General features: G+C 70.4%; 45 protein-coding genes (2 of these 45 cut by a window edge). 15 read left to right on the top strand and 30 right to left on the bottom strand.

The features are described 5' to 3' along the window. A protein-coding gene (rpsO, locus tag IE153_RS36580; protein ID WP_003993372.1) for a 30S ribosomal protein S15 crosses the window boundary here: on the bottom strand, window positions 1–185 show its 5' portion. 103 nt of this gene lie to the left of the window's left edge; the window shows 185 of its 288 coding nt (coding positions 1–185); it begins with the start codon at window positions 183–185; its stop codon lies beyond the left edge, outside the window. 268 nt (window positions 186–453) lie between these two features. Here rpsO and IE153_RS36575 point away from each other — a divergent pair, with 268 nt between their 5' ends. Continuing rightward, a complete protein-coding gene (locus tag IE153_RS36575) occupies window positions 454–747 on the top strand; it encodes a DUF397 domain-containing protein (RefSeq protein ID WP_189593999.1) in 294 nt (97 codons plus the stop codon). A gap of 268 nt (window positions 748–1,015) precedes the next feature. Here IE153_RS36575 and eccD read toward each other — a convergent pair whose 3' ends face one another. After that, window positions 1,016–2,527: a type VII secretion integral membrane protein EccD gene (gene eccD, locus IE153_RS36570; protein WP_229829343.1), complete on the bottom strand. Its 1,512-nt coding sequence runs from the start codon at window positions 2,525–2,527 to the stop codon at window positions 1,016–1,018. Window positions 2,528–2,836: 309 nt separating this feature from the next. Here eccD and eccCa point away from each other — a divergent pair, with 309 nt between their 5' ends. Both eccCa and IE153_RS36560 read left to right on the top strand, forming a co-directional pair. Next, window positions 2,837–6,811, top strand: coding sequence for a type VII secretion protein EccCa (gene eccCa / locus IE153_RS36565; protein WP_189594009.1), 3,975 nt, complete (start codon window positions 2,837–2,839; stop codon window positions 6,809–6,811). 106 nt (window positions 6,812–6,917) lie between these two features. Continuing rightward, entirely contained in the window at window positions 6,918–7,868 is a 951-nt protein-coding gene (locus IE153_RS36560) for a hypothetical protein (RefSeq protein ID WP_189593998.1), read from the top strand. Window positions 7,869–7,910: 42 nt separating this feature from the next. Here the strand turns inward: IE153_RS36560 and IE153_RS36555 are convergent, their stop codons facing one another. The 11 genes from IE153_RS36555 to eccB form a co-directional block, all read right to left on the bottom strand. Further along, the gene (locus IE153_RS36555; protein WP_189593997.1) at window positions 7,911–8,546 is read right to left on the bottom strand and encodes a hypothetical protein; all 636 of its coding nucleotides are present in this window, start codon (window positions 8,544–8,546) and stop codon (window positions 7,911–7,913) included. After that, window positions 8,543–10,840 carry a hypothetical protein gene (locus IE153_RS36550; protein ID WP_189593996.1) on the bottom strand — a complete coding sequence of 766 codons (2,298 nt, stop codon included), beginning with the start codon at window positions 10,838–10,840 and terminating at the stop codon, window positions 8,543–8,545. Before IE153_RS36550 ends, IE153_RS36555 begins: the two co-directional genes overlap by 4 nt. A gap of 10 nt (window positions 10,841–10,850) precedes the next feature. Beyond that, complete coding sequence (locus tag IE153_RS36545) at window positions 10,851–11,336, bottom strand: hypothetical protein (protein ID WP_189593995.1); 486 nt, start codon at window positions 11,334–11,336, stop codon at window positions 10,851–10,853. 281 nt (window positions 11,337–11,617) lie between these two features. Then, window positions 11,618–11,920 carry a WXG100 family type VII secretion target gene (locus IE153_RS36540; protein ID WP_185012204.1) on the bottom strand — a complete coding sequence of 101 codons (303 nt, stop codon included), beginning with the start codon at window positions 11,918–11,920 and terminating at the stop codon, window positions 11,618–11,620. 90 nt (window positions 11,921–12,010) lie between these two features. After that, window positions 12,011–12,349, bottom strand: coding sequence for a WXG100 family type VII secretion target (locus tag IE153_RS36535; RefSeq protein ID WP_189593994.1), 339 nt, complete (start codon window positions 12,347–12,349; stop codon window positions 12,011–12,013). Between the two features lie 93 nt (window positions 12,350–12,442). Beyond that, the gene (locus IE153_RS36530; protein WP_189593993.1) at window positions 12,443–13,609 is read right to left on the bottom strand and encodes a S8 family serine peptidase; all 1,167 of its coding nucleotides are present in this window, start codon (window positions 13,607–13,609) and stop codon (window positions 12,443–12,445) included. A 125-nt stretch (window positions 13,610–13,734) separates the two neighbouring features. Then, window positions 13,735–15,414: a collagen-like domain-containing protein gene (locus tag IE153_RS36525; RefSeq protein WP_189593992.1), complete on the bottom strand. Its 1,680-nt coding sequence runs from the start codon at window positions 15,412–15,414 to the stop codon at window positions 13,735–13,737. Next, a complete protein-coding gene (locus IE153_RS36520) occupies window positions 15,414–15,866 on the bottom strand; it encodes a DUF2563 family protein (protein WP_189593991.1) in 453 nt (150 codons plus the stop codon). The genes IE153_RS36525 and IE153_RS36520 overlap by 1 nt, the downstream gene beginning before the upstream one ends. Window positions 15,867–16,027: 161 nt before the next feature. Beyond that, window positions 16,028–16,639, bottom strand: a complete 612-nt coding sequence (locus tag IE153_RS36515; protein WP_189593990.1) for a hypothetical protein — start codon at window positions 16,637–16,639, stop codon at window positions 16,028–16,030. Next, a complete protein-coding gene (gene mycP / locus IE153_RS36510; protein ID WP_189593989.1) occupies window positions 16,627–17,898 on the bottom strand; it encodes a type VII secretion-associated serine protease mycosin in 1,272 nt (423 codons plus the stop codon). The genes IE153_RS36515 and mycP overlap by 13 nt, the downstream gene beginning before the upstream one ends. A gap of 11 nt (window positions 17,899–17,909) precedes the next feature. Further along, a complete protein-coding gene (gene eccB / locus IE153_RS36505; RefSeq protein WP_189593988.1) occupies window positions 17,910–19,436 on the bottom strand; it encodes a type VII secretion protein EccB in 1,527 nt (508 codons plus the stop codon). A 198-nt stretch (window positions 19,437–19,634) separates the two neighbouring features. Between eccB and eccE the strand changes: the two genes are divergently transcribed. The 8 genes from eccE (at window position 19,635) to IE153_RS36465 (ending at window position 32,193) form a co-directional block, all read left to right on the top strand. Beyond that, a complete protein-coding gene (gene eccE / locus IE153_RS36500) occupies window positions 19,635–20,951 on the top strand; it encodes a type VII secretion protein EccE (RefSeq protein WP_189593987.1) in 1,317 nt (438 codons plus the stop codon). Continuing rightward, window positions 20,948–21,736, top strand: coding sequence for a hypothetical protein (locus tag IE153_RS36495; RefSeq protein WP_189593986.1), 789 nt, complete (start codon window positions 20,948–20,950; stop codon window positions 21,734–21,736). The genes eccE and IE153_RS36495 overlap by 4 nt, the downstream gene beginning before the upstream one ends. Before the next feature lie 302 nt (window positions 21,737–22,038). Further along, window positions 22,039–25,947, top strand: a complete 3,909-nt coding sequence (locus tag IE153_RS36490; protein ID WP_438817978.1) for an SCO5717 family growth-regulating ATPase — start codon at window positions 22,039–22,041, stop codon at window positions 25,945–25,947. A gap of 297 nt (window positions 25,948–26,244) precedes the next feature. Beyond that, window positions 26,245–28,098 carry an ABC transporter substrate-binding protein gene (locus IE153_RS36485; RefSeq protein ID WP_189593984.1) on the top strand — a complete coding sequence of 618 codons (1,854 nt, stop codon included), beginning with the start codon at window positions 26,245–26,247 and terminating at the stop codon, window positions 28,096–28,098. 18 nt (window positions 28,099–28,116) lie between these two features. After that, window positions 28,117–29,163 carry an ABC transporter permease gene (locus tag IE153_RS36480; protein ID WP_189593983.1) on the top strand — a complete coding sequence of 349 codons (1,047 nt, stop codon included), beginning with the start codon at window positions 28,117–28,119 and terminating at the stop codon, window positions 29,161–29,163. Next, window positions 29,160–30,074: an ABC transporter permease gene (locus tag IE153_RS36475; protein WP_189593982.1), complete on the top strand. Its 915-nt coding sequence runs from the start codon at window positions 29,160–29,162 to the stop codon at window positions 30,072–30,074. The genes IE153_RS36480 and IE153_RS36475 overlap by 4 nt, the downstream gene beginning before the upstream one ends. Beyond that, window positions 30,071–31,168 (top strand): ABC transporter ATP-binding protein, encoded by a 1,098-nt coding sequence (locus tag IE153_RS36470; RefSeq protein WP_189593981.1) that lies wholly within the window; start codon window positions 30,071–30,073, stop codon window positions 31,166–31,168. Before IE153_RS36475 ends, IE153_RS36470 begins: the two co-directional genes overlap by 4 nt. After that, window positions 31,165–32,193: an oligopeptide/dipeptide ABC transporter ATP-binding protein gene (locus IE153_RS36465; RefSeq protein ID WP_189593980.1), complete on the top strand. Its 1,029-nt coding sequence runs from the start codon at window positions 31,165–31,167 to the stop codon at window positions 32,191–32,193. The genes IE153_RS36470 and IE153_RS36465 overlap by 4 nt, the downstream gene beginning before the upstream one ends. 66 nt (window positions 32,194–32,259) lie before the next feature. Here the strand turns inward: IE153_RS36465 and IE153_RS36460 are convergent, their stop codons facing one another. The 9 genes from IE153_RS36460 to rimP form a co-directional block, all read right to left on the bottom strand. Next, window positions 32,260–33,213 (bottom strand): bifunctional riboflavin kinase/FAD synthetase, encoded by a 954-nt coding sequence (locus IE153_RS36460; protein ID WP_189593979.1) that lies wholly within the window; start codon window positions 33,211–33,213, stop codon window positions 32,260–32,262. Between the two features lie 169 nt (window positions 33,214–33,382). Beyond that, window positions 33,383–36,787, bottom strand: a complete 3,405-nt coding sequence (locus IE153_RS36455) for a trypsin-like peptidase domain-containing protein (RefSeq protein WP_189593978.1) — start codon at window positions 36,785–36,787, stop codon at window positions 33,383–33,385. Window positions 36,788–37,050: 263 nt separating this feature from the next. Next, complete coding sequence (truB, locus tag IE153_RS36450) at window positions 37,051–37,956, bottom strand: tRNA pseudouridine(55) synthase TruB (protein WP_189593977.1); 906 nt, start codon at window positions 37,954–37,956, stop codon at window positions 37,051–37,053. Then, on the bottom strand, window positions 37,953–38,405 hold the full coding sequence (rbfA, locus tag IE153_RS36445) for a 30S ribosome-binding factor RbfA (protein ID WP_185012189.1): 453 nt from the start codon (window positions 38,403–38,405) through the stop codon (window positions 37,953–37,955). The genes truB and rbfA overlap by 4 nt, the downstream gene beginning before the upstream one ends. A gap of 32 nt (window positions 38,406–38,437) precedes the next feature. Further along, window positions 38,438–38,731, bottom strand: a complete 294-nt coding sequence (locus tag IE153_RS36440; protein ID WP_097221188.1) for a DUF503 domain-containing protein — start codon at window positions 38,729–38,731, stop codon at window positions 38,438–38,440. Between the two features lie 133 nt (window positions 38,732–38,864). Then, window positions 38,865–41,975, bottom strand: a complete 3,111-nt coding sequence (gene infB, locus IE153_RS36435) for a translation initiation factor IF-2 (RefSeq protein ID WP_189593976.1) — start codon at window positions 41,973–41,975, stop codon at window positions 38,865–38,867. A gap of 145 nt (window positions 41,976–42,120) precedes the next feature. After that, window positions 42,121–42,417, bottom strand: a complete 297-nt coding sequence (locus tag IE153_RS36430; protein WP_078885411.1) for a YlxR family protein — start codon at window positions 42,415–42,417, stop codon at window positions 42,121–42,123. A gap of 102 nt (window positions 42,418–42,519) precedes the next feature. After that, window positions 42,520–43,518, bottom strand: a complete 999-nt coding sequence (gene nusA / locus IE153_RS36425) for a transcription termination factor NusA (RefSeq protein WP_031111413.1) — start codon at window positions 43,516–43,518, stop codon at window positions 42,520–42,522. Window positions 43,519–43,520: 2 nt separating this feature from the next. After that, the gene (gene rimP, locus IE153_RS36420; RefSeq protein ID WP_031111412.1) at window positions 43,521–44,021 is read right to left on the bottom strand and encodes a ribosome maturation factor RimP; all 501 of its coding nucleotides are present in this window, start codon (window positions 44,019–44,021) and stop codon (window positions 43,521–43,523) included. 217 nt (window positions 44,022–44,238) lie between these two features. Here rimP and IE153_RS36415 point away from each other — a divergent pair, with 217 nt between their 5' ends. From IE153_RS36415 to IE153_RS36405, 3 genes are read left to right on the top strand one after another with little or no spacing between them, the layout of a single operon-like run. Further along, the gene (locus tag IE153_RS36415; RefSeq protein WP_189593975.1) at window positions 44,239–44,778 is read left to right on the top strand and encodes a hypothetical protein; all 540 of its coding nucleotides are present in this window, start codon (window positions 44,239–44,241) and stop codon (window positions 44,776–44,778) included. Next, the gene (locus tag IE153_RS36410; RefSeq protein WP_185012185.1) at window positions 44,775–45,239 is read left to right on the top strand and encodes a ferritin-like domain-containing protein; all 465 of its coding nucleotides are present in this window, start codon (window positions 44,775–44,777) and stop codon (window positions 45,237–45,239) included. Before IE153_RS36415 ends, IE153_RS36410 begins: the two co-directional genes overlap by 4 nt. Before the next feature lie 48 nt (window positions 45,240–45,287). After that, window positions 45,288–46,187, top strand: coding sequence for an aminoglycoside phosphotransferase family protein (locus IE153_RS36405; protein ID WP_189593974.1), 900 nt, complete (start codon window positions 45,288–45,290; stop codon window positions 46,185–46,187). A gap of 155 nt (window positions 46,188–46,342) precedes the next feature. Here the strand turns inward: IE153_RS36405 and IE153_RS36400 are convergent, their stop codons facing one another. The 4 genes from IE153_RS36400 to IE153_RS36385 form a co-directional block, all read right to left on the bottom strand. Beyond that, on the bottom strand, window positions 46,343–48,043 hold the full coding sequence (locus IE153_RS36400) for a proline--tRNA ligase (protein ID WP_189593973.1): 1,701 nt from the start codon (window positions 48,041–48,043) through the stop codon (window positions 46,343–46,345). 72 nt (window positions 48,044–48,115) lie between these two features. Beyond that, a complete protein-coding gene (locus IE153_RS36395; RefSeq protein WP_189593972.1) occupies window positions 48,116–48,646 on the bottom strand; it encodes a GNAT family N-acetyltransferase in 531 nt (176 codons plus the stop codon). Window positions 48,647–48,737: 91 nt separating this feature from the next. Then, window positions 48,738–49,586 (bottom strand): GNAT family N-acetyltransferase, encoded by an 849-nt coding sequence (locus tag IE153_RS36390; RefSeq protein ID WP_189593971.1) that lies wholly within the window; start codon window positions 49,584–49,586, stop codon window positions 48,738–48,740. 115 nt (window positions 49,587–49,701) lie between these two features. Then, on the bottom strand, window positions 49,702–51,699 hold the full coding sequence (locus tag IE153_RS36385; protein WP_189593970.1) for a tail fiber domain-containing protein: 1,998 nt from the start codon (window positions 51,697–51,699) through the stop codon (window positions 49,702–49,704). A 187-nt stretch (window positions 51,700–51,886) separates the two neighbouring features. On the opposite strand from IE153_RS36385, the gene IE153_RS36380 reads away from it, so the two are divergent. Then, window positions 51,887–52,108: a hypothetical protein gene (locus tag IE153_RS36380; RefSeq protein WP_189593969.1), complete on the top strand. Its 222-nt coding sequence runs from the start codon at window positions 51,887–51,889 to the stop codon at window positions 52,106–52,108. Between the two features lie 64 nt (window positions 52,109–52,172). Here IE153_RS36380 and ispG read toward each other — a convergent pair whose 3' ends face one another. The 4 genes from ispG to IE153_RS36360 all read right to left on the bottom strand — a co-directional run. Beyond that, on the bottom strand, window positions 52,173–53,330 hold the full coding sequence (gene ispG / locus IE153_RS36375; protein ID WP_031103460.1) for a flavodoxin-dependent (E)-4-hydroxy-3-methylbut-2-enyl-diphosphate synthase: 1,158 nt from the start codon (window positions 53,328–53,330) through the stop codon (window positions 52,173–52,175). A 168-nt stretch (window positions 53,331–53,498) separates the two neighbouring features. After that, window positions 53,499–54,803, bottom strand: a complete 1,305-nt coding sequence (locus tag IE153_RS36370) for a M50 family metallopeptidase (protein WP_498063516.1) — start codon at window positions 54,801–54,803, stop codon at window positions 53,499–53,501. Further along, window positions 54,800–56,056, bottom strand: a complete 1,257-nt coding sequence (dxr, locus tag IE153_RS36365) for a 1-deoxy-D-xylulose-5-phosphate reductoisomerase (protein WP_189593968.1) — start codon at window positions 56,054–56,056, stop codon at window positions 54,800–54,802. Before dxr ends, IE153_RS36370 begins: the two co-directional genes overlap by 4 nt. 96 nt (window positions 56,057–56,152) lie before the next feature. Further along, window positions 56,153–57,671, bottom strand: the 3' portion of a protein-coding gene (locus IE153_RS36360) for an acyl-CoA dehydrogenase family protein (RefSeq protein WP_189593967.1). It continues 422 nt past the right edge of the window; the window shows 1,519 of its 1,941 coding nt (coding positions 423–1,941); the start codon falls outside the window, past its right edge; its stop codon occupies window positions 56,153–56,155.

Genomic DNA, 57,671 nt, shown 5'->3' with positions numbered 1-57,671 from the left:
TGACCCACCAGGATCAGCAGACCACGACGGGAGTGGTGGTCGTGCTTGTGGGTCTTGAGGTGCTCGGTCAGGTCCGAGATGCGGCGCGAGAGCATGGCGACCTGGACCTCGGGGGAGCCGGTGTCGCCCTCCTTCTGGCCGAACTCGGTGATGATCTGCTTCTTCGTAGCGGCGTCGAGCGGCACGCGTACTCCTCGTAGTCTGTGATGGGCCACCGAGTGCCCCCGGTCTGTGTCTCGGGGGAGCTTCCGTTACTCGGGAGGCGGGGATCCGCTGAGCGCGGCCTCCAGAGCGGTGAGCTCCGGGGGTGCGTACACAAACGGCCGTCGACCAGCGTACCAGGCGGCCGGGACCCTCTTTGCCCTGGTCTCCGAAGCTCCCGGCCGGAGGGCAGGGGGCCACTAGGGTGAGCAGATTCGGATCGTTCGTACGTCGGGAAGGGGTCGCTGCGGCATGGCGGAGACGGCTGAGGAGATCAAGGCACGCAAGGAGCGGGAGCGGGACGAGCTGTACGCGCTCGACATCTCCGGTGTCGAGTGGCACAGCGCGCCGGGCACCGAGGGCCACGAGGAGCGGGTGGAGATCGCCTACCTGCCCGAGGGGGCCGTGGCGATGCGGTCGTCGCTCGACCCGGACACGGTGCTGCGCTACACGGAGGCGGAGTGGCGGGCGTTCGTGCTGGGGGCGCGGGACGGGGAGTTCGATCTTGAGCAGGGGGCGCGCCACGGGGGGCTTGGCCCGGAGTGACGGGCGGGCACGGGAGCCTCTACCGGGTCGTCGGGCAGTCCCCGACGACCCGGTCATCGAGCCGGCGAGCCCCTGTGCGGCGCTGCCTCGTGGCGGTCGGCGACGTGTCCGAGCGAGCGGGAAACGGGTTCCACGACGGCCCTGCGGCCGCCGCTACCCCGCTGGACGGCGGGCCGGCGCCCCGCGTTGTCGTCCGGCCCTTCCCGTAGGTGTGGTGGATTCGCCGCCCGGATGGACCGGGTGAACACGGATGGCAGCTGGGCGGGGCTCAGCTGGTCATCGAGCGGACTGCCGAGTACACGTCGAACACCGCCAGGGTCAGCGGCACCAGGGTCAGCAGCACGAAGCCCTCGGCGATCTCCAGGAAGCGTCCCCAGAACGGGGTGAGGCCGCCGCGCGAGACGATCAAACCGATCGCCGTGACGAGCGCGGCCGTCGCGGCGATCGCCGCGACGAGCCAGATGGTCCGGAGGTCGAGGTCGCTGCGATCGCCCGTGAGGGCCTCGCGGACGGCCGAGTGCGGCGGATTGAGTGCCAGCCCCAGGCCGAGCAGTACGAGAGAGGCGAGACCGGCGGCCAGGACGGGGGCCACCTGGCCGGTGTACCGGAAGAGATGGGCGCGCATCAGCATGGCCAGGCCCGTCGCCAGGGCCAGGAGCTGGGCCCAGACGTTCTCGGAGAACCCGAGGACCGCCGAGGAACCGACGGCGAGCAGTGCGCAGCCGCCCACCAGACCGACCAGGAGTTCGTGTCCACGCCGTGCCTGGGCGGCGACCCGCTCGGCGTCGACCGGCTCCTGGGGGGCGGGGTCGGTGTCGTACGCGCTGCGCGGGGCCGTGTTCGGGGTGTCGAAGCCGATCGGAAGCCGGGCGAAGCGCATGGACAGCCCCGGCAAGAAGGCCAGGCCTCCGACGGCGATCGGGGCACACAGGGCGGCGATCTCGGAAGGCGTCCAGTCCGCGAGGATCGCCGCGAACACGGCGATCAGACTGATAGCGGAGGCGACGACGAAGCCGACGAACGGCCCGTCCCCGCTCGGCGAGCACAGGGTGAGCAGCACCGAGGCCAGTAGCACCGCCGCGCAGGCGAGGAGGAACTGGAGCCGGCCGATGCCCTGTCCGTCGGCGAGCGGCAGGAGACCCGAGCCGGCCACGCCGACGTTGGGGAGGGCGCCGAGCCCCAGGGCGATGGCCGAGGCCCGGTCGTCGTAGACCCGGGCGCGCACGCAGGCCAGGACGACCAGGAGGACACCCGCGACCCCGGCGAGGATGCCGGGCAGGCTGTTCATGTCGTGCAGCGGGTCGCCCATCCAGGCCACGAAGGCCAGCAGGACCGGCAGTACGCCTCCCCCGACGAGACCCGCCGCGCGCGTCAGGTCGCCGCTCCACAAGGTGCGCTCGCTGGTCACGGCTGAGGCGACCGCCTCGGAGACGTCGTCGAAGACGGCGGGCGGCAGCGACTCGGAGAACGGGCGCAGCGCGAGGAGTTCGCCGTCGAGGATGCGCTGGGCGGCGAAGGAACGGGCACTGTCGAGGACAGTGCCGTCCCGGCGGACCAGGTGGTAGCCGACGGGCGCGCCCTCGGCGGGACTTTGCCGGGTGAGTGTGAGGATCTCCGGATACAGGTCGGCGACCGGGATGTCGTCGGGCAGCGCCACGTCGATCCGGCTGTCGGGCGCGACGATGGTGACGCGGCAGAAACCGAGACCCGTGCCCGCCCCGGCGGGAGTTCCCGTACCGGGTCCCCTTCCGGTGGCTGCCGCGGAGGCCGTCATGCTCACCTGCTGCTCCCCCTCAGTGATGATTTTTTACCTACAGTACGGAAGTCCTGCGCGGTTTCCCGTCCCCTGTGACCGATCGTGCGGCGAGGTCGCGGGAACACCCTCGGTGCCGGTCGCCGGGCTTCCGCGGGCGGCGGGATGTGACGCAATGCCGCGTTCACTCCGGCTCAAGTCCCGTGTGCCGACGCGAACTTCCGGCACCCTATCGCCCTTGCGTCCGCGGGAATCAGTAGGATCGCGCGGCGGCCTGCGTCCGCCTGACACGGGGCGGCGGACGGACTCTCGGGCTGGTCGAGTGAATGGATGCCAGTGAGCCACATCGTCGTGAAGCGCCCACCGCGGGTGCTGCCGTCCGAAGTGTCCACGCAGGACATCATCCTGCAGCCTCCACCGGAACTTCCGCGGGGCCATCGGGAAAGCGTGCTGATGCAACTCCTGCCGACGTTGGGCATGGGTGGCTCGGTGGTCTTCTTCTTCACGAGCGGGCAGCCGTTCATGAGGATTATGGGCATGGTCATGATTGCCTCGACCATCGCCATGTCCGTCGCGATGGTGATCCGCTTCCGCCGCGGCTCCCAAGGGGAGTTGGCGGACATGCGCCGCGACTACCTGAGCTACCTGGCGCAGACCCGGCGCACGGCCGTCGACACCGCGAAGGCACAGCGTGACGCGCAGTACTTCCTCCACCCCTCCCCCGAACAGCTGTGGGCCCTGGTCGCCGAGGGCAGCCGGGTGTGGGAACGACGCTCCGGCGACGAGGACTTCGCCCAGGTCCGCATCGGGCTCGGCGCGCAGAACCTCGCCAGGTCCCTCGTCACCCCCGAGACCGGCCCTGTGGAACAGCTGGAGCCGCTGACCGCGGGTGCGATGCAGCGCTTCATCGCCGTCCACAGCACCCTGGACGACCTGCCGATGGCGGTCTCGTTGCGAGCGTTCTACCACGTCACGGTCAGCGGCGATCCGCAGTCCGTACGGTCCTCCGCCCGGGCCATCACCGGCTCGCTGGCCGCACTGCACTCCCCGGAGGATCTGGTCATCGTGGTGGCGGCGGGACGCGAGGCCCTGCCCCACTGGGAGTGGGCGAAGTGGCTGCCGCACGTCCAAGCGCCGGGCGCCGTGGACGGAGCGGGCAGCCGCAGGCTGATCGACAGCGACACCCGGGAACTGGAGAACCTGCTCGCCACCCGGCTGACCGGCCGCCCGCGCTTCCACCCGAACGCGGCCCCCCTGCCGGAGGAGCCCCACGTCGTCGTCGTACTCGACGGCCTCACCCTGCCGCCGGACTCGGTCCTGGCCAATCCCGAAGGGCTCCAGGGCGTCACCGTCCTCGAGGTGGTCCCCGGCGAGCTCATCACGGGCGGCGGCGAGCTCTCCATCGTCGTACAGCCCGAAGCGCTGCACCTGGAGTCGGGACACGGTGTCGTCTACGAAGGAACCCCCGATGTCCTCTCCTACGAGTCCGCCGAAGCCCTCGCCCGGCAGCTGGCCCCGCTGCGGATGGCCTCGGGCGGTGACGACGACGAACCGCTGCTCGCCAACCTGGAGTTCACCGATCTGCTGAACCTCGGTGACGCGGCCTCCGTCGACACCCAGCGCACCTGGCGGCCGCGCTCGCTCGCGGAGCGGCTGCGGGTGCCGATCGGCGTCGGCGAGGACGGGCGCCCCGTGATGCTGGACCTCAAGGAGGCCGCACAGGAGGGCATGGGCCCGCACGGCCTGTGCGTCGGCGCCACCGGCTCGGGCAAGTCGGAGCTGCTGCGCACGCTGGTACTGGGCCTCGCGGTCACCCATTCGTCGGAGACGCTGAACTTCGTCCTCGCGGACTTCAAGGGCGGCGCGACCTTCGCCGGCATGGCGCAGATGCCGCACGTCGCGGCCGTCATCACCAACCTCGCGGACGACCTCACCCTGGTGGACCGCATGGGCGACTCCATCCGCGGCGAACTCAACCGCCGTCAGGAAATGCTGCGCGACGCGGGCAACTACGCCAACATCCACGACTACGAGAAGGCCCGCGCGGCCGGTGCCGCCCTGCAGCCCATTCCGTCGCTGGTACTGGTCATCGACGAGTTCAGTGAGCTGCTGACGGCGAAGCCCGACTTCATCGAGATGTTCGTGCAGATCGGCCGCATCGGCCGGTCGCTCGGTGTGCATCTGCTGCTGGCGTCGCAGCGCCTGGAGGAAGGCCGCCTGCGCGGTCTGGAGACCTACCTGTCGTACCGAGTCGGTCTGCGCACCTTCTCCGCCGCGGAGTCCCGCGCGGCGATCGGCGTACCGGACGCCTATGAGCTGCCGAACGTCCCCGGCTCCGGCCTTCTGAAGTTCGGTACGGACGAGATGGTGCGCTTCAAGGCGGCCTACGTCTCCGGCGTCTACCGCTCGGGCACGCAGCGAACCGCGCTGCGCGGCGGCCCGCTGCCGATGAACCGGCGGCCGGTGCTGTTCACGGCGGCCGAGGTGCCGGTGCAGTACATGACCGTGCCACAGCAGCGCCCTTCGGGTTCGGACCGGCCGGAGGTCGACGACGCGCTCGCCGACACCGTGCTCGACGTGATCGTGCGGCGGCTGGAGGCCCAGGGGCCGGCCGCGCACCAGGTGTGGCTGCCGCCGCTGGACAGTCCGCCGCCGCTCGACGCACTCCTGCCCGGCCTCACAGCGGTACAGGGCCGTGGCCTCACACAGCCGGGCTACGAAGGCGCCGGCCGCCTGGTCGTACCGGCGGGCCTGGTGGACAAGCCCTACGAGCAGCGCCGCGACCCGCTCTGGGTCGACTTCTCCGGCGCGGCCGGCCACATGCAGATCATCGGCGGCCCGCAGTCCGGCAAGTCGACGCTCCTGCGCACCCTGATCTCGGCGTTCGCGCTCACGCACACGCCGTACGAAGTGCAGTTCTACGGTCTCGACTTCGGCGGCGGCGGCATGGCGGCGGTGGCCGGCCTGCCGCACGTGGGCGGGGTCGCCTCGCGCCTGGATCCGGAGCGGGTGCGGCGCACGGTGGCCGAGGTGTACGGCGTGCTGAACCGTCGCGAGGAGTACTTCCGCTCCGCGGGCATCGCCTCGATCGCGGACTTCCGGGCCAGGCGGGCCCGGGGCGACATCCCGGTCACGGATCAGCCCTGGGGGGACGTGTTCCTGGTCATCGACGGCTGGGGCAACTTCCGCGCGGACTACGAGGCGATGGACCAGGTGATCCACGACATCGCGGCGCGCGGTCTCGGTTACGGCATCCACCTGATCCTGACGGCCTCGCGCTCGATGGAGGTCAGGGCCAATCTCAAGGACCACCTCATGAACCGTCTGGAGCTGCGGCTCGGCGACACGATGGACTCCGAGCTGGACCGCAAGGTTGCCGCGAACGTCCCGGCGGGGGTGCCCGGCCGCGGCCAGGCGCCGCAGAAGCTGCATTTCATGGCGGCGGTGCCGCGCATAGACGGTCTCACCTCCGACACGGACCTGGCGGACGCCACGGCCGCCCTCGCCACCGAGGTCTCCCGGCACTGGCAGGCCCCCGGTGCTCCCGAAGTCCGCTTGCTGCCGCGTGAGTTCCCGGCCGATCAGCTTCCTCCGGGCGATCGCTTCCCGCGCCGGGGCGTCGCCTTCGCCCTCGACGAGAACAACCTCGAACCGGTCTTCGTGGACTTCGAGCAGGACCCGTTCTTCCTCGTCTTCGGCGAGGGCGAGTCGGGCAAGTCGAACCTGCTGCGGCTGTTGATCCGGCAGTTGACGCAGCGGTACTCGGGCGACGAGGCCAAGCTGTTCGTCATCGACAACCGGCGCTCGCTGCTGGACGTGACGCCGTCGTCGCACCTCGCCGAGTACATCCCCATGTCCAACTCCATGGACCACCACATGGCCGCCCTGGCCGACCTGATGAAACGCCGCACACCGACAGCCGACGTCACCGCCCAGCAGCTACGGGACCGAAGCTGGTGGCGCGGACCCACGGTGTACGTCGTCATCGACGACTACGACCTCGTGGCCACGTCGAGCGGTAATCCGCTGGCGGGACTGACGGAACTCCTGCCGTTCGCCCGGGATGTGGGGGTGCGGTTCATCATCGCGCGGTCGACGGCGGGTGCGGGGCGGGCGTCCTACGAGGCGTTCATGCAGCGGGTTAAGGAACTGGGCGCGCAGGGTGTGGTGCTGGCCGGCGATCCGGGTGAGGGGGATCTGCTGGGCGGTGTTCGGCCGCGGCCCATGCCTGCGGGGCGGGGGGTCTTTGTGTCTCGGCGGAGGGGGAGGCCGTTGGTGCAGGTGGGGTTGAGTCCGGAGGGGGTGTATTGACGGTCGATGAATACTGGCGAGAAAACAACGACCGTTCTCATCCGCCGGGCAGCTCTGTTTGGTGTTTTGCCCCTGGCGCTTATTCGGCGGCTACAGCTGGTATCAGATGAGTGACACCGGAAAGGGTTGGCGGTACAAAGAGAAGCTGGCGACGTATTGCGACGGTTTGATCCCGTACGACGAGTCTGCCGTCTTCACCGGCCTCAACACAGGGATCGGCCTGTCCCACGACGAGCACCGTAGTTTCGGCGACGGCAGATTCAACTCCTGTCGGGTTTCCGACATGACGATGACCATCGGCCTGATCGCTGACGACGCCGTCAACTCCAGGCAGGATGGATTCGAGATGCTCGACACCTTGCATTCGAGCGCCTCGGAAAACCCTCCCAAGCCCCTCGGCGGGGGCTGGCAAGGGTATACGGATTTGCGCAATACCGGCGTTGTACTACCTTGCAACAACAAGCCCGCATCGGTCGTCGTATCCATCGCCGGGGATGAGTCATATGATAGTCCCCCCGAGGCCCGCAAGGTGGGGGAACTCGCAACCGCCGCCGCACGAAATGCGTACGCCCACTGGTCATGCAAGACGACCTTCGGCGGACGGATTCCTTCGATATCCGGACCGACGACGGAAAAGTACCCGTCCTCCGCCAAGGGCACTTGCGCAGGAATCCGCATAACTGGATACGAGAGGCTGCACATCGACTGGATCAAGGAAAGCAGGACGTCCGGCACCACGCCACTGGAGATGTGTGCGTTCGGCGAATTTGGGGCAAGTTCCGAACGCCTGTATGTGCTGGAAGCTGCGTTCGGCCCCTACGCCCAGCGTTTGCGGTCGGCGACCGATGAACCGGGAGCACTGAATGCAAATACCGGACTCGGGCTTGACATGGCGTGGGCGACCGCTGCTTGCCCCGGTTCCCCACGGGCAATTTTCAGTATCTACGCCACGGAATACGCCGATCCACGGAAGCCCTTCCTAATCCGGTCACTGCGCGGGTTCGCCGAGCGCTCAGCCGCACGCCACGGCTGTACGGATCTGAGACTACCGCACTGATTAGAAAGGCTGGCTGGCTTATGCAGTGCAGAACGAACCGACTCACCCATAAACGTCCAAATTATCTGGGATGTTCGGCTCATTGGTGCATGCCAGCTCATCCCGCAGCGTGCGAGCCAGTTTGACGGCCAACTGCTGGTGGAACGCCTCCGAGACTCTCGGGGTATCCGGCGCGCTGACCCTGGCTTCGAGAAGCACTTGCGCCTGCCCACTTGCGCCCCTGATGGCACAACGGAAAACGAGGTCGACGTCCCCGCCCACCCCGGACGGGTCAGCTACGTAGACTTCCGCATTTGCGCGTTGCCAGCGTTCGGTGTTGGTTTGCACGGACTTCAGGGAATCTGCCGCCCACCTCGCCGTCGCAGCAAAGTAGCCATTGCCCGAGAGTCCACAAGTCTCGTATTCCTTGAACCCCCTGAGTTTGTCATAAGGGTCAATCGCTTCCTGCGTCAGACCCTTCTTGAGCTGGTCAACAGAAAGCGCCCTGTTGGAGAACTTGAGATCGTCGGAATCAAGGATAGACCGCAGAGACTCCATGTTCTTGCGTCCGAACAGTGCGCTACAGGTTTTCCACTGCGTGGGCTGCTTTTCGCTGAGAGACTGCCCATCCGAGCAACCTGTCGACAATGCCAGCATCGCCATAGCCCCACACAGGGAAATCCGGGTCAGGGATTTCACGAGGCCACCTTCTCATTGTTCGAGATAGCTGTCTTCCCAGCCAAGTAGGACTGTTCGATCTCATTGACGAGATCGGTGGTTTCGTTGTTACCCATTCCGGTAGTTTGGGCGAAGTTGAGGACAGGCTGAGTGGCTGCCCGCTCGCCGACCTTCTCCACGTCCTGCACGGCTTGAAGCGCCTGAGGGTCGTTCGTGTACTCGTGGTCCTTCAGGTACTCCAATGTGTGGTTGCCATATGCGGTACTGACAGCGGATCCAGCGGACTCCATGACCAACGGAACCGCAGTGGCGGCCACGACACCCGCTGCCGGGCCTAGCAGAATCGCCGCACCAGCCGTCGCTGCCACGGTGGCTCCTCCGCTGACGAGCGACTTGCGCCACTCTCCGTTCTGCTCCTGCAGCATCTGCTGAGCCTCTTCCGGATCCTTGAATTCCTCACGAATCCCATGGGAGCGTGATTCATCGAGAATTCCATGTACTTTCGCAGCATTCTGAGCAAACGCAACACCGCGATCCTCATCGGTCTCAAACGCCGCGAGGCCACTCGCCATAAAGAGCTGCTGAGCGGCGGTCAGTGACTTATATCCGTCCTCGTCACCGGCCACCAGCATCATGAAGTTCCGCGCCTGCTGCTCGCCGAAGGGCGTTCGCGTCGATCCGTCGCTGCTGTTCTCGAAGAGCGCGTCTCGTCCCAGCGCGTCCCCCGAGCCACCGAAATCCATGATCGAATAGTTGAGGTCGTCGATGTATGACGCGCCCATCTTAGCCAGGCTGTCCTTCATCACCTCAGATGGCGATCCTCCCTCTGAGGCGGCGTTGTAGCGATTGATGACCTGCTTCATGATCTCGGCCGTATCGCTGTCCCGGTGTAGCTCCGGTGGGTCCGCGTCCCAAGCGTCGCCTGTGACCGCCGCCTCCAACGCGTGCCCGAGGGCGTCGGGGCCCATTGTCCGTGCATGCTGCGCTTCGTCACTGCCCGGATGTACGAGACTGTCAGGAGCCCACGCAAAGTCCTTGCCGTTCAGGACGTCGAAGTAGCCATCACTAAGTGTGCCGTTCTTGTCGACTGTGCCGTCCTCCTTATACACGGTCGGCTCGTCGGTGAAGAACCTTTTTGCAGCCTCCGGACTGTGCCCAAGTCCTTCAAGTACGCTCGTGAGCGGGTCATAGCCCGCGCCGTTCCTTCCTGACGGGTTGTATCCCCAGTCGAGGTCGGCCCCTCCCGTCACCGGCTTGTTGTTCATGAAGAAGTCAGGATCCTTCTGGTGAAGTTGAACAACGTGCTCCGCGATGGGGTTGATGAACTCTGCATCATAGTTCCCATATCGCAATAGCCCCCCGAGGACTTGGTATCCGTAGGGCGGGTTCGGGGCCCCCGGGTAGATTTCGATTGACCGGGTTCCCAGTTTTCTGAACTCTTCCCCCCAACTCGCTGACAGGTGCGGCTCATTGTCCGGGTCGGTCGCTGTGGCGAGCGCGTTGCCCATGTTGCGCTGAAGTTGTCTGGTCAGGGCCAATCGTTCTTTATGATCATCGCCCTGCGTACCTTCGAGAGCCATACGACCGTAGAAGTCCAAAGTCTCCTCGGGCCCCCCAAGAGACTTGTAGAAGGCCGTGCTGAAATCTGCGTCCTTCGCGTTCCACTTCATGATGGAGTTCAACTCAGTGAACTGCTTGTCAGTCATCTTCGGACCAAGCTTCGCCAGCTCCGCCGCCCGCTCAGACTGAGCGTCGTCTAGGGATTTGTACGAGCTGTGCCCGGCGTTGTGCGGATCGCTGCCGTGACTCTTGCGGAGCGCGCGAGCCACCGACGTATCGATCTCTGTGGCGTGGGCGATGAGCCGGTTGATGCGACTCTCCAACTCCTGCTTGGCATCGAGCTGGTCCTGGGTACGCTCGTCGGTGTCGCCCCGGATGTGTGGGAAGTAGCAGCGGACCTTACCGTCGCCGATGTCCTCGACGCGGACCCCGAGGGTCGGGGCATCAGCCTGGACTGCGGTCTTGATCTGCTTTTGAAGGGAGGCAAGTTCCGTGTGGGCGTCGTTCAGGACCTGATAGATGCTGTTCGCCTCGGCGTGGAGGTCCGCGATCTCATTCGTCGTCTTGGTGACGAAGCCGCGTGTCACTGTGGCGTTCGCACCAGCCCACCGGGCCTTTTCCGACTTGGCCTGCATTCCCCTGCGCGCGTTCCGCGCTGCGGTCTTGAGCTTGTCGACGGCGCTCTTCCAGTCTGAGACGGCGGTGGCCAGCTTGCCCAGGTCCACCTCAACCAGATCCATATACTTGACGGCCACCGGGCTGCTCCTACTTGAAGTATTTGCTCAGCTCTGACACTGACTCAGCCAAACCGTCTCGGCTGCGCAGTACAGCCGCGATCTTGGCGTCGTCCTCAGCGTGCAGCTTCTTGCTGTAGTCGAGGTGATTGGAGATATGCGCGCATGCCTGGAGCACCGCCTTGGACTGGGATGTCCAGACATCGACCGTAAGCTCCAGGGCGCTGCCCGTCGCGAAACCATGAGCCTTCAGGGAGGCGGCGGCCTGCATCGTCGATCCGGCCCCATCCTTGTTCATGCCCGCGCCAGCGATGTCCGTCCCGGTCCGAAGGTCCTCGTAGAGGGTGAACGCGTCATGGCCGACGGCTCCGAGGTCATCCTGGTTGACCACCAGATCACCAGCGACACCGCGCCCGCCTCCTCCGCCACCATCCGCAGCGAGCTGGTTGAGCCGCATGCCTGTCGATTCACTCTCAGCCACGCCGGCCTTGAGCTGCTCCCACTCGTCCCAGGCCATCCCCCGCACCCTCCCTCTATCTACGCTGACGCATCAGTCCATATATCGACTGATCGCAAAGCTTTCGCACCCGCGCCTCAACTTACCAACCGAGTCGACGAATTGAGCAGTCGGACGTCAACCCGGGTCACTGCTTCACACTTACCCGGGGCCGCACGAACGCTGCGCTGATTCCACAGCGATCTTCTTTCCTTTCCTCATAGAGAAACGCGGCTGATCAATGCAATACAGGGTGGGCACCTCCCGTGCGTGCCCACCCTGGTTTTGCATACCGTGCGCTCCTACTGGAAGTAGCTGGCGCCCTTCAGGTCGCCGCCTCGGTAGTCACCGCCGGCGGTGTGGACTCGCTGCGAGATGTTGACCAGCGCCTGGTGGATGCCCCGCGCGTGCGAATCCCACTGCTTGGACTTCTTCTGGAACTCCTCGTACGCTTCGCCGCCCCAGCCCGATGACACGTTGAGCACGGCCTGCTTCAGGGCCTCGAGGTCCTCCTCGAGTTTCTTTGCCTGATTGCCGAGCTCGGTGGCGAGTGCGTCCATGGTGCCGTACGTGACGGCGAGTTCGTCGTAGTGTGCTCCGGACATGTTTCCCTCGTTTCTGTGCAGATGTCAGCCGGGCTGCGCGGCCCGGAAGGCGGTGCGGCTCGCTTCCGCCCGGTGGCTCGTCCGCGTGCCTCAGTAGCTGTTGAGCGCCGAAGTCTTTCCACCGAGGTCGTCTACTGAGATCTGCTTCATGTCGGCCTCGATCTGGTCTTCGAGGTTGCGCTTGTCGGTCTTGTTCAGGTTGATGCCCTCGAGGAAGTCGTCGAGCATCTTGCCGATCGCGACCATGTGCTGGTTGATCTCCGTCTGCTTCGTGTTGAACGCCTGGGCGCCCTGTCCCCTCCAGGCCTTCTCGATCATGTCGATCGTGCCCTGCAGCTTCGCGAGCGATCCCCTGATGTTGTCGTACCGATCGACGACCTCGGTCTGAAGCCTCTGTACGTCGCCTTCATTAAGCTTGCGGTCGACCATTTCGGCACTCCCCTTCGTAAGAGCTGTGGTTCGTTTCCGAGCGCGTCATCGCGCCGGAGAGGTCGTGTGTGACCGGTTGACCCGCGTGAGTCGTCATGCCTTTCGCCGCGAGCGGATCACCGCGAAGGCGCCGCCCCCGACCACCAGGGCCGCCCCTGCGGCTCCGAGAGCGACCCACGTCGTGGTGTTGTCGGACGACTCCGAGGTCGATCCTGCCGCCGACGTCTGGCCGCCAGAAGGGTTCTTGGGGGCCTGTGACGAGGTTGATGCGGGAGCGGAGGGTGACGCGGTGACGCCCGTGACGCCGGTTCCGTTTTCGAAGCTGAGGGGGTCGGTGGCGGCCGACCCCGGGTTGATGTCGCTGTTCTCCAGCACCTTGCGCGGACGGACCAGGCCGTAGCCCAGATAATTGCTCGGCTTATTCTTCGGCCAGTCGCGGCTCGCTGTGTCGATCAGACTGCGGAGAACCTGATTGGCGGTCCAGTTGGGGTGCGCGGACCAGATGAGGGCGGCGGAGGCGGAGGCGATGGCGGTTGCCATGCTCGTTCCATCTCCCTCATTGCAATACGAGCGGAATGTCGCGTCGCACCAGTAGGGAACATTGAGACCTGGAGCCGCCAGATCGACATAGTTGCCGAACTCCGAGAAGCCGCCCACTTTCCCCTTGCCGTCAGCGGCAGCCACCCCCACTACGTAGGGATAGGCGGCTGGATAGCCAATAAAGTTTTTGGATTCAGCGTCGTTTCCGGTAGCGGCGAACATCAACTTTCCCTTGGAGTGGGCATATTTGACGACCTTCTCCACATCCGGGTCGATGATGTCACTGCCGATGGACATGCTGATGATTTGAGCATCGCTGTCAGCCGCAGCCTTGATCGCATCGGCGACAGCAGGTGTTTCTTTCTTGACGGTGCTGCTCAAGCCTTTGGAGAGCACTCGATAGGGGACGATTCTCGCGCCGGGGGCCAAGCCCTGCAGCCCACCTCCGGCGCCGGTGCCGGCAATCAACTCCGCCATGCTGGTGCCGTGGCCGTTGTAGTCTTCGGTGGCCTTGTACGAGACCCCCTTCGGCACCTCATCTGCGAGTACCTGGTCCTTCAGGGAAGGTGTGTCCGGATTCACGCCGGTGTCCAGCACGGCAACTTTGACTCCTTTGCCTGTGCTGATCTTCCACATGTCTTCGGCGTGCATCGCGTCCAAGTACCACTGCTTCGACTGAATGTCTGCGGCGACCGCACTCGTAGCCAGCCCCGAGGACATGATTGCGAAAGCACCGAGTGCCGCGCACGCTGTGGACACCCGTCTTCCGGCACGTCCTGCGAAGAACGCCGTCAATCCGCCACGTGGGCTGGTCCTTGTCATCCCTCTGTAGATCCTCGCTCTTATCAATCAGCCACTGGCGGCGTGTTGCGTCGCGGGGTCTCCGGTTGAGACTCACCCTCACGATCCCTGCGGTTCCTGTTTCGTCGGTTTCCCGACGGGCCGTGCGGCGCGCCTGCGCCACCTCCGGCCGGTCCACCGCTTCTCCCTGCTGGAGCTCGCCCCTTGGGTGTACCAACGACGCCGTCGGCATTGCCGGCGGCTGGACGCGCAGTCTGGCCCGGACGAGCACCCGGGGCAGAGTTCGGCGCCCCGATCACTCCGCGCTGCCCGATTTGGCCGGCGGGCGCACGGGAGCTGGTGTTGCCGCCAGCGCCGACGACCGTACCGCGCGGGACCTTGGAACCGGTCGCCCCTTGAGGACCTGCGGCAGGTCTTCCTCCAACAATTCCATTACCGCGCGCCGCACCTGTGGAACTCGCGCTGCCCGCCCGGTCGCCCGCCGGTCCTCCGACGGTGCGTGGCATTCCTCCGGAGACGCCTCGGCCCATGGGGGAAGCGCTGCCGCCTTGAGCACCTGGCTGCACCGGGGTGGTGGCGTGACCCATCGGGCCAGTCTTACCGCGACCGCCGACAGTGCCGTTCGAAGCGCCTGTACGACCTTGAGCCGAGATCGGCGCCCTACTGCCGTTCGCTCCGCCGAACCCTGATGTGCGGCCTGCCTGCCCGCTGAGGGGGGAGGGAAGCGTACCGGAGGGGACGGGAGGGAGGGCCCCTCCGCTGCCGCCACTCGGGCCAGTCGTCGTCGGCGCCACACTGGTCGACGGCCTCGTGGCTTCCTGGGGCGGCAGGGTGCCCACGCTGTCGATCTTCGTGCCGATGTTCACATCCGAAGAAGCCGTCGGGGCGTCCACATGCTTGAGCGGAGTCGTAGCGTCTCCCGATCGCGCGTGCCCAGCCGCCGTACTCGAAGAATCATGGCCAGCGACCGCTGCCTGGTGCCCGGACCCTAGACCCCCGCTGCCCTGTGCTCCAGAGTTCCTGAGATCCCCATAGTTCGGATCCGGCTTAGGCACCCCCACATCCGGCATAGGCTCGAACGTAGGCGGCTCCTGCCCCGCCATGATCTCTTCCGACACCGCATAGAAGGACGCCAGCCGGTTCATCTGGTTGATCGCCTCTTGGCGGTCCTTCTCGGCCTTGACCGCAGCCGCGTACTCCGCGTTGCTTTCGGTTTGCTTGGGCGTCGGAATGTCCGCGACCGCCTTGGGGTCCTCTCGGGTGTCGCGCGGCGGCATGGCGCTGCGGACGGAGGCGAGGCCCGTGGCCGCTGCCGTGATCTGGGTGCCGGCGGCGTCGGCGAAGGCGGCGAGTTTGCGGGCGTGGATGACGAGATTGGCGCCCCATTTGCGGAAGGCCTCGCCCGACTCGCCTTCCCAGTCGACCCGGGTGATGTGGCCTTCGAGTTCCTCGGCGGCGTCTTCGATAGCGGTCTGGGCGTTCAGCAGGGCAGTGCCCGCAAGTTCCAAATCCTCCGGTTTTGCGGACTCGACCATGTCGACCATGTCGTTCAGGGCGTGGCCCTCGAAGTTCGTCTTGCCGAAGACACGGGGGACCTTCCAGCCGAAGGGGAGGAACTGGGCCACCCCCGTCGCGCCGCTCACCATGTCGATGGTGCCGATCTGCGCAGCGGCCTGCTCCCTCTCCGCCTGGTGCGGCACCGGGTGTTCCTGCTCTTCGCTCATCAGTACAGGTCACCTGCCTGGTCGTCATCAGAACGTTCTGGCGCGGACGCGCCCTGCTTCGCAGCCTCCGCCGCTTCCCTCTCCCGCTTCGCTTCGTAGTGCTGGCGGCCGATTTCAGTCTTGATCTCCCAGAACCGCCGCCGCTCCTCCTCGTCGATGTTGCTGAAGTTTCCGCCCGCGCCCATGACGGCGATCTGCATCGCCTCGATCTGAAGGCCCAGGTTCTTGGAGAGCGCGGTGAGGCGTTCGTGGACGCGTTCGTACTGGCTGTGAAGGCCCTTGGCCTCGGCGAAGCCGCCCGAGCCGCTGAAAGAGACCTCGGAGAGGGCGTGCGCCGCGATCTTCTGGGGGCTGCCGGGTGAGCCCTCGAATGTGGAGAGCACGGCATCGACACGCTTCTTGAAGGTCCCCAGCGCCTCCAAGCCGACCTTGAAACCCTCCGCAGGCAGCATGCCTTCCCTCCCCGTTCCCCGTTTGTAAAGTCGTTGAGGTGCACAGGCGATCACCCGACCGGCACACTCGATCACCACTGTAGTCAACGTGTGAGACGCGACCAACTGAACTTCGTGGTATGCGAGTTACAAGATGGACGGGATCGGGCCGCCTCGCGAAGTCAGCAACCGCCCTCACGCGTCGTCACCGCGAAGTCATACGAAGGGACCGTCACCGTCCCCTGACCTCCCCCGATTCCCGGCGGCTCATAGTCCCCGTCCTTCGACCGGGTGCGTGTGACCTGCATGCAGAATGCCGAGTCACCGCCGGTGACCGTGTAACGCGCCTCGGAGGGCGTGTTCGAGTCGGCGGGTGTCGCGTTCACGCCGTACTGCGGGGCGTCACCGCCGCCGTGCTCGACGACCTCCTGCTCGATCTTTGTCCCGTATTCGTCGATCCAGCCGGTGTCGTCGTCCTCGGCGTAGATGTCGCCGAAACCGGAACTGCCGTCCAAGGCGTCCGTGGCGCCCTGCACCGCGGACGTCAACTCGGCGTCATCCCACTCCGTGTCATCGGAGACATTGAAGCCCTGCACACACAGGTAGATGCCGACGCCGGCCAGGGTGACGAACATAACGCGAGCAGCGATGAAGGAGGCGTCGGACACTTCCTCTGCCGCCGGGTTGATGCCGGCGCGCCAGGCCCGGACCCGGTCCGCCTTGACGCAGGCCATGGCCAGCAGCACGGCGGACAGGATGAGGCCGATGACATTCAGTTCGGTCAGCGCGTCCATGATCCGCTCTCCACCCGTCGCTTCTGCCTGCGTCGCGCGTCCCGGAGCGCCACCGCCGTGCCGCCCATCCCCGCGACGAGGACCACCGAGCCCACGGCCACGTAGGTGGCCAGGCGGGCGTTGCGTTCCTCGGCGGATTCGCCGATCTGGAACGTGGCCGGGGTAGGGGCTTCCTGCTTGCCCAGGCCTGCTTGGGGGTTGGGGGACTCAATGGGGTGTTCGTCATCCGTCAGGGCGCGTACGGGGTCGACCACTCCCCAGCCGACCAGACGGTCGTGACCCGCGGTGGTGCGCTCCGCGGTCTGTTCGATCTGGGCGACGATCTGCCGGGCCGTCCAGTCGCGGTGTTTGGCCTTGATCAGCGCCGCGAGGCCGGCGACGTACGGCGCGGAGAAGCTCGTACCGTTGTCGGAGCAGTGGCCGCCCTTTGGGACGGTGGAGATCATGTCGACACCGGGGGCCGCGACGCCGACGAACTCGCCGGACTGGGAGAAGGTGGCGCGCTCGTTGTTGCGGTCCGAGGCGGCGACCGCGAGGACGCCCTCGTAGGCAGCCGGGTAGGTCTCCTTGACGTTGCCGCCCAGGCCGTCGTTGCCCGCCGAGGCCACCACCACGATCTTCTTGTTCAGGGCCTGGTCGATCGCCAGCTTCAGGTCGGATGTCGACGTCATCGGCTTCGCGGTGTCCTGGGAGATGTTGATGACGTCGGCCCCGGCCTGGACGGCGTAGCGGATCGCGCGGGTCAGGGTGCCGACGTCGCCGTTGCCCTCCGCGTCGTTCTGCTGGATCGGGATGATCGTCGCATCGGGGGCCAGGCCCACGAAGCCGGTGCCCTTGACTGGCCGGGCCGCGATAATGCCGGCGACCTTGGTGCCGTGGCCGACCGTGTCCGTGGTGCCGTTCTCCTTGCCCCGCTCGATCGGGTTGCCGTCGTCGTCCTTGAGGTTCCTGGGCAGGAAGTTGCGGCCGCTCTTCACGTCGACCGCGTCGGTGAGCTGGGGGTTCGTCACATCGACGCCGGTGTCGATCACCGCCACCCGCATGCCCTTGCCCGTGGACTGGCTCCACAGCTCGTCCAGGAGGACGCGCTGCAGGGACCAGGGGCGGCCCGGGTACTTGCCGTTGGGGAACGCGCACTGGTCCGAGTACGGCAGGTCGGCCGCCGTCGCCGGGGGCGCGAGGACGACGGGGGCGATCGTGAGCAGGGTCGCAGCCGTCACCGCGGTCGCCCTGTGGAGGAAGGAGGAGACGTGTGGCATGTCCGGACCCCTCAGGAACCCTGCGGCTGGCGTGCCGCCGTCGTCGACAGGCGTGGGCCGGTGGGCAGGAACTCCGACCAGGCGGCGGGGATCGGCGCAGGGTCGACGTCCTTGTAGCCGAGCCGTGTCTGGGCCTGTTGGGCCTCCTGCTGGGCCTGTCGGCGGTCCTTGGCCGTCGTGCCGATGCCGGCGTCGTCCGCGCCGCTGTCGGCGTTGGACTGCAGGACGTAGCGCAGGCCGGTGTCGGTGACGAGGAAGACGGGGCCGGCCTTGGTCTCCCTGCCCTGGAACTGGCGGTAGAGCTGGCCGGAGCCGGGTGTGACGTAGGCGCTGGAGGAGCCGGTGGGGAGCTTGGCCGGGAAATCCGTGCCGGCCCAGGTGCTCAGGGTCGTGCTCCCCGAGTCGGCGTCGACGCCGCGCAGGACGTTGCAGACGGTGCCGCGGCCTCCTGCGGTGCCAGAAGCATCGTTGACGGGCTGGGGGTCCTCGGTGGGCCATCGGTGCTCGGTGCCGAACGGTTTGCCGGGGACGATCGCACCCGGGCTCATGTCCTTGGCTGCACCGGCCTGGCCGAGGGAGGCCAGGTCCTCACTGAACAGCAGGAGTTGGGCTACGAAGGCCGAGACGGGGGCGACCCGGCCGGGCAAGACCACGTAGTACTGATCGCTGTTGAGATCGGAGGCCTTGAGGACCATGCCGACCTTGTTGGTCTTGTCGTCCAGTTGGCCTGGGGCGTCGGCCGCGACACCGATCTGATCGGGGATCTTCGGGAAGGAGATCGGGTCGCCGGTATGCAGGGTCTCCAGCCACTCACGGGAGACCTTCTGCGGCTTACGTCCGGAGCCGACGACGGCGCGCAGCAGCAGTTCGTTGCTCTTGTCGATGGGGTAAGAGCGTCCACTCGCGTCCACCACGTAGTGGTTCCCGTCGGGGGCCACGACGTAGAGCAGTTGCCCACCCGTCAGTTTCTCGCCCTTGCCCTCGGTCGCCTTCAAGTCGCGGGAAGCGAGGACCAGGGCCGCCTTCTGGATGGACTCGCCGCCCGCGCTGCGGCGTTCGCAGACCGCCCAGCGCTTCTCGCCGCCCGCCTCGGACGCCGAGGGGAGACGGTCGGGCGCGTAGGGGATGCCGATGGTGGCTCCGTGGGGAATCTTGCCGTTGTCGAGGACGGACTCGGCGACGGTCACCACATCGCCCTGGCCTTCGTTGAGGAGCAGCTTCGCGGAGGCCATGTTGAGGACCGGGTGCAGCTGGACCTGTTTGCCGGTCTTCAGGACGACGTAGCGTGTGGTCGAGTCGCTGGCGACGATCACCTTGGCGTTGGGTTCGTCCCAGCCTTTGGGCGCGGTGGGCTTGAACATGCCCCAGGCCCCGAAGACGGCCATGACGACCACGGCCACGATGGCGCCGGGGATGACCGCTCGCAGTGGACGCGGTGCCCCCTCCTCCGAACCGTCGGGCGACGACTGCAAGAAGGCCGCGAGCATGCGGCGCTTCGCGAAGGTGTAGGCATTGAGCTGGTCGCGCCGAGATGCCATCTCTGCTTGTCTCTCCCCGTGTTCAGATGTGCCGCGCTCGCCTGGTGTGTCATGGCCGACCGCCCCGGTGTCAGAGCGGCCCCCTACTATGCCTGGTATCCGCGGGGACTTGTGTTGCGGGTAGGGTGCCCGGGCCTTCACAGGCATCGTGCGGTGCTGAGACACCAGCGAGTCGTCAGCAGAACGGGGGATGGAGTGATGGTTTCCAGAACACGCGCCCGGTCCCGCGACCGATCGCGGACGCGGGGTGCTTCGGTGTCCGGGCAGGGACCGGCGCAGCGGCCGGCCTCGCCGGGCGCGCTCCACTCCAGGGTGCGTTCGGGTCAGGTCGGGGCGTTTCGGTTGCAACGCCTTGTCCTGTTCGAGGTCGCGGCCGCCGTCGTGCTCGTCGGGTGGGTGATCGATCCCGTGGCCGTGGTGCCTGCGGCTGTCCTCGCCGGCTGTCTGGTGCTGCTCTCCTTCCTCCGTCGCCGCGGACGCTCCCTGCCCGAGTGGTTGGCCACGGCTCAGGCCTTGCGTGCGAGGCAGCGGCGGGCCGCGAGTACGCCGATACCGGAGGGCACGGAGCCGGGGCTGGCGCCGGCCGTGGAGTGCGATCCGAGTCTGCGGACGTACACGTACAGCGGCCGCGACCGCCGACCCGTCGGAATCGTCGGGGACGGTACGTTCGTCACCGCGGTCCTGCATGTCGAGGCCGACGCCACCGCGCTGCGGGCCGAGCGGAACAAACAGCCGTTGCCCCTCTCTCTGGTGCACGACGCCTTGGATGTGGACGACATCCGGCTGGAGTCGGCGCAGGTCGTGCTCCACACCCAGCCCGCGCCAGCGATCCATCTGCCCCGGCAGTCCGTGGCAGTCGCCAACTACGCTCCCCTGCAGGAGCAGACGGGTGCGCCGGCCGTACGCATCACGTGGATCGCGTTGAAGCTCGATCCGGAACTGTGCGCGGAAGCGGTGGCCGCGCGCGGGGGCGGCCTGGTCGGAGCGCAGAAGTGCGTCGTGCGTGCCGCCGATCATCTCGCGAGCCGGCTCACCGGATCCGGATTCCGGGCGACCCTCCTCGACGAGGAACAGCTGACCTCCGCCATCGCCACGTCGGCCTGTGCCAACCCGCTGGTGACGGCGGAGGCCGGGCGGACGGACACGCGGGAGCGGCGGACCGAGGAGTCGGGCCGGAACTGGCGCTGCGACAACCGCAGACACACCACGTACTGGATCGATCGGTGGCCCGCCCTGGGTGGGGAGAGGGCGCCGTCGCTGCCGCAGCTCGTCGCTCTGGTGACGGCCGTCCCCACCCTCGCCACCACCTTCAGCCTCACGCTCAGGCGGGGGGAGCGGAAGGAAGTGTCCGTCTCCGGGCATCTGCGCGTGACCGGGCGCAGCGACGACGAACTCGTCGCCGCCCGGCGCGCGGTGCAGGCTGCGGCCCGGCACACAGGCATGGGGCTCTCCCGACTCGACCGGGAACAGGTGCCCGGCATGCTTGCCACTCTGCCCCTCGGAGGTGCCAGGTGACGGCGACGACCCCGCGCGTAGGACAGGCGGCGGCCAACGGACGGGGCGAGCCGCAGTCCTCTGCCCCCGAGCGGGCGCGTGAACTGCTGCGCCGCGGCTTCGGATTGATCGGCCCGAGACACCCTCGGCACTCCGTGACCGTCGATCAAATGGACACCCTCGCCCTTCCCGTCGCCGACGACGGCGTCGTCATCGGCGTGGACGCGGAGAACCGGCCCGCTGTACTTGGGCTCAATCGGCCGCTGCCGTACGACGTCGTGCTCATCGGCGGGTTGTGGACCGTGCAGGTCATCGCGCTCAGGGCGGCGGCAACAGGGACGCGGGTCGCCGTGGAGACGGCGCGGGCGCAGGTCTGGATGCCGATGGTGCACGCCATGGGGGGCGGTCAGAACGGGATGGCCGTGTACGACGTCGGGCGGGTGCCGCCGCTGGGCGCCTCGGCCGGTACGCCGGTGCTGGTGGTACGGGACTGCGGGATGCGGCCACCTCGCGGTCGCGTGGTCTCCGGGCCCTGGCAGTCGGTGCTGACCCTGTTGCCGTACGTCAGCCCGGTCGCTCCGCGGCTCGTGCGGCAGGCGCGGCTGGTGGGGATTCAGAGGGTGTCGCCCGACGAGGCCACGGAACTGGGCCGCACGATGGCGCTCACCCGGGCCGAAACGGACTCCCTGCCGGGGCTCTCCGACGGCCTCACCCTGTGGTGTACCGACCGCGATCGGCAATACGTGATGACACAGCCCACGGATGCGGAGACCGGGTTGTTGGGTACGCCACGTCGGATGGACTGACGGGCCTGGCAGCGAAACCGTTCACAGCACCCGGTTTGTCGACTGTTGCGCCAGCAGTTGCGTCGCATTTGCCTGGTTTTCGAGGTCCAGCGTTGCTGTGGAGGGGCAGACGGGCCTGCCGGGCCGGGGCATGTGGTGATTAGGCTGGGACAGGGATCGACGTCGGACCGCGTGGAGTAGGCGTCGGCGTCCCAGGGGCAAGCGGGGGAGCCTGTGGAGCGGACGACCTCGGACGACCTCTGACACGCCGCAAACGACTTCGCACGACGTCGGACGACAAGCAAGGGTCGCCCCAGCACGGCATGAGGGTGCTCGACCACACCAGGAGGAACACTGTGAGCAGCGATCGGGACGGGATCCGCGGGGGCTGGGCGACACCCGGCGATGACCAGCCCGACGCGGAGTCCGCAGCAGAGGTGACGGGCGAGTTCACCATCGACTACGCGCCGCCCGCCTGGTACACGCAGAACGCCTCGGGGAAGTCGTCCTCGGGACAGGGGGCGGGGGCGTCCGAGGAGTCCAGTCCTTCGGGGGCTGCCGGAGGTTCCGGGGCGCCCGGGGGCTCCGGGATGCCGAAGGGGCCGGTGCCGCCGCTGCCCGGGCTGACTCCGCCGCCGCATGCCAATCCGTCCGGTGGGGCCTCTGCCTTCTCGGCGCAGAGTCCCGCTCAGGGACCGGCCTCGGCGTCGCAGCCGGCTCCGGCGCCCGGTGCGCCCTTCACGCCGCCCGCGCCGCCGCCCGCTCCGGGTGCTCCGTTCACGCCCCCGCCGCCCGCTCCGGGTGCGCCCTTCACTCCGCCGGCTGCCGGAGGCCCGGCCGGTGTGCCCAGGTTGCCGATGGGGAGCGGTTTCGAGCCGCAGGCGTCGCAGCAGGCGCAGTCCGAGGCGCCCCAGGCGGGTCCGGCCTCTCCCACGGCTGTGCCGAACATCCCCGTGGGTGGGTATCAGGCGCAGTGGACGCCGCCGGCTCCGCCGGAGACGGCCCCGGCTGCTCCTGCTCCTGCTCCTGCTCCCGAAGCGGCTCCGGCTGCTCGGGAGGTGGCTCCTGCCACTCCGCATGTTCCCGAGGCTCCGGCCACTCCTCCTGCCACTCCTCCCGCCGCCTCATCCGGGACTCCCGAGGCCACGGCTGTGACTGCCGGTGCGGCAGAGCCGTCGGCCGGTGATCTGGAGAGCGGCGCCACCATGCGCTTCTCCGCCGTCGCCCTGAAGCGGGAGATCGAGGAGCGGGCCACCGCGGAGGCGGTTTCCACGCCCGACGTGCCCGCCACCCCCGACGCCGGGGACAAGGGTGACATCGAGGCGGACGAGGCCGCCGACGAGGCCGGCAGCGCCGTCCGCGCGGATGACACGGTGGACCACGGCCCTGACGCGGAGGCCGACGACGCCTCCGACGGGGTCTCGGAGTACGCGCTGGACGCGGACGCCTTCGCAGACGTGCCGTCGGCCGAGGAGGCCGAGCCGGAGGAGACGCGGCCGCAGGGCGAAGACGCGGCGCCCGTGGTTGTCGAGCCGCCTGCCGTGGCAGCCGACGACAGCGAGTCCGAAGACGCCGCCATCCAGGACGGGGCGCCCGCCGACGACGCCCGTTCGGAAGAAGCCGAAGACAAGGACGCCGAGGCGGAGAACACCGCGCTCGAGGACGCCCCGTCGGAGACCGACGAGCCCGAGGACGCCCCGTCCGAGGCCGCCGAGCCCGAGAACGTCCGGCCCGAGCCCGAGGATGGCGTGCCGGCCGGCGCCGAACCCCCGCGTGAGGACGCCGTCGCCGCTCCTGAGGAGCCCTCCGACGCACCCCCCGCCGACCTCGCGTCCTCGGAGGGCGAGCCGGAGGACGCCGTACCGGCCGCCCCGGCCCCCGAAGACCCGGCCCCGCAGAGCACGCCGTCCGACTCGGTTCCCCCGCTCCCGCAGGGTGTGCCGCCGCTGCCGCCGTCGTACCAGCCGGCGGCCCCGGCGCCCGCGCACCAGTGGCCCGTACTGCCTCAGCAGCACCCCCAGCCGGAGGCGCGGCCCGCCGACGCGCACGTGCCGGCGCAGGGTCAGCCGCCGGTGCCGCCGCAGCCCTCCGTACCGGCCCAGCAGCCGCCGTTCCAGCCCCAGGCTCCGCAGCCCGCGCCTGCCGCGTGGAACCAGCAGCCCGCACCGACGCCTCCGCACCAGCCGCCCGCCCAGCCCGTACCGCAGCCCGGCGGTTACGGTTTCCCGCACCCCGGAGCGCAGCCCCCGGCCGCGCCGAACGCCCAGGGCGGCTACGGCTTCCCCCACCCCGGCGCCCCGGCCCCGGCCGCGCAGCCCCCGGCCCAGCAGCCGGACGGCCCGCACGTGCCTCCCGCGCAGGGCGGCTACGGCTTCCCGCAGCAGGGCGCACCCGCCCCGGCAGCCCAGCAGCCCCCGGCCGCGCAGCCCGTCACGCCGCCCGCCCCCGCGCCGGCCCCGCAGGACGGCTACGGCTTCCCCCAGCCGGGCACCCCCGCCCCGCAGGCCGGATACGGCTTCCCCCACCCGGGCACCCCTGACGCCCAGGGCGGCTACGGCTTCCCCCAGCCCACCGCCCAGCAGCCGCAGCCCGGCGTACCCCCGCGGGCCCAGCCGCAGCCCGAGGCCCAGCCCCCGCACGCCGGGCAGCCCGAGCAGCAGCCGGGTCAGCCCGGTCAGCCGGCCCATCAGGGCCACCCCGGGCAGCCCCAGCAGCCCGTCGACCCCCGTACCGGTGCCGCCTGGCCGCAGCCCATGCAGCACGACCAGCGGCAGCCGACCAACCCCGGGGCCGCGCCGCTCGGTTACACGGCTGCCGTGGAGCTGTCGTCCGACCGGCTGCTCAACAGCAAGAGGCAGAAGGCGAAGAGCAGCCGTCCGGCGGCCGGTGGCGGGCGGTTCAAGATCGGCGGCAAGAAGGAGGAGGCCGAGCGCCAGCGCAAGCTCGACCTGATCCGTACGCCCGTGCTGTCCTGCTACCGGATCGCCGTGATCAGCCTCAAGGGCGGTGTCGGCAAGACGACCACGACCACCGCGCTGGGCTCGACGCTCGCCACCGAGCGGCAGGACAAAATCCTCGCGATCGACGCCAACCCGGACGCGGGCACCCTCGGGCGCCGGGTGCGACGGGAGACCGGGGCCACCATCCGTGACCTCGTCCAGGCGATCCCGTACCTCAACTCGTACATGGACATCCGGCGGTTCACGTCCCAGGCGCCTTCCGGTCTGGAGATCATCGCCAACGACGTCGACCCGGCCGTGTCCACGACCTTCAACGACGAGGACTACCGGCGCGCGATCGACGTGCTGGGCAAGCAGTACCCGGTGATTCTCACCGACTCCGGCACCGGTCTGCTGTACAGCGCCATGCGCGGTGTGCTGGACCTCGCCGACCAGCTCATCATCATCTCGACGCCGTCCGTGGACGGGGCGAGCAGTGCGAGCACGACGCTGGACTGGCTGTCCGCGCACGGGTACGCCGACCTCGTCTCGCGGTCCATCACCGTCATCTCCGGGGTCCGCGAGACCGGCAAGATGATCAAGGTCGAGGACATCGTGACGCACTTCGAGACGCGCTGCCGCGGCGTCGTCGTCGTGCCCTTCGACGAGCACCTCGCCGCCGGTGCCGAGGTCGACCTCGACATGATGCGGCCGAAGGTGCGGGAGGCGTACTTCAACCTCACGGCGATGGTCGCCGAGGACTTCATCCGCCACCAGCAGGCGCACGGCCTGTGGACGTCCGACGGCAACCCGCCGCCCGTCGCGGCCCCGCCGATGCCGGGGCAGGCCGGGCCGGGTCAGCCCTACGCCCAGCCGGGCCAGCCTCCGTACCCCGGGCAGCAGCAGCCGGCGCCCGGTCAACAGGTCCCCGGCCAGCCTGGCCCCTACCCGCAGCAGCCGCAGCCGCAGCCGGGCCAGCCGTACGACCAGCCCGGGCAGCCGTATCCGCAGCCCGGCCAGCCCTATGCCCAGCCGGGCCAGCCGCCGGCCCAGCCCGGGCAGCCGTACCCGCAGGCGGCCGCCCAGCCGCCCTACCCGCAGCCGGGACAGCCGGGTCAGCAGCCCGGGCAGCCGACGGCCCACCCCGGACAGCCGTACCCCCAGCCCGGGCAGCCCCCGGCCGCTCCCCCGCAGCCGGGCTACGGCTACCCCCAGCCCGGTCAGCCCGGTCAGCCCGGCCACCCGGCCCAGCCCGACGGGCAGACCCCGCCGCCCCCGCCTCCGACGCAGTAATCACCTCACCCGATCGGCCCCTTCTCAGGGGCCGATCCCCATGTGGCCCGCGCCGTTCCGACTCGGCGCGGGCCTCGGCGCGTTCAGGGGCGGAATTCCGTTGCCAGGCCCTGGCCAGGGGCGCGTCAGTGGTCTCCACCAATGGGTGCGAAAAGCTCGCCAATTCGTTATTTCCGCAGGCCACAAGGGGTGAACGCGCCGTTGACGGGTGGAGACGGCCGCTGGTACACACACATCACGCATCTGACAGCTGATCAACCCGTCCTTCCCGTCCGAGCGATGACGCGAGGTCCGACCATGGGCACGAACGATCAGAAACGCAGCCTCCCGCACGGCCTCCGGCTCGTCGCCCTGGCCGGGGCCGCCGCGCTCACCCTCACCGCCGGTCTCGCGACCCCGCTCGACCCGGCTCCCCAGCAGGCCCGGGCGGCCGACGACGGCAAGAAGGTGCTGACCGTCGCCGTGGCGCAGAGCGTGGACTCGCTCAGCCCGTTCCTGGCGGTCCGGCTGCTCAGCACGAGCATTCACCGGCTCATGTACGAGTACCTGACCAACTACGACCCCAAGGACAACCACGCCATCCCGGGCCTGGCCACCAAGTGGGAGCCGTCGCCGGACAAGCTGACGTGGACGTACACGATCCGCGCCAACTCCACGTGGTCGGACGGCGAGCAGGCCACCGCCGAGGACGCGGCGTGGACCTTCAACAAGATGATGACCGACACCGGCGCGGCCACGGCGAACGGAAGCTACGTCGGGAACTTCCGGAAGGTGACGGCACCGAGCCCCACGAAGCTGGTCATCGAGCTGAAGAAGCCGCAGGCCACGATGGCCGCGCTGGACGTGCCGATCGTGCCGAAGCACGTGTGGGAGAAGGTCTCGGACTTCTCCGAGTTCAACAACGACAAGAGCTTCCCCGTCGTGGGGAACGGACCGTTCGTGCTCAGCGGCTACAAGGCCGACAGCTATGTCCGGCTCAAGGCCAACAAGGACTTCTGGCGCGGGTCGCCGAAGTTCGACGAGCTGGTCTTCCGCTACTACAAGGACCAGGACGCGGCCGTGTCGGCGCTGCGCAAGGGCGAGGTGTCCTTCGTCGCCGGGTCCCCGTCCCTGACGCCCGCTCAGGCGGAGTCCCTGAAGGGCGCGGACGACATCCAGGTGAACGACGCTCCCGGCCGCCGCTTCTACGCCCTCGCCACCAACCCGGGAGCGAAGGCCAAGAACGGCAAGAAGTTCGGCGACGGCCACCCCTCCCTGCTGGACCAGCGGGTGCGCAACGCGCTGTTCCGGGCCGTCGACCGCGAGGCCATCATCGACAAGGTGTTCCGGGGCCACGCCGTCGAGGGTGAGGGCTACATCCCGCCGCGCTTCCAGGACTACTTCTGGAAGCCCTCCGCGGACCGGAAGCTGGCGTACGACCCGGCCGAGGCGGCCCGGCTGCTCGACCAGGCGGGGTACAAGAAGAACGGCGACGGCAAACGCGTCGGCAAGGACGGCAAGCCGATCACCTACCGCGTGCTGTGCCACGCCACCGACCCCAACGACAAGGCGGTCGGCAAGTACCTCCAGGAGTGGTGGGGCGAGCTCGGCATCGGCGTCCGGCTCAACTGCCTGGACAACGTGACCGACCCCTGGCTGGCCGGCACGTACGACCTGGCGTTCGACGGCTGGTCGGTCAACCCCGACCCCGACTTCGTGCTGTCCATCCACACCTGCGGCGCGCTACCGGCGACCCCGAAGGACACCGGCGCGACGGACAACTTCATCTGCGACAAGAAGTACGACGAGCTCTACGCCCGGCAGCTCACCGAGTACGACCCCGCCAAACGGGCGGACATCGTCAAGCAGATGGAGTCGCGGCTGTACGACCTCGGGTACATGAACGTCATGGCGTATCCGAACGCGGTCGAGGCCTTCCGGACGGACCAGATCAAGTCGATCACGACCATGCCGGCGAAGGCGGGCAACATCTACGGCCAGGACGGCTACTGGAGCTGGTGGTCGGCGGTGCCCGCGGACTCCGGCGGGTCCTCGGACAACGCGTCGTCGACGGGGGTCGTGGTCGGGATCGTCGCGGGTCTCGTGATCCTGGGCGGGCTCGGCGCCTTCGCGGCGATGCGGCGGCGGGCCACCGCCGAGGAACGCGAGTAGGGCGGCGAGCGGGTACTCATGACCGCTGACGCGACCCCCGCGCTGGTCGAGGACAGGCAGAGGGCGGCCGGGCCGCGGGTACGCAAGAGCTCCGCGTATCCGCGGTACCTGGCGGGCAAGGTGGCCGGTGCCGCCGTCTCGCTGCTGGCCGTGCTCGTGACCAGCTTCTTCCTCTTCCGGCTGATCCCCGGCGACCCGGTGAAGACCATGACGGGCGGCCGTCAGGTGTCGGCGGAGCAGCTGGCCGCCTACCGCGAGGAGTTCGGGCTCGACCTGCCCCTGTGGCGGCAGTTCACGGACTACTGCGGCAAGGCGCTCACGGGCGACTTCGGGACGTCGTACCAGTTCCGCGCCCCCGTCGTCGACAAGATCACCGAGGCGCTGCCGAACACCCTGCTGCTCACCGGCACCGCGTTCGTCCTCTACACCGCGCTGGGCATCATCCTCGGCACCCGGTCGGCCTGGCGGCACGGCAGGCTGGGCGACCGCGTCAACACGGGCCTCGCGCTGACGCTGTACTCCATCCCGTCCTTCTGGCTGGGGCTGCTGCTGATCATCGTGCTGTCGGTGGGCATCGGCCCACTGCCCGGCATGTTCCCGACCGGCGGCATGGAGTCGGGCGGCGAGGAGGGCTTCGCGTACGTCCTCGACGTGGCGCACCATCTGGTGCTGCCGGTGGTGACGCTGGTAGCCGTGGAGTACGGGCAGACGCTGCTGGTCACGCGGTCGGCGCTGCTGGACGAGATGGGCAGCGACTATCTGACGACCGCGCGGGCCAAGGGGCTGCGCGACGACCTCGTACGCCGTCGGCACGCCGTGCCGAACGCGCTGCTGCCGACCGTGACGCTGATCTTCATCAACCTCGGGCGGACGGTGGCGGGCGTGATCCTCGTGGAGACGGTGTTCTCCTGGCCCGGCCTCGGCGGGCTGTTCTACCAGGCGCTGAGCGTGCCCGACCTGCCGCTCGTGCAAGGGCTGTTCTTCGTGTTCGCCGCCGCGGTGATCCTGATGAACACCCTCGCCGACCTGGTCTATCCGCTGCTGGACCCCCGGGTGGCCCGATGACGACGACTGCCGAGACGGCCCCGAGCCCGCGCGCCCTCGCTCGGCAGCGCCGCCGGGCGTCCGTCGCCCGCTTCTGGCGTCAGTACCGCTCCGAACGGGCGGGACTGTACGGCCTGACGGTGCTCGCCCTGTGCGCGCTGCTGGCGCTGTTCGCACCGCTGTTCGTCGGCTCCGACGTGAGCAGCGTGACCGACGCGCCGGGGCGCCCGATGCAGAGCCCGAGCGCCGAGTTCCCGCTCGGCACCGACCAGTTCGGGCGTGACCTGCTGGGCCTGGTGATCTGGGGCTCTCGGGTGTCGCTGCTGGTCGGGCTGCTCGCGGCCGTGCTGTCGGTGGCGATCGGCACCCTGATCGGGGTGACGGCGGGGCACTTCAAGGGCTGGTACGCGACGGTGATGATGCGGGTCACCGACTGGTTCCTGGTCATGCCGACGCTGGTGCTCGCGATCGCCCTGGCGACCGTGATGTCCCGCTCGCTGACCACGACCGTCGTGGCGATCGGCGTCACCACCTGGCCGACCACGGCCCGGCTGGTGCGGGCCCAGACCCTCGCGGTGGAGACCCGGCCGTACATCGAGCGGGCGCAGGCGCTCGGCGGCGGCCACTGGCACGTCATGTCCCGGCACGTCCTGCCGAACGTCATGCCGCTGGTCCTGGCCCAGACGACCCTGATCATCTCCTCGGCCATCCTCGCGGAGGCGACGCTCGCCTTCCTCGGCCTGGGCGACCCCACGGTCGTGTCGTGGGGCGGACTGCTCCAGGACGCGCGCGAGGCGGGCGCGGTCAGTGCCGGGGACTGGTGGTACCTGGTGCCGCCGGGCATCGCCATCGCCGTGGTGGCGCTGGCGTTCACGCTGTGCGGCCGGGCCGTGGAGGCCGTCCTCAACCCCAGGCTGGGGGTGTCGCGTTGAGTCTGCTCGACGTCAGGAACCTGACCGTGACGTACGCGGGCGGGGCCGCCGCCGTACGCGGGGTGGACCTGCGCCTGGACGCGGGCCAGAAGCTCGGACTCGCCGGGGAGTCCGGCTGCGGCAAGTCCACGCTGGCGCTGGCCCTGCTGCGGCTGCTGCCGGCCGGGGCGCGGATCACCGGGGAGGTGCTCCTCGACGGCGAGGACGTGCTGACCATGAAGTGGGGCCGGGTCCGGGCGGTCCGCTGGGCCGGGGCCTCCATCGTCTTCCAGGGCGCGATGCACTCCCTCAACGCCGTGCACCGGGTCGGCGACCAGATCGCCGAGCCGATCCTGCTGCACAGGAAGGCCACGGCGGCCGGGGCGAAGAAGAAGACCGGGGAACTGCTGGAGCAGGTCGGCCTGCCGGCCGCCCGCGCGGACGCCTACCCGCACGAGTTGTCCGGTGGCCAGCGCCAGCGCGTCATGATCGCCATGGCCCTGGCCTGCGACCCGCGGCTCATCATCGCGGACGAGCCGACGACCGCGCTCGACGTGATGATCCAGGCCCAGATCCTCCGGCTCATCGAGCAGCTGGTCGCTGACCAGGACCTCGGCCTGGTCATGATCAGCCACGACCTCGCCGTCCTCGCCGACACCTGCGACCGGCTCGCGGTGATGTACGCGGGCCGGGTGGTCGAGGAGGGCCCGGCCCGGCAGGTGTACGAGGACGCCCGGCACCCCTACGCCCGGGCCCTGTCGGCCGCGTTCCCGCGCATCGGCGACCCGGCGTCCCGGTTCGCCCCGCAAGGACTGGCGGGCGATCCGCCGGACCCGGCGGCGCTGCCGTCGGGCTGCACGTTCCATCCGCGCTGCCCGGTGGCGCTGGAGTCGTGCCCCGAGGAGGACCCGGTGCTGCGGGCGGCGGGGCCGGAGCGGCGGGCCGCGTGTGTGCTGGTCGGACCACCGGGAGCCGGAGAGGAAACCGCCGACGAACCAGCGGCGACCGAGCCCGCGGCCCCTGGGAGCGCATCGGCCGACGAACCTGAGGCCCCCGCGAACGGCCAGGCCGACGCACCGGAGGCCCTTGAGAAAGCGAGGCCCGGCACCCCATGACCCTCTCCCCCACGGCCCCCGAGGTCACCACGGCGCCCCTGCTCAGCGCCCAGGGCCTCCACGTCACCTTCCCCGGCCGGCACGGCGGCCCCCGGGCCCGCGCGGTGGACGGCGTCGACCTCGACATCCGCCGAGGCGAGATCGTCGCCCTGGTCGGCGAGTCCGGCTGCGGCAAGACGACCCTGGCCCGCAGCCTGCTCGGGCTGGTCGAGCCGACGGCGGGCCGGGTCACCTTCGACGGCCGCCCGCTGGACTACTCCGGCCGGTCCCTGAAGGCCTACCGCAAACGCGTCCAGCTGGTCCTCCAGGACCCGAGCGGCTCGCTCAACCCCCGCCACACGGTGTACGACGCGGTCGCCGAGGGCCTGCGCATCCACGGCTACGGCGGCGACGAACGCACTGCGGTCGCCGATGCCCTGTCCCGGGCCGGCCTGCGCCCTCCGGAGCGCTTCTTCCTGCGCTACCCGCACGAACTGTCCGGCGGGCAGCGCCAGCGGGTCGTCATCGCCGGCGCGCTCGTCCTGGAACCCGAACTCCTCGTCGCCGACGAGCCGGTGGCGTCCCTCGACGCCTCGGTACGCGGCGAGATCCTCGCCCTGCTGCTCCGGCTGCGCACCGAACTGGGCCTGTCCGCGCTGGTCGTCACGCACGACCTGGGCCTGGCGTGGAACATCGCCGACCGGGTCGCCGTGATGTACCTGGGCCGGATCGTGGAGACAGGCGCGGTGGAGCAGGTCCTGACGACACCGCGGCATCCCTACACGCAGGCGCTGCTGTCCGTCCTCCCGGAAGCCCCTGGCGAACCGGTGGTCCTCACGGGTGAGCCCCCGGACCCCACCCACGTCCCGTCAGGCTGCCGCTTCCACGCCCGCTGCCAGATCCTGGCCGGTGGAGAGGCGGAACGGGCGGGCGTGGCGGACGCGTGCAGGCACCAGGACTTGGAGGTGCTGAGCGGGGGCGGTGACTCGCAGGTCGCTTGTCACTGGGCGGTTTCGCATTCGCCCCTCAGAGGCGCGGGGCTGTAACGATGTGCGGCTCCGCCGCGTGGGCGCGACAAGCCACAACGCACCCGCAGACGGCCCGCAAGAAGACTAGGCAGCCCCCTCAGCCGCCACCAACTCCGCGCACTTCTCGACGTCCTGCCCCATCTGAACCAACAGCGCGTCCAACGTGTCGAACTTCGCCTGCCCCCGCACGAACGCCAAGAAGTCGACCGCGACATGCAACCCGTACAGATCGAGCCCCACCCGGTCGATGGCGTACGCCTCCACCGTGCGCTCGGTCCCCTCGAACTGCGGGTTCGTCCCCACGGAGATCGCCGCCGGCATCGCCTCCCCCTGGGCGTGCAGCCAGCCGGCGTACACACCGTCGGCCGGGATGGCCGTGTGCGGCAGCGTCTCGACGTTGGCGGTGGGGAAGCCCAGTTCGCGACCGCGCTGGGCGCCCCGGACGACGACGCCCTCGACCCGGTGCGGGCGGCCCAGGATCTCCGCCGCGCCCTCGATGTCGCCCTCGGCGACCAGCCGACGCGTCAGCGTGGAGGAGAACGGCTCGCCGCCGCCCGCCTCACCCGTCACGTACAGGTCGACGACCTCGACCTCGAAGTCGTAGGTCTTGCCCTGCGTGGACAGGAACTCCACGTTCCCGGCGGCCTTGTGGCCGAAGCGGAAGTTGGGGCCCTCGACGACCGCCTTGGCGTGCAGCTTGTCGACGAGGACCTTGACGACGAAATCGGCCGGGGACAGCTTCGAGAACTCGGTGGTGAAGGGGAGGATGAGCACCGCGTCCACGCCCAGGTCGGCCATGAGTTCGGCGCGGCGGTGGTGCGGGGCGAGCAGCGGCGGGTGACTGCCCGGGCGGACGACCTCGCTGGGGTGCGGGTCGAAGGTGACGACCACGGCGGGCACGCCCAGCTCCCGGGCGCGGTCCACGGCATGCCGGATGATCAGCTGGTGCCCGCGGTGCACTCCGTCGTAGGAGCCGATGGTGACGACGCTGCGCCCCCAGTCCTGGGGGATGTCCTCCAAGCCACGCCAGCGCTGCACTGTGCCTGCTCCTTGTCGAAAGCTCGTCGAACCCGTGTCCGGTCGTTGTTCGTGATTGCCTCGTGCGCAGGTCTAAGGGTGCCATGCCGGGTGCCTCCTGCCAGCATCGGCATGGGGGCTGTGACAGGGCGCACGACACCGTAGTGCGGCCCATCGCCCGGGAGGCCGGTCAGGCGGGGACGCCCGCGCCCGCCAGGTTCTCGATCATCCGGTGGGAACTGGGTCCGACCAGGGCCGCCCACTCCTCGGGCGCGTCGGTCAGCCAGGCGGCGGCGCGGGCGGCGAAGCCGGGCACGTGCCGGCCCAGGTCGACCAGGGCGCGGTCGAAGCGTGTGGCGCCCTCCGGGGTGCGTACGAGGAGGAGTCCGATGCGGTGGACGAGGTCGCGCAGGTCGTCGCCGCCGTTGCGGGCGGCGGCGTTCAGCAGCGCGTCCAGGACGTCGGTGTCGTGCTCCCGGGCGAGGAGCGCGTCGCGCAGTTCGCGGCGCAGCGGACGCGAGGCGGGGACGCCCGGCGGGCTGAGGACGCCGGCGAGGGCGCAGCGCAGCCGTACCGGGCCGTCCTCCAGCAGGCCGGTGACCAGCGGCAGGAGCACGGGCCGGGCGGCGGGGCCGCGGTCGAGCCGCTGGTCCGCGTAGGCGGCCACCTGCCCGGCGAGTTCCGGCCGCTGCCGCGCCGCCCGGCACACCAGCGCGGCGACCCGCCGGGCCAGGCCGGGCGGAGTGGCGTCGGCGAGGGCCCGTAGCGCCTCCTCCGCGTCGGGCCGCTCCAGCCGGGCCGCGAAGGCCCCGAGGACCGGCTCGGGGTCGGTCAGGAGTGCTCCGGCCAGCGCGTCCGGTGAGAACCGCGGGTCGCCCGCTGCGAAATGCTCCAGCGCCCGGGGGAGGTAGCGGGCCCGGGTGTGGGGGTCCTGGACGAGGAGGGCGAGGGCGCCGCCGTGCAGAGCGCGGTCGGCGGGGCGGGCGAGCAGGCTGAGGGCCGCGTAGCGCAGGAGGGCGCGGTCGCCTCCGGTGCTCACGTGCGGCGCGACGCGCAGTCCGTGCGCCACCGCCGCGCTCCGCCGGGCGGGCCGCTCGTCGCGCGCCCACCGGTCGACGGCCCGGCACACCGCCGAGGGTTCCTCCTCGGTCAGGACGGCGAGCAGTTCGTCGGCCCTCGGGTGCGCACGGTCGACGAGGACGTCCGTCAGCTCGTCCAGGGCGCCGTGGCGGTGGGTGTGCAGCAGTGCCTGGGCGGCGGTGGCGATGGTCGCGTGCGGGGTGGCGGGCAGTGGCTGCTCGTCGTCGAACCAGCGGGCCAGCTGCGGTTGCACGGCGGTGGGGTCGGCGGCGAGGAGTCCGGCGACGGCGTCCAGGAAGCGGGGCCCGGCCTCGCACGGGGGTCCGTCGGCGTGGACCAGCCGCCGCAGCAGGGCGCAGCGCGCCTCCTCGGGCAGGCGCAGGCCGGTCCAGAAGGCGGGCCCGAGCTCTTCCGGCACGGGCCGCTCCTGTCGCCGCCAGGCCACGATCCGGTCGGCGAGCAGCCGCAGCACCTCCGCGTAGGGCGCCGCGTCGGGCAGGGCCGACAGGGTCCCGGAGAGCAGCCGGGCGGCCCACCAGGAGCGTGGATCGGCGTCCAGGGCGTGCACCAGGTCGGCCAGGCGGGAGGCCGGCCGACCGGCGCCGTGCTGGCGGGCGAGGCAGAGCAGGGCCTGGACGACCGGCCCGATGCGGTGGTGCGGCACGGGGTCGCACTGCGCGTCCTCGCCGCGGTGGACGAGGACGGACAGGGCCTCGTCGAGGTCGAGGTGCGTGCCCTGGAGCCAGTCGGCGAACCCTTCGTGAGCGAAGCGGTATCCGGCTCCGGCGGGCACGAGCAGACCCTCGGCGAGCACGGCCGACGCCCAGCCCGGGCAGCCGCCGAGCCGCGCCGGGGCGGGCCCCCACGGGAACACCTCCTCGAACGCCTCCCGGTCGAGGTCCCCCGACCCCGGGCCGAGGCTGCGCCGGGCGGCCTCGTGCACCTGCCCGGCGACCTTGGCGGCCAGCCGGCGTACGGCGGTGCCGTGCAGGCCGTTGCCGGTGGCCAGCCGGGTGGCGATACGCAGGGACATCAGGTCCAGGTAGGCCGTGAAGACGTCGTGCCGGTCGATCGCGGCCCTTTCCGGGGGCGCGGAGGCGGCCGCCAGGGCCTCGGCGAGGAGAGCGAGGACGAGGGGGTGCCGGGCGTCGGCCGGGACGAGGGTGTGATCGGGGATGCCAAGGCTCCGGCGTGCCTCCCGGGCCTCGTCCTCGGTGAGGTCGCCGAGCCGCACGCACTGCTCCGCGGGGAAGGACGTGGTCTCCCAGTACTCCGCCCGGCACGCCACCACCAGCCGGCTTCCCGTTTCCCGCAGCCACCGCGCGGTCCCCTCCGCCCAGTCGGTCATCCGGCGGGCCAGGGCCGGTGGCATCTCCTCGGGGCCGTCGAGCAGAAGCAGCAGGGGGCGGCCCAGGGAGCGGGCGAGGTGGGCGACGCGCTCGGGCGTGATGTCGCCGAGGTCGGCGCGGGCGGAGGCGGCCGCCACGGCGGGGGCTGCCCGGTCCAGCACCCGGCGGGCCGCGTCCGCCACCGACGCGTCGCCGTCCCGCAGTTCGCAGCCGCGCAGCCACAGCGTGGGCTGCGCGGCTCTCCGGCGCCGCGCGGCAAGCGCGGCGAGCTCCGTCGTCCGGCCGCTGCCCGGTGGTCCGACGAGGCCGAGCACGGCCGACGGGCCTTCCATGAAGGCGGTGAACTCGGCTGTCACGGCCGCCCGTTCGACCGGTGGCGGGACACCGGGGCCGTCGGGCGGGCCCTCCAGCGCCATCGAGGCGCCGGTCAGCTCCAGCACCCCGGCCGGATTGAGGTCCGCGCCGTACGCGGGGACCGTCGCCGCGTTCTCGGCGAGCAGCTCGCCCAGCGGCCCCTCCGCTCCGGGGATCCGGGCTCGCAGCGGTACGGCGAACCCGACGTCGCGGTGGTCGGAGCTGAGCGCTGTGCCGAGGACCGCGACGACGGCACCGGTCCCGGCGTCGAGCACCGGGCCGCCGGCCGCTCCGCCTCCCAGCCGCAGCGCGTCCCGCCCTGCTGTGCCGACCGCCAGCTCCAGCACGTTGTCGAGGCGGTGGAAACGATTCGTGGCCGCGTACGTCACGGTGGCCGGGCCCAGCACCCGCGCCTCGCGCCAGCCCCCGGCGGCGATCCGGACGTAGGCGCCGGTCCCGGTCCCCTGCCGCACGGTGACGGGCAGCGGCGGCACGCCGAGCCCCTCGGTCCGGACGAGGGCCAGGTCCAGCGCGGGCAGCGGGGTGACCGCGTCGGCGGACACCACGCGGCGGCGGTCCCCGGCGCCGTGCAGGACGAGCCGGGGCAGGCCGTCGACGGCCTCGTGGCTGGTGATCAGCGTGCCGTGGTGGTCGGCCAGGAAGCCGGTGCCGCGAGGGCGGCCGGCCAGGTCGTGGATCCGGACGAGGGCGCCCGCAGGGACCGCCGTGTCCTCGATGCTCGCTGTTCCGGGGCGGTCCAGGGAGCCTTGTGGGCTGTCGTCCGTCTCCCGGGACCCGTTCCGCGACGCCATCGTCGAGCCTCCCCGCCGTACACCCGCGCCCTTGTGTTCGACAGTAGGGGCGGGATGATCAGCGGGACAGATCACTCTGCGAAAGCGCCCCCTTCCGCTCCCCCGGTTCACTCCGAGCGCCCGCTCGGACGGGTGAAGGAGAGGGGGCGGCTGGATACACCCTAGGGGTGGGGGGAACCGAGGGGGGACCGTGGAGCGGCGGCAGTGGAGGTACCTCGTGGCCGCCGCTCCACGGGCGGACACCCGGCCCCCCGTTTCCTCCGTCAGGCGAAGACGGCCAGGCTCTTGGCCTTGCCCCGCTGCTCCTCGACGAGCGCGAGGAAGCGGCCCTCGGGGTCGAAGACGGCGACGGGGCCGCCGCCCGCGTACGTCTCGGGCATCTCCAGCCGCACGCCGTTGGTGAGCAGCTTGGCCCGCCGGACGTCGACGTCCCAGCGGGGGAACGCGGCCGTGGCGGCCTCGGCGATGGGCATCACGGTCAGCTCCTGCTGGAGCTGGTCGAGCGTGCGGGCCGCGTCCAGCTTGTAGGGGCCGACGCGGGTGCGGCGCAGTGCGGTGAGGTGACCGCCCACACCCAGGCCGGCGCCCAGGTCACGGGCCAGGGCCCGGATGTAGGTGCCGGAGGAGCAGACGACCGAGACGACCAGGTCGAGTACGGCCGTGCCGTCGTCGGCGACGGCGTCGCGGACGTCGTACACGCCGAAGGAGGAGACCGTGACGGGCCGGGCCGGGATCTCGAACTCCTCGCCCTCACGCGCCCGCTTGTAGGACCGCACACCCTTGATCTTGATGGCGCTGACCTTGGACGGCACCTGCATGATGTCCCCGGTCAGCTCGGCGATGCCGGCGTCGATCGCGTCGCGGGTGATCTTGGAGGCATCCGTCGAGGAGGTGATCTCCCCCTCGGCGTCGTCCGTCAGGGTGTTCTGCCCGAGCCGGATGGTGCCCAGGTACTCCTTCTCGGTCAGCGCGAGGTGGCCGAGGAGCTTGGTGGCCCTCTCGACGCCGAGGACGAGGACGCCCGTCGCCATCGGGTCGAGGGTGCCGGCGTGCCCGACGCGTCGTGTCCTGGCGATGCCGCGCATCTTGGCGACGACGTCGTGCGAAGTGAAGCCCGACGGCTTGTCGACGATGACAAGGCCGTCGGGCGTGGTGTGCTTCTGGGTCATTCGGCGCTGTCGTCCGTCTCGTCGTCCTCTTCGGGCTTGCGGTACGGGTCGGCCTCGCCGGCGTACTTGGCGCCCGCGGACGCCTCGCGCACCTTCTCGTCGGACTGGCGCGCCTTGTCGAGGAGGTCCTCGATGGTGCGGGCGTTGTCCGGGAGGGCGTCCATGACGAAGGCCAGGGTCGGCGTGAACTTCACACCGGCGGCCCGGCCCACCTCGGAGCGCAGGATGCCCTTGGCGCTCTCCAGGCCGGCGGCGGCCGCCGCACGCTCCTCGTCGTCCCCGTACACCGTGTAGAAGACGGTCGCCTCCCTGAGGTCACCCGTGACCCGGGTGTCCGTGATGGTGACGTGCGAGCCGAGCCGCGGGTCCTTGATCCCGCGCTGCAGCTTCTGGGCCACCACCTCTCGGATGAGGTCCGCCAGCCTCTTAGCCCGCGCGTTGTCGGCCACTGGTCCGTCTCCTTAAGTGCTTACTCGTTGCTTCAGTCTTCGTCGCTGTGGAGCCTGCGTCGAACCGAGAGCAGTTCGACCTCGGGCCGCCCGGCGACGAGCCGCTCACAGCGGTCCAGTACGTCGGTGAGGTGCCCCGGCTCCCCCGAGACCACTGCGAGCCCGATCTCGGCCCTGCGATGGAGGTCCTGGTTCCCCGTCTCCGCCGCACTCACCCCGTACTTGCGCTGGAGTTCGGCCACGATCGGGCGGACGAGAGAGCGTTTCTCCTTGAGCGAGTGGACGTCGCCGAGGAGCAGATCGAAGGACAGAGTCCCCACGTACATGTGTGTATCCGGATGTCCCGCCGGTTCGGGGTACGGGCGCCACGCTTCGACGCGAATACGGGAACCGTACACGCAACGGCCGGGGCCGATCGACGGAATAAGTCCCGTCGATCGGCCCCGATCGTGACTCAGGTCAGACGCGCGGCTTCTCGCGCATCTCGTACGTCGCGATGACGTCGTCGACCTTGATGTCGTTGAAGTTGCCGAGGTTGATACCGCCCTCGAACCCTTCGCGGATCTCGGTGACGTCGTCCTTGAAGCGACGCAGACCCTCGATGTTGAGGCTCTCCGCGACCACCTTGCCGTCGCGGATGAGGCGCGCCTTGGTGTTGCGCTTGACCTCGCCGGAGCGGATGAGAACACCCGCGATGTTGCCCAGCTTGGACGACTTGAAGACCTCGCGGATCTCCGCCGTACCGAGCTCGACCTCTTCGTACTCCGGCTTGAGCATGCCCTTGAGGGCCGCCTCGATCTCCTCGATCGCCTGGTAGATGACCGAGTAGTACCGGACGTCGACACCCTCGCGCTCGGCCATCTGCTGCGCACGCCCGGCGGCGCGCACGTTGAAGCCGATGACGATGGCGTCGGAGCCCATGGCCAGGTCGATGTCGGACTCCGTGACCGCACCGACACCACGGTGCAGGACGCGGATGTCGACCTCTTCGCCGACGTCCAGCTGGAGCAGCGAGGACTCGAGCGCCTCGACGGATCCGGAAGCGTCACCCTTGATGATCAGGTTCAGCTGCTGGACCTCGCCGGCCTTCAGCACCTTGTCCAGGTCCTCCAGCGACACGCGGCGCGTGCGCTTGGCGAACGCGGCGTTGCGCTCACGGGCGGCGCGCTTCTCGGCGATCTGACGGGCCGTACGGTCCTCGTCCACCACCAGGAAGTTGTCGCCCGCACCCGGGACGTTGGTCAGGCCGAGGACCTGAACCGGCGTCGACGGGCCGGCCTCGGCAACGCTGTTGCCGTTGTCGTCGTGCATCGCCCGGACTCGGCCGTACGCGTCGCCGACCACCATGGTGTCGCCGACCCGCAGCGTGCCTCGCTGGACGAGGACCGTCGACACGGCACCACGGCCGCGGTCGAGGCGGGACTCGATCGAGATGCCCTGCGCGTCCTGGTGCGGGTTGGCCCGCAGGTCGAGCGAGGCGTCGGCCGTGAGGACCACGGCCTCCAGCAGGGAGTCGATGTGCAGACCCTGCTTGGCGGAGATGTCGACGAACATGGTGTCGCCGCCGTACTCCTCGGCCACCAGGCCGTACTCGGTCAGCTGACCGCGCACCTTGGTCGGGTCGGCGCCCTCGACGTCGATCTTGTTGACCGCGACGACGATCGGGACCTCGGCGGCCTTGGCGTGGTTGAGCGCCTCGACCGTCTGCGGCATGACGCCGTCGTTGGCCGCGACGACCAGGATCGCGATGTCCGTCGACCGCGCACCACGGGCACGCATGGCGGTGAACGCCTCGTGACCCGGGGTGTCGATGAAGGTGATCTTGCGCTCTTCTTCGTTGACCTCGGTCGCGACCTGGTAGGCACCGATGTGCTGGGTGATGCCGCCGGCCTCGCCCGCGATGACGTTCGTCTTGCGGATGGCGTCGAGGAGCCGGGTCTTACCGTGGTCGACGTGACCCATGACGGTGACGACGGGCGGGCGGACCATCAGGTCCTCCTCGTCGCCCTCGTCCTCGCCGAACTCGATGTCGAAGGACTCGAGGAGCTCGCGGTCCTCCTCCTCCGGGCTGACGATCTGAACCGTGTAGTTCATCTCGCCGGCGAGGAGCTGGAGCGTCTCGTCGGAGACGGACTGCGTGGCCGTGACCATCTCGCCGAGGTTCATCATGACCGCGACGAGCGACGCCGGGTTGGCGTTGATCTTCTCCGCGAAGTCGGTGAGCGAGGCACCGCGCGACAGGCGAACGGTCTCGCCGTTGCCGCGAGGCAGCATCACACCGCCGACCGACGGGGCCTGCATGGCCTCGTACTCCTGGCGCCTCTGCCGCTTCGACTTGCGACCACGACGCGCGGGACCACCGGGACGGCCGAAGGCACCCTGCGTGCCACCACGGCCACCGGGACCGCCGGGACGACCACCGAAGCCGGGACGGCCACCGCCGCCGGGACCACCGGGACGACCGGCGAAACCGCCGCCACCGCCACCGGGACCACCGGGACGACCGGCGAAACCGCCACCGCCGCCACCGGGACGACCGGCGAAGCCGCCGCCACCCGGACGACCGCCGCCGCCACCGGGACGACCGCCGCCGCCGGGACCGCGGCCGCCGGGGCCACCGCCACCGGGACGCGGGCCGGCAGCAGGACGCTGCGGCATCATGCCGGGGTTGGGACGCGGGCCGCCGGGGCCGCCGCCGGGACGGGGGCCGCCGCCCTGCGGGCGGGGCATGCCGCCCGGGGTCGGACGCGCGCCGCCCGGAGCCTGCGGACGAGGACCGCCGCCGGCACCCTGCGGACGGGGACCGCCCTGGCCCTGGCCCTGCGGACGCGGGGCACCGCCCGGGGCACCGGGGCCGCCCGGACGCGGGGCGCCGCCCGGACGGGGCGCCTGCGGGCGCGCCATGCCGGTGGAGCCACCAGAGGTGAACGGGTTGTTGCCCGGACGGGGGCCCGCCGGACGGGCACCGGGACGCGGGGCGCCGCCACCCTGACGCGGAGCGCCGGGACGGTCGCCACGGTCACCACGGCCCTGGCCGCCCTGACCGCCCTGGCGCGGAGCACCGGGACGAGGCGACTGGCCGGCCGGACGCGGGGCGCCCGGACGCGGGCCGGAGCCCTGGCCCTGAGAGGCGGCCGGTGCGGCGGGCGTCGACGGGGTCGACGGGGGCGCCGTGAACTCGGGCGCGGACGGAGCCGGGGACGCCGGGGCGGGCCGCGGCGCGGGCTTCGGGCCCGGGGTGGGACGGGGGCCGGGAGCGGCCGGCGCGGACGGAGCCGCGGGCTTCTCTGCGGCGGCCGGCTTGGGGGCCGGCGGGCGCGGGGCGGCCGGACGGGCAGCCTGCGCGGGTGAGGGGGCTCCCGGCTTCGCCGGGGCAGCCTTGCGGGCAGGGGCGGGCTTGCCGCCTCCGCTGCCCTGTTGGAGGGCGTCCGTCAGCTTGCGTACAACAGGCGCTTCGATCGTCGAAGACGCCGAACGGACGAATTCACCGAGTTCCTGGAGCTTGGCCATGACGACCTTGCTCTCGACGCCGAACTCCTTGGCGAGTTCGTAGACCCGGACCTTAGCCACTTCGCTCCTTTGAGGTCCGGGTTGCGTCCGGACCGTCGCTAGTTCATGGGCGTACTCATCGCGTACTCATCGAGTGCTCATCGCAATCTCGACCTGCTTTCGACTCGCGAGGTACCTAGCCGCACGGGGTTCCGTACGGCACGTCTTACCGTGTTGCCTGCTCGGCAACTGTTGTCTGCTCGACGTATCGGCGCAACGCCTTTGTGTCGAGCGGTCCCGGGACGCGCAGTGCCCTCGGGAACGCCCGGCGGCGTACCGCCTGGTCAAGACAGACCGGTGCGGGGTGTACGTACGCACCCCGGCCGGGCAGCGTACCGCTTGGATCAGGAACGCATGCGTCCTTGATCGTCACGATCCGCAACAGTTCGGCCTTGGCCGCTCGCTCCCGACACCCCACACAGGTGCGTTCAGGGCATGCTCGGGCACGCGTCCGGCCAGACACCTTTAAGTCTACCTCCCCGTGCGCGCCTCACCCCTTTGGGGCAGGATTCGAACAGTTGGCGCGCATGAACCTGTCGTGATCTGAACGGCCCGCGGCTTGGATCTATTCCTCGGAGCCGTTCCCGGCCGGTTCCGTGTCCGGGCGGATGTCGATGCGCCAGCCGGTCAGCCGGGCCGCGAGGCGGGCGTTCTGCCCCTCCTTGCCGATGGCCAGGGACAGCTGGTAGTCGGGCACGGTCACCCGGGCCGACCTGGTCGCCATGTCCACGATCTCCACCTTGGAGACGCGGGCCGGGGACAGCGCGTTCGCCACCATGTCGCCCGGGTCCTCCGACCAGTCGACGATGTCGATCTTCTCGCCGTTCAGCTCGCCCATGACGTTGCGTACACGGCCGCCCATGGGGCCGATGCAGGCGCCCTTGGCGTTCAGACCGGAACGGGTGGACCGTACGGCGATCTTCGTACGGTGACCGGCCTCACGGGCGATCGCGGCGATCTCCACCGAACCGTCGGCGATCTCCGGCACCTCCAGGGCGAAGAGCTTCTTCACCAGGTTGGGGTGCGTGCGCGAGAGGGTGACGGAGGGCCCGCGGACGCCCTTGGCCACCCGGACGACGTAGGAGCGCAGGCGCATGCCGTGCGGGTAGGTCTCCCCCGGCACCTGCTCCTGCACCGGCAGGATGGCCTCGAGCTTGCCGATGTCGACGAGCACGTTCTTCGGGTCGCGGCCCTGCTGGACCACGCCGGTGACGATGTCGCCCTCGCGGCCGGCGTACTCGCCGAGCGTCGCGTCGTCCTCGGCGTCGCGCAGGCGCTGCAGGATGACCTGCTTGGCCGTGGTCGCGGCGATACGGCCGAAGCCGGACGGGGTGTCGTCGAACTCGCGGGCCTCCTGGCCCTCCTCGAGGTCGTCGGGGTCCTCCTTCGCCCACACGGTCACATGGCCGGTCTCCCGGTTGAGCTCCACGCGCGCGTGGCGGCGGCTTCCCTCGGTGCGGTGGTAGGCGATGAGGAGGGCCGACTCGATCGCCTCGACCAGCAGGGAGAAGGAGATCTCCTTCTCCCGAACCAAGCCCCGCAGGGCGCTCATGTCGATGTCCACGGCTACGCCTCCTCTTCCTTCTTGTTGTCCTTGCGGCTGAACTCGACCTGGACACGCGCCCGGACGATGTCGTCGAAGGCGATTCTGCGCGCGGTGGCCTTGCGGCCCTTCACTCCGGGCACCTCGGTGTCGACACCCTCGTCGTCGACCTTCAGGATCCTGGCGACCAGCTCGCCGCCCTCGGACAGCTGGAACTTCACCAGCCGGTCCGTGGCGCGGACGTAGTGCCGGTGTTCCGTGAGGGGGCGCTCCGCGCCCGGGGTCCCGACCTCGAGGGTGTACTCGCCCTCGCCCATCGCGTTCGTCTCGTCGAGCTTCGCCGAGAGCGCGCGGCTCACATCGGCGATCAGATCCAGGTCGGCGCCCGTGTCCGAGTCGACGACCACGCGCAGCACACGCTTGCGTCCGACGGAGTCCACTTCGATCTCTTCGAGGTCCAGGCCCTGAGAGGTGACGAGCGGCTCCAGCAGTTCTCGCAGCCTCTCGCTCTGGGTGGTGCTCATCCGGGTGACTCCTCGGCCGCGTGTGCTGTTGTGGGATGGGGCGCGTGTCTGGTCAAAGGGTATCCGGTCGCGGGGAGTGTTGCCGTCCACCCGGTCACGAACGGTGCCGCTGAGTGATGCCGGGCGGAGGCCCGGGTACCGTGATCACGGGCATGCAGCCCTTGCACTCCCTCCTTTCTCGCATGTTTCTCGAAACGAGCCCCCGAGGACGTCTGACGTGCCCTTCCCCTCATCGCCGCGTGCCCGCTCGGGGCCGCGCAGAAGGAGTCTGCTCGCCGTCGCCCCGGCGGCCCTCGCCCTGACGGGCTGCACCGGCGGGGACTCCGGCGGACCGGTCGGCGAGGGCTCGTCGGCGGCGGACCGGGCACGCGCGCGTGCGGCCCGGGACAGCGAGGGCCTGGTGGAGCGCTACGACGCGGTGATCGCCGCCCGTCCGGGGCTCGCGGGCCGGCTGGGGCCGCTGCGCGAGGAGGTCGTACGGCACGCGCGGGCGTTCGGCGGTGGCCGGAAAGCATCGCCCTCGGCGCCCTCTTCCCCCTCTCCTTCGGTGACCTCATCGTCCTCGCCCTCGCCGTCCGCGACCGTGCCGGGGAACGACAAGGACGCCCTCGCCGGGCTCGCCGCGGCGGAGCGGGAGCTCGCCGACCGGCGGACCAAGGCGCTCGGCGGGGTCCCGGGTGAGCTGGCACGCCTGCTGGCGTCGGTGGCGGCGGCCGGGGCGGCGCACGTGTATCTGCTGACGGAGGGTGACGCGTGAGCGAGGAGAAGGACCGGGAGCTGCGCGCCCTGCAGGCGGCGCTGGCGGCCGAGCACGCGGCGGTGTACGGCTATGGCATCGTCGGCGGGAGGATCGGCGACGGGCAGCGCACCGAGGCACGCACGGCGTACGACGCGCACCGGGCGCGCAGGGATGCGCTGGTGCGCGAGGTGAAGGACCTGGGGGGCCGGCCGGTGGCCGCGTCCGCCGGTTACGCGCTGCCCTTCCAGGTACCGGACTCGGCGGCGGCCGTGCGGCTCGCGGCCGAGCTGGAGGACCGGGTGGCGGGGGTGTACGCCGACCTGGTGCGCGCGGCGGGCGGCGGACGGCGGACGCTGGCCGCCGAGGCGCTGCGGGAGGCGGCGGTGCGGGCGGTGCGCTGGCGCGGCGAGAGCGTAGCCTTCCCTGGGCTCGCCGAGCGGGCCGGCACGGCCCCGCCCTCGGCGGCGCCGACGGCGTGACCCGGGCCGGGCACGCACCGCGGACAGCACGAAGGGAACGACTCGCGCATGGTTTTCGAACCGCCGAAGCGTCTGGTCAGGGCGCTCGGTGAGACGGCGCCGGACGGTGACGACTGGCTGGAGAAGCTGCCCGAGGCGGCGCAGCAGGCCGTCGCGCTACGCGAGTTGACCGTGGAGCGGGTGCAGGTGCCCGGCGGGCGCAGCAGCCTGGTCGTCCTGGTGCGGGCCGCCGACGGGACGCCCGCCGTGCTCAAGCTGGCGCCGGGCCGGGCCCGCCCGGAGGCCGAGCGGGCCGCGCTGGCGCACTGGGCCGGGCGCGGTGCCGTGCAGCTGCTCGGGCCCTTCTCCGCGGAGGGGGTCCTGCTGCTGGAGCGGCTGCATCCGGACGTGTCGGTGCGGTCGCTGCCGGAGGCCAAAGCGTTGCTGGAGGCGGCGGGGACGCTGCGGCGGCTGTGGGTGGAGCCCCCCGCCGACTTCCCCTTCGAGACCGTGGCCGACCGGACCGGGCGGCAGGCCGAGGCGATGAGGGCACGGGCCCAGGCCGATCCCGAGGTGGCTCCGCTGGTCGACCTGGCGCTCGCGGCGCGCGAGGAGCTGCTGGCCGCGCCGCCCGAACACCGGCTACTGCACGGCACGTTCCGGCAGAGCAAGGTGCTCGGCGCGGAGCGGATGCCGTGGCTGGCCGTGGGGCCCGACCCGGTGGTCGGCGAGTGCTCCTTCGATCTGGCCCGGCTGGTCCGGGACCGGGTGGAGGACCTGATCGCCCAGCCGTCCGGCGCGGCCACCACCCGGCGCCGGGTGAAGCGGCTGGCCGAGTCCCTGGACGTGGACCAGGAGCGGCTGCGGGGCTGGACGCTGTTCAGGGCCGTGGAGTCGGGTGTGCGGGCGGGGCGGGTCGGACGGCCGCGCGACGCGGAGCTGCTGCTGGAGTTCGCGAGCTGGCTGTAGGGCGTCGGGGCGGACGGCCCGGATGCAACGCCCCGGACCACCGGCCCGGACGTCGTCTCGCGGTACCGGGCGGACTCATTTCGGCCAGTCCGCCCAACCCTGTCGGTGCTGTGCCGTGCGACGTCGGTGCGGTGCCGTGCCGTGCGGCGTCGGTGCTATGCCGTGAGGCGGGCGACGGCCTCCTCGACCGTCAGTTCCTCGCGCTCGCCGGTGCGGCGGTCCTTCAGTTCCACCACGCCGTCGGCCGCGCGCCGGCCGGCCACGAGGATCTTCGGTACGCCGATCAGCTCGGAGTCCGTGAACTTGACGCCCGGGGAGACACCGGGGCGGTCGTCGACCAGGACCCGGACACCGGCCGCGGCCAGCTTCCCGGAGATGTCGAGGGCCAGTTCGGTCTGCAGGGCCTTGCCGGCGGCGACCACGTGGACGTCGGCCGGGGCGACCTCGGCGGGCCAGCACAGGCCCTTGTCGTCGGCGCTCTGCTCGGCCAGGGCGGCCACCGCGCGAGAGACGCCGATGCCGTAGGAGCCCATGGTGACGCGGACCGGCTTGCCGTTCTGGCCGAGGACGTCGAGCTTGAGGGCGTCGGCGTACTTGCGGCCCAGCTGGAAGATGTGGCCGATCTCGATGGCGCGGTCGAGGACGAGGCCCGTGCCGCACTTGGGGCAGGGGTCGCCCTCCTGCACGACGACGACATCGACGTAGGCGCCGACCTCGAAGTCACGGCCCGCGACGACGTTCCTGGTGTGCGTGCCGGCCTTGTTGGCGCCGGTGATCCAGGCCGTGCCCGGGGCGACCCGCGGGTCGGCGATGTACGTGACCTTCTCCAGGCCCCGCGGTCCGACGTAGCCGCGGACCAGGTCGGGGCGGGCCGCGAAGTCCGTCTCGGTGACCAGTTCGACGGTGGCCGGGGCGAAGTGCGCCTCGACCTTGTCCATGTCGACCTCGCGGTCGCCGGGGACGCCGACGGCGACGATCTCGCCGTCGACCCTCACGAGGAGGTTCTTCAGCGTGGCCGAGGCCGGGACGCCGAGGGAGGCGGCGAGGGTCTCGATGGTGGGGGTGTCGGGGGTCGGGATGTCCTCGGCGGCCGGCACGTCCGAGGCGTCGACGGACGTCAACTCGTACGTGATCGCCTCGGTGTTGGCGGCGAAGTCGCAGTTCGGGCAGTCGGCGAAGGTGTCCTCGCCGGCCTCGGCGGGGGCGAGGAACTCCTCGGACTTGGAGCCGCCCATGGCGCCGGCCGTCGCGGCGCAGATGCGGTAGTCGAGGCCCAGGCGCGCGAAGATCTTCTGGTAGGCCTCGCGGTGCAGGGCGTAGGACTTGGCGAGGCCCTCGTCCTCGGTGTCGAAGGAGTAGGAGTCCTTCATCAGGAACTCGCGGCCACGCAGGATGCCGGCGCGGGGGCGGGCCTCGTCGCGGTACTTGTTCTGGATCTGGTAGAGGATGACGGGCAGGTCCTTGTAGGAGGACGCCTGGTCCTTCACCAGGAGGGTGAAGATCTCCTCGTGGGTGGGGCCGAGGAGGTAGTCGCCGCCCCGGCGGTCCTGGAGGCGGAACAGCTCGGGGCCGTACTCCTCCCAGCGGCCGGTGGCCTCGTAGGGCTCGCGCGGCAGGATGGCGGGGAGCAGGACCTCCTGGGCGCCGACGGCGTCCATCTCCTCACGGACGATCCGCTCGACGTTGGCCAGCACCTTCTTGCCGAGGGGCAGCCAGCTCCAGATGCCGGCGGCGGTACGGCGTACATAGCCGGCGCGGACGAGGAGCTTGTGGCTGAGGACCTCGGCGTCGGCCGGGTCGTCGCGCAACGTCTTCGCCAACAACTGGGACATGCGCTGGACCGGTGCGTTCGCCATGGTTCCTCTGCTCCTGCTGCGTGTAGGTGATGCCAGGAGGTTATCCGGGGGGTGCGCGGGGGTGGAAATCGGTTATCCGCGGCGCAGGGGCAGAGGGGCACCCATGACGGCGTACGGCTTCGGCGCGCTGGGGAAGAGGACCTGGCGGGCCAGGTCCTGATAGCCGAGGGAGCGGTACAGCGCGCGGGCGGGGCTGTCGGTGTCGATCGCGGACAGGATCGAGCGCGGTTCGGCGGCGCCGTCGGTGATCGTGGTGATCAGGGAGCGTCCGAGGCCGCGGTTCTGGTACGCGGGGTGGACGTGCAGTTCGGTGATCACGAAGGAGTCGTCGAGCCACTGGTCGTTGCGCAGGGCGCGGAGGTAGGGCTCGACGACGGTGGACCACCAGTGGGTGCGGTCGTTGGGCATGCCGTAGACGAAGCCGACGAGGTTGCCGTCGGCTGTGGCGCCGAGGGCGCGGGCGCCCGGGTAGGTCATGTGACGCAGGACGATCTGGCGGCGGACGGCGACTTCGTCGGGGCCCAGGCCGAAGGCCACGGCCTGGACGGCCAGGGCCTCGTCGACGTGGGCGCAGAGGTCGAGTGGGCCGATCACGAGGTCCATGCGGGGAGCCTACAGGGGGGGTTTCGGTTGTCAGCCGAGTGTGGGTTGTACGGGGGTTGCTCGCGCAGTTCCCCGCGCCCCTGAGGCCATTTCAGAACAGGACGCTCATGAAGGCTCCCACTTCCTGGAAGCCCACCCTCTGGTACGTCCGCCTGGCCGCGGTGTTGAAGTCGTTGACGTACAGGCTCACGACCGGGGCGACGTCGGCGAGGGCGTAGCGCAGGACCGCCGCCATGCCGGGGGCCGCCAGGCCGGTGCCGCGGTACTCGGGGGCCACCCACACGCCCTGGATCTGGCAGGCGCGGTCCGTCGCGGCGCCGATCTCGGCCTTGAAGGCGACCTTGCCGTCCGCGTCGAAACGGGCGAAGGCGCGGCCGGAGCCGACGAGTTCGGCGACGCGGGCCTGGTAGAGCAGGCCGCCGTCACCGGCCAGCGGGGAGACGCCGACCTCCTCGGTGAACATCGCCACGCACGCCGGCATGATCGTTTCCATCTCGTCCTTGCGGACGCGGCGGACGTAGGGGTCCGGGGTGATGTCGGCCGGGAGGTGGTCGGCGACCATGAGCGGCTGGTGGCGGCGGACCTCGCGGGCCGGGCCCCAGTGGGGTTCCAGCAGCCGCCACAGGTCGGAGGTGGCGCCGGAGGGGCCGACGATGGAGGAGCAGCGGCGGCCGGCCCGGCGGGCACGGTCGGCGAAGGCGCGGACGGCGCGCGGGCCGGCGCAGATCGGGACCAGGTTGGCGCCGGCGTAACAGAGGGATCTGAGTATGCCGTCCTCGTACCAGCCCCACATCTCACCGCCGAGCCGCCACGGGTCGAGTCCGGCGATCTGCACGCGGGACGTCACGAAGGCGTTCGCGACCGGCTCGCGGTCGAGGACGGCGAGCGCGGCGTCCAGGTCGCTCGGTTCGAGGACCCGTGAGGTCGTCTGGGTCAACACGTGCGGGGGCCTCACACACTGGGGGCGGCTGGTCCCCGCACTGTACCTGGCGTGGCTGGGCGGTGCCGCCGCGCTCGGTGCGGTGACGGCCGGCGGGACGCGCACGGGCCCGGCGTCACCGTTCGTCGAGCCGCTTTCCGAGCCGTCTCACCTCGTCCTGGAGGTCGCCCAGCATCCGGTACAGGGCCTGAACGGCGACGACGGAGACGCCGTTGACGTCGACGGGGTGGATGGTCCGGTCGTCGCCCCCCAGCCCGAGCGCGGCGTACCAGTCCTGCGCCATGGGGCCGAGGTGCCGTACGCCCTCCTCGCCGCGGTAGCTCCAGGTGCTCACCGGCAGTGCGGCGACCGCGCGCAGGACGGCGTGGCCGTCGGTCGGCGGGTGGGTGCCGGCGGCCTCGGTGGGGGCGGCGGGCTCGTGTGGCCAGGTGACGGGAGTGATGTCGCACTTCAGGGCGCGGTCGCTGGAAGCGCCGTTCGCCTCGCCGTAGGTGCCGTACGACCTCGGAGAGCGCGTCCTGTGGGGTCTGAGCCGGTCGATGTCCCGTAGCAGCTCCGCGCCCAGGACGGTTTCGGGGTGCTCGTCGCCCAGTACTCTGCGCAGCGCCGCCACGGCCCCCACGCACAGCGGCCGGGCCCGCTCGGCTCCCTCGGTCTCCAGGGTCGCGATGGCCAGGTTCATGCGGACGCGCAGGCTCTCGGGGTGGTCCTCGCCCAGGGCCCGGCCGGATTCCCGGACGAGTTCCCGGAACAGCGCGACGACCGTTCGCGGACCGTCGACGGTGGCTTTCACCGCCGCGTAGTTCGCCAGCGCCAGCAGCGTCTGGGGGTGCGCCCGGCCGAGGTACCGCTCGCGGTGCGATGCCACGTCCCGGAGGTCGTCGATCGCCGTGACCGGATCGGCGTCCACCCTGCACAGCGCCTCGACCTCGGCGGCCTCGGTGCTGAGGACGTGGTCCGGGCCCAGCAGCCCCTCGCAGTGCGTCCGCACGGCCGTGGCCATGGACAGCGCGTCCTCGGCCGGGCCGCAGCGCTGGATCCAGTGGGCGAGCGAGATGCGGATGCGCAGACTCGTGGGGTGACCGGGGCCGAGCGCCGCTTCGGCGTCGTCCGCGAGACGGGTGAGCAGGTCGCAAGCTTCGTTGTGGTGACCCATGCGTGCCGTGGCCCAGGCGTGGGAGTGACGTGCGGCGAGTGCGGTCGGGTCGTCGGGGCCGAAGGCCTTGATGACGTCGGGCAGCAGCTGGTCCAGCTCGATGTGCGCGTGGATCCAGTTGCCCGAGCGCCCTCCCGTGCGGGCCATGCCCCAGCGGGCGAGCAGCCAGAGGGTGCGGTCCTGGTCGGGCAGCGCTGCTTCGTGGTGCGCGGTCCGGGCGTAGAGCCGGTTGGACTCGTGCCAGCGGCCCATGTGCCCGAGCCAGAGCGCCTTCCGCAAGGCGGCGAGCCGGGTGAGGATGTGATCCGGGCCCAGATGGTGTGAGCAGTCCGCGAGCAGGTCGGTCGTCAGCTCCAGGGCGCGGCGGACGTCCTGGGTGTTGCCGGTCCAGAACGCGAGCGCGTGCCGGGCGGCCAGGGTCTTGGCGCTCGATGTGCCGAACTCCGCCTCGGCACCGGCGGCGAGGCGTGCGGCTGCGTCCCGGGCCAGTTCCGGTTCGCAGGCGGCGCTGAGCCGGGCGACGGCCTGGGCCAGTGCGTCGAGCCGCTCCTGTCCGGCCGGCCAGACCGCGAACTCCTGTGCCGACGAGCAGGCCAGTACGGCGTCGGCCGCGCCGTCCCAGCCGCCGATCCAGGTGTCCGCCGACAGCCGCGGCGCGAACTCCTCGCCCGGTCTGCGGGAGGTCTGCTGGTCGCGGAGGTTCTGCCAGGACGTCTGCCAGTGGGCGTGGTCGATCTCCAAGGTGTGGCCGTTGGCCCTGGCGAGGTTCTCGATGCAGGTGAGGAGCGTCTGGACGGTCGCCCAGTCGCCGTTGCCGACGCCTGCCTCACGGTCTCTCCGATAGCCGTAGAGGGTCTCGCGCCCGATGGGGATGGCCCGGACCACCTGCGCGACGGTGACCTCGCCCTCGTCCATGAGCCGGGCGAGCTCCGCCCGGAAGTGCCGCCAGGTCTCCACGGTGCCCTCTCGACGACCGGTCCGGGACAGGTGTCCATGGTGTCCGGGCGTCCGGGAGGGCGTCCAGCGGATCGCACCAGTCCGGATCCGGTGTCCCGGACGTCCGGGTTTTCCCCGTCCGGGGTCGGCGCGCGGTGCACTCGTCCCAGGTGCCCGGCAGAGCTGCCGGGCGGTTCAGGGAGGTGCCGTGTTCCGCTTTGTCGCCGGTCCGTTCGACGGTTCGCCGGTCGTCGCCCTCGTGGCTCTCGCCGTACTCACCGGGCCGGTGCTGCTGCGGCAGCTGCTGCTGTTCCTCGGCTTCCGGTGGGCGCTGCGCGGGGCGCGGCAGGACGCGTCGCGGGTGTCGCTCTTCCGCATGTACTCCGCGGCCCTCACGGCCCGCCGCGTACGCAGGGCCCGCCGCCGGTGAGCGGGAGCCTCGGCCGACGGCGGGGAGGGCGGCCCGTGCCCTCGCCCCGGAGATCCCCGCGCGGTCAGCCCGCGACCGCCACCGACGGCTCGCCCGAGGTCACGCCGTCCGCCTCCATCTGCTCGGCCAGCTTCATGGCCTCTTCGATGAGGGTTTCCACGATCTTGGACTCGGGGACGGTCTTGATGACCTCGCCCTTGACGAAGATCTGGCCCTTGCCGTTGCCGGAGGCGACACCGAGGTCGGCCTCGCGGGCCTCGCCGGGGCCGTTCACGACGCAGCCCATGACGGCGACGCGGAGCGGGACCTCCATGCCGGTGAGGCCGGCCGTGACCTCTTCGGCCAGCTTGTAGACGTCGACCTGGGCGCGGCCGCAGGAGGGGCAGGAGACGATCTCGAGGCCGCGTTCCTTGAGGTTCAGGGACTCCAGGATCTGGATGCCGACCTTGACCTCCTCGGCGGGGGGCGCCGAGAGCGAGACGCGGATCGTGTCGCCGATGCCCTGCGAGAGCAGCGCGCCGAAGGCGACCGCCGACTTGATCGTGCCCTGGAAGGCCGGGCCCGCCTCCGTGACGCCGAGGTGCAGCGGGTAGTCGCACTGGGCGGCGAGCTGCTTGTAGGCCTCGATCATGACGACCGGGTCGTTGTGCTTGACGGAGATCTTGATGTCGCGGAAGTCGTGCTCCTCGAAGAGCGACGCCTCCCACAGGGCCGACTCCACCAGGGCCTCGGGGGTCGCCTTGCCGTACTTCTGGAGCAGGCGCCGGTCGAGGGAGCCGGCGTTGACGCCGATGCGGATCGGGGTGCCGTGGTCCCGGGCCGCCTTGGCGATCTCCTTGACCTTGTCGTCGAACTGCTTGATGTTGCCGGGGTTGACGCGGACGGCCGCGCAGCCGGCCTCGATCGCGGCGAAGACGTACTTCGGCTGGAAGTGGATGTCGGCGATGACCGGGATCTGCGACTTGCGGGCGATGGTCGCGAGGGCGTCGGCGTCGTCCTGCGTCGGGCAGGCGACGCGGACGATCTGGCATCCGGAGGCCGTGAGTTCGGCGATCTGCTGGAGCGTCGCGCCGATGTCGGAGGTGCGCGTCGTGGTCATCGACTGCACCGAGACAGGGGCGTCTCCGCCGACGGCCACGGATCCGACCTGGATCTGGCGGCTCTTCCGGCGCTCGGCGAGCTTGGTCGGAACGGACGGCATGCCGAGAGAAATCGCAGTCATCTGCTGTGCAACCCCAAGTCGTGGATCAAGGTCCGGTCCCGTGAGCAGCGGGCTCCGAGCTTCGAGATTACGGCACATGCCTCGGCGCGAGCACATCCCACCCACCGTGCCACTCAATGGGAGGCGGCCCGGCGAAAAGCATGCCGGGCCGCCACGAACGCCGTATGACTAGGAGATTCTCACCGGGTTAACCACGTCGGCGATCAGGACCAGGATCGTGAAGCAGATGAAGATCCCGGCGACGACGTAGGCGACCGGCATGAGCTTCGCCACGTCGAAGGGGCCCGGGTCCGGCCGGCGCAGCACCCGGGCGATGTTGCGGCGCAGGGACTCCCACAGGGCTCCCGCGATGTGGCCGCCGTCGAGCGGCAGCAGCGGGAGCATGTTGAACAGGAACAGGGAGAGGTTGAAGCCGGCGACCAGCATCAGGGCCATGGCCAGCTGCTGGGTGGGCGGGATGTCGAGGGTGAAGATCTCGCCGCCGACGCGGGCCGCGCCGACCACGCCCATCGGGGAGTCGGCCTCGCGCTCGGCGCCGTCGAAGGCCGCGTTCCACAGCGCCGGGACCTTGCCGGGGAGGGCTGCCAGGGAGTCGACGGCCTCGCCGATCCGGTCGCCCATCCAGGTCACCGAGTCGCCGAAGTCCTGTTTGACCACGCCGGTGGCGGCGCTGAAGCCGAGGAAACCGGCCTGGACGTACTGGCCCTCGACGATCTGGCCGGAGGAGTCCTTCTTGGCGACCTGGTTCGTGGCGATCTTCGCGTGCAGGGTGACGTCCCGGCCGTCCCGCTCGACGACGAGCGGCACCTCCTTGCCGGGGGTGGCGCGGATCAGGTCCGACAGCTTGTTCCAGTCGTCGGTCTTCACCCCGTTGAAGGAGACGATCTTGTCGCCCGCCTTGAGGCCCGCCGCGGCGGCGGGTGCGGCCGGGTCGCCCTTCTCGCACTTGCCGCGGTTCTCGTTCTGCGCGATGACGCACTGGGAGACCGAGCTGACCGTGGTCGTCTGCTGGGTGATGCCGAAGCCCATCAGGACGGTGAGGAACAGCGCCACCGCGAGGACCAGGTTCATGAAGGGGCCCGCGAACATCACGATCACGCGCTTCCAGGGGGCGCGCGTGTAGAACATGCGGTTCTCGTCGCCCGGCTTGAGCTCCTCGTAGGCGGCGGTGCGGGCGTCCTCGATCATGCCGCGCCACGGGGAGGTGGAGCGGGCCTCCATCCGGCCGTCGGGGCCGGGCGGGAACATGCCGATCATGCGGATGTAGCCGCCGAACGGGATGGCCTTGACGCCGTACTCCGTCTCGCCCTTGTTGCGCGAGAAGATCGTGGGGCCGAAGCCGACCATGTACTGCGGCACGCGGATGCCGAAGAGCTTGGCGGTGGACAGGTGCCCCAGCTCGTGCCACGCGATCGAGGCGAGCAGGCCGACCGCGAAGAGGACTATGCCGAGGATGAACATCAGGGTCGTCATGCACGGGCCTCCGCCGTCTGTGCCGCCAGTTGCCGGGCCCGGGTCCGCGCCCAGGTCTCCGCTTCGAGGACGTCCGACACGGTGAGTGAGGTTCCCGTACGCGGGGTGCCGTGCTCCTCGACCACCCGGGTGACGGTGTCCATGATCCCGTTGAAGGGCAGTGCGCCCTGGCGGAACGCCTCCACGCACTCCTCGTTCGCCGCATTGAACACCGCCGGGGCGGTGCCCGCGAGCTCGCCCACGTGCCGGGCGAGGTTCACCGAGGGGAAGGCCTCGTTGTCGAGCGGGAAGAACTCCCAGGTCGAGGCCTTGCTCCAGTCGAAGGTGGGCGCCGCGTCGGGCACGCGCTCGGGCCAGCCGAGGCCGATGGCGATGGGCCCGCGCATGTCGGGCGGGGTCGCCTGGGCCAGTGTCGATCCATCCGTGAACTCAACCATCGAGTGGACATACGACTGGGGATGCACGACCACCTCAATGCGGTCGAAGGGAATGTCGTAGAGGAGGTGTGCCTCGATGACCTCCAGACCCTTGTTGACGAGGGTCGCGGAGTTGATCGTGATGACCGGGCCCATGGCCCAGGTGGGGTGCGCGAGGGCGTCCTCGACGGTGACGCCGGCGAGCTCGGCCTTCGTACGGCCGCGGAAGGGGCCACCGGAGGCGGTGACGACCAGCTTGCGGACGTCGGCGCGGGTGCCGGCGGCCAGGGCCTGGAAGAGGGCGGCGTGCTCGGAGTCGACCGGGATGATCTGCCCGGGCTTGGCGAGGGCCTTGACCAGCGGGCCGCCGACGATGAGCGACTCCTTGTTGGCGAGCGCGAGGGTGCGGCCCGCCTCCAGGGCGGCGAGGGTCGGGGCGAGTCCGATGGAGCCGGTGATGCCGTTCAGGACGGTGTGGCAGTCGGAGGCCGCGAGCTGTGTGGCGGCGTCCGGGCCGGTGAGGAGCTCGGGGAGCGGCTCGCTCGTGCCGTACTGCGCGGTGAGCGCCTCGCGCAGGGCGGGTACGACGTCCTCGCGGGCCACCGCGACCGTGCGCACGCGCAGCCGGTACGCCTGCTCGGCGAGGAGCGCGACCCGGCCGCCGTTGGCGGACAGGCCGGTGACCCGGAACCGGTCCGGGTTGCGCAGCACGAGGTCGATGGCCTGGGTGCCGATGGACCCGGTGGAGCCGAGGATCACCACGTCCTTCGGGCCACTTCCCGCTACGGGGTCGTAGACGAGGTGGGGATCGGCGAGGGGGGCTGGACTGTCGCTCATTCCTCCATTGTTGCCGTAAGGCCGGTGTGTGAGGACAGCGCATCCCCCTCCTGGGGGCGCGCGCCATGACGGTGCACGCCCCCAGGAAGGCCGGGCCTACCTGATCGGCCGGTGGACGTTCTCCCGCTGCGACGGACCCGGTGTCGCGTCCGCGATCCAGGGGCCGTCGCCCGACGGGTCGACGATGCCCTGCTCCAGCCACTCGTACGTGCCGGACAGGACGCCCTTGACGACCTTGCGGTCGAGGTCGTCGGTGTTGGTCCACAGGCGGGTGAAGAGCTCCTCGACGCGGATCCTGGCCTGGCGGCAGAAGACGTCGGCGAGCTGGTAGGCCTCACGGCCGTGGTCGCCCTGGCTGCGCAGGAGTTCGGCCCGGACGCAGGACGCGCTCATGGCGAACAGCTCGGCGCCGATGTCGACGATCCGGCCGAGGAAGCCCTGCTTGGTCTCCATCCGGCCCTGCCAGCGGGACATGGCGTAGAAGGTGGAGCGGGCGAGCTTGCGGGCGGTGCGCTCGACGTAGCGCAGGTGTCCGGAGAGGTCCACGCCGTGCTTGAACTCGCCGTAGGAGGCGGGGAGCTGGCCGGGTCCCGCGACCAGTTTAGGCAGCCACTTGGCGTAGAAGACGCCCGCGTTCGCGCCCGCCCTGGCCTTGTCGCCGAGGGACTTCTCGGGGTCGATGAGGTCGCCGGCGACCGAGAGGTGGGCGTCGACGGCCTCGCGCGCGATCAGCAGGTGCATGATCTCGGTGGAGCCCTCGAAGATGCGGTTGATGCGCAGGTCGCGCAGGAGCTGCTCGGCGGGGACGCCGCGCTCGCCGCGGGCCCTCAGGGAGTCGGCCGTCTCGAAGCCGCGGCCGCCGCGGATCTGGACGAGTTCGTCGGCCATCGTCCAGGCCATCTCGGAGGAGTACAGCTTGGCGAGGGCGCCTTCGATGCGGATGTCGTTGCGGTCCTCGTCGGCCATCTGCGAGGCCAGGTCCGTCACGGCCTCCAGGGCGAAGGTGGTGGCCGCGATGAAGGAGATCTTGGAGCCGACCGCCTCGTGGTGCGCGACGGGCTTGCCCCACTGCTCGCGGGCCGCCGACCACTCCCGGGCGATCTTCAGGCACCACTTGCCGGCCGCGACACAGGAGGCCGGCAGGGAGAGCCGCCCGGTGTTGAGCGTGGTCAGGGCGATCTTCAGGCCCTGGCCCTCCTCGCCGACGCGGTTGGCGGCGGGGACGCGGACCTGGTGGAAGCGGGTGACGCCGTTCTCGATGCCGCGCAGGCCCATGAAGGCGTTGCGGTTCTCGACGGTGACGCCCGGCGAGTTCGTCTCCACGACGAAGGCCGTGATGCCGCCGCGGTGGCCCTCGCTCTTGGGGACCCGGGCCATGACGACCAGCAGGTCGGCGACGACGCCGTTGGTGGTCCACAGCTTCACGCCGTCGAGGACGTAGTCGTCGCCGTCCGGGATCGCGGTGGTGGCGAGGCGGGCCGGGTCGGAGCCGACGTCGGGCTCGGTGAGCAGGAAGGCGCTGATGTCCGTGCGGGCGCAGCGCGGCAGGAAGCGCTCCCGCTGCTCCTGGGTGCCGAACAGTTTCAGGGGCTGGGGCACGCCGATCGACTGGTGC

It is taken from the genome of Streptomyces massasporeus (assembly GCF_014648995.1).
Lineage (GTDB): Bacteria > Actinomycetota > Actinomycetes > Streptomycetales > Streptomycetaceae > Streptomyces > Streptomyces massasporeus.
Note: the sequence above shows the minus strand (reverse complement) of the source record. Positions and strands in the feature narration are given on the sequence as shown.

What these genes read in the sequence shown, in the direction of transcription:
- IE153_RS36370 (WP_498063516.1), bottom strand. Translation starts at nt 54,803, where the DNA reads ATGACGACCCTGATGTTCATCCTCGGCATAGTCCTCTTCGCGGTCGGC.
- IE153_RS36575 (WP_189593999.1), top strand. Translation starts at nt 454, where the DNA reads ATGGCGGAGACGGCTGAGGAGATCAAGGCACGCAAGGAGCGGGAGCGG.
- eccE (WP_189593987.1), top strand. Translation starts at nt 19,635, where the DNA reads ATGGTTTCCAGAACACGCGCCCGGTCCCGCGACCGATCGCGGACGCGG.
- IE153_RS36520 (WP_189593991.1), bottom strand. Translation starts at nt 15,866, where the DNA reads ATGCTGCCTGCGGAGGGTTTCAAGGTCGGCTTGGAGGCGCTGGGGACC.
- IE153_RS36465 (WP_189593980.1), top strand. Translation starts at nt 31,165, where the DNA reads ATGACCCTCTCCCCCACGGCCCCCGAGGTCACCACGGCGCCCCTGCTC.
- IE153_RS36395 (WP_189593972.1), bottom strand. Translation starts at nt 48,646, where the DNA reads ATGGACCTCGTGATCGGCCCACTCGACCTCTGCGCCCACGTCGACGAG.
- IE153_RS36405 (WP_189593974.1), top strand. Translation starts at nt 45,288, where the DNA reads ATGGTTTTCGAACCGCCGAAGCGTCTGGTCAGGGCGCTCGGTGAGACG.
- truB (WP_189593977.1), bottom strand. Translation starts at nt 37,956, where the DNA reads ATGACCCAGAAGCACACCACGCCCGACGGCCTTGTCATCGTCGACAAG.
- IE153_RS36480 (WP_189593983.1), top strand. Translation starts at nt 28,117, where the DNA reads ATGACCGCTGACGCGACCCCCGCGCTGGTCGAGGACAGGCAGAGGGCG.
- mycP (WP_189593989.1), bottom strand. Translation starts at nt 17,898, where the DNA reads ATGCCACACGTCTCCTCCTTCCTCCACAGGGCGACCGCGGTGACGGCT.
- eccB (WP_189593988.1), bottom strand. Translation starts at nt 19,436, where the DNA reads ATGGCATCTCGGCGCGACCAGCTCAATGCCTACACCTTCGCGAAGCGC.
- ispG (WP_031103460.1), bottom strand. Translation starts at nt 53,330, where the DNA reads ATGACTGCGATTTCTCTCGGCATGCCGTCCGTTCCGACCAAGCTCGCC.
- dxr (WP_189593968.1), bottom strand. Translation starts at nt 56,056, where the DNA reads ATGAGCGACAGTCCAGCCCCCCTCGCCGATCCCCACCTCGTCTACGAC.
- IE153_RS36530 (WP_189593993.1), bottom strand. Translation starts at nt 13,609, where the DNA reads ATGTCCTCGGGGCTGGCTACGAGTGCGGTCGCCGCAGACATTCAGTCG.
- IE153_RS36515 (WP_189593990.1), bottom strand. Translation starts at nt 16,639, where the DNA reads ATGGACGCGCTGACCGAACTGAATGTCATCGGCCTCATCCTGTCCGCC.
- IE153_RS36540 (WP_185012204.1), bottom strand. Translation starts at nt 11,920, where the DNA reads ATGTCCGGAGCACACTACGACGAACTCGCCGTCACGTACGGCACCATG.
- IE153_RS36440 (WP_097221188.1), bottom strand. Translation starts at nt 38,731, where the DNA reads ATGTACGTGGGGACTCTGTCCTTCGATCTGCTCCTCGGCGACGTCCAC.
- IE153_RS36560 (WP_189593998.1), top strand. Translation starts at nt 6,918, where the DNA reads ATGAGTGACACCGGAAAGGGTTGGCGGTACAAAGAGAAGCTGGCGACG.
- IE153_RS36455 (WP_189593978.1), bottom strand. Translation starts at nt 36,787, where the DNA reads ATGGCGTCGCGGAACGGGTCCCGGGAGACGGACGACAGCCCACAAGGC.
- IE153_RS36545 (WP_189593995.1), bottom strand. Translation starts at nt 11,336, where the DNA reads ATGGCCTGGGACGAGTGGGAGCAGCTCAAGGCCGGCGTGGCTGAGAGT.
- IE153_RS36400 (WP_189593973.1), bottom strand. Translation starts at nt 48,043, where the DNA reads ATGGCGAACGCACCGGTCCAGCGCATGTCCCAGTTGTTGGCGAAGACG.
- IE153_RS36525 (WP_189593992.1), bottom strand. Translation starts at nt 15,414, where the DNA reads ATGAGCGAAGAGCAGGAACACCCGGTGCCGCACCAGGCGGAGAGGGAG.
- IE153_RS36485 (WP_189593984.1), top strand. Translation starts at nt 26,245, where the DNA reads ATGGGCACGAACGATCAGAAACGCAGCCTCCCGCACGGCCTCCGGCTC.
- IE153_RS36475 (WP_189593982.1), top strand. Translation starts at nt 29,160, where the DNA reads ATGACGACGACTGCCGAGACGGCCCCGAGCCCGCGCGCCCTCGCTCGG.
- rimP (WP_031111412.1), bottom strand. Translation starts at nt 44,021, where the DNA reads ATGAGCACCACCCAGAGCGAGAGGCTGCGAGAACTGCTGGAGCCGCTC.
- IE153_RS36535 (WP_189593994.1), bottom strand. Translation starts at nt 12,349, where the DNA reads ATGGTCGACCGCAAGCTTAATGAAGGCGACGTACAGAGGCTTCAGACC.
- IE153_RS36490 (WP_438817978.1), top strand. Translation starts at nt 22,039, where the DNA reads ATGAGGGTGCTCGACCACACCAGGAGGAACACTGTGAGCAGCGATCGG.